The sequence below is a fragment of the Desulfatibacillum alkenivorans DSM 16219 genome, assembly GCF_900142135.1.
GTDB classification, from domain to species: Bacteria; Desulfobacterota; Desulfobacteria; order Desulfobacterales; family Desulfatibacillaceae; genus Desulfatibacillum; species Desulfatibacillum alkenivorans.
In genome coordinates this window covers 1-57,671 of record NZ_FQZU01000037.1, presented here as the reverse complement: position 1 = coordinate 57,671, position 57,671 = coordinate 1, and the positions used below count along the sequence as shown (strand labels likewise).

The 57,671-nt window shown below is 52.3% G+C and carries 38 protein-coding genes (1 of these 38 running past the window's edge); 21 read left to right on the top strand and 17 right to left on the bottom strand.

The features are described from left to right. From BUE18_RS21830 to BUE18_RS21790, 9 genes are all read left to right on the top strand, one after another. Window positions 1–1,312, top strand: partial view of a DUF6079 family protein gene (locus BUE18_RS21830; RefSeq protein WP_073478300.1) — the 3' portion only. The gene continues 2,417 nt to the left of window position 1, outside the view; only the last 1,312 of its 3,729 coding nucleotides appear in the window; the start codon falls outside the window, past its left edge; it ends in the stop codon at window positions 1,310–1,312. Window positions 1,313–1,369: 57 nt separating this feature from the next. Beyond that, a complete protein-coding gene (dinD, locus tag BUE18_RS21825; RefSeq protein ID WP_073478299.1) occupies window positions 1,370–2,227 on the top strand; it encodes a DNA damage-inducible protein D in 858 nt (285 codons plus the stop codon). A gap of 121 nt (window positions 2,228–2,348) precedes the next feature. Beyond that, entirely contained in the window at window positions 2,349–5,192 is a 2,844-nt protein-coding gene (locus BUE18_RS21820) for a DNA methyltransferase (RefSeq protein WP_211482833.1), read from the top strand. Then, complete coding sequence (locus BUE18_RS21815; RefSeq protein WP_073478298.1) at window positions 5,192–6,199, top strand: AAA family ATPase; 1,008 nt, start codon at window positions 5,192–5,194, stop codon at window positions 6,197–6,199. Before BUE18_RS21820 ends, BUE18_RS21815 begins: the two co-directional genes overlap by 1 nt. Further along, complete coding sequence (locus BUE18_RS21810) at window positions 6,192–8,837, top strand: S8 family peptidase (RefSeq protein WP_073478297.1); 2,646 nt, start codon at window positions 6,192–6,194, stop codon at window positions 8,835–8,837. Before BUE18_RS21815 ends, BUE18_RS21810 begins: the two co-directional genes overlap by 8 nt. A 13-nt stretch (window positions 8,838–8,850) precedes the next feature. Continuing rightward, window positions 8,851–11,688 (top strand): DEAD/DEAH box helicase, encoded by a 2,838-nt coding sequence (locus BUE18_RS21805; RefSeq protein ID WP_073478296.1) that lies wholly within the window; start codon window positions 8,851–8,853, stop codon window positions 11,686–11,688. Beyond that, entirely contained in the window at window positions 11,681–13,681 is a 2,001-nt protein-coding gene (gene pglZ, locus BUE18_RS21800; RefSeq protein ID WP_073478295.1) for a BREX-3 system phosphatase PglZ, read from the top strand. The genes BUE18_RS21805 and pglZ overlap by 8 nt, the downstream gene beginning before the upstream one ends. Next, window positions 13,678–14,436, top strand: coding sequence for a hypothetical protein (locus BUE18_RS21795; RefSeq protein ID WP_073478294.1), 759 nt, complete (start codon window positions 13,678–13,680; stop codon window positions 14,434–14,436). The genes pglZ and BUE18_RS21795 overlap by 4 nt, the downstream gene beginning before the upstream one ends. 153 nt (window positions 14,437–14,589) lie before the next feature. Further along, window positions 14,590–14,982, top strand: coding sequence for a hypothetical protein (locus BUE18_RS21790; RefSeq protein ID WP_073478293.1), 393 nt, complete (start codon window positions 14,590–14,592; stop codon window positions 14,980–14,982). Window positions 14,983–14,997: 15 nt separating this feature from the next. On the opposite strand, the gene BUE18_RS21785 is transcribed toward BUE18_RS21790, so the two are convergent. From BUE18_RS21785 to BUE18_RS21765, 5 genes are all read right to left on the bottom strand, one after another. Then, window positions 14,998–15,504, bottom strand: a complete 507-nt coding sequence (locus BUE18_RS21785) for a hypothetical protein (protein ID WP_073478292.1) — start codon at window positions 15,502–15,504, stop codon at window positions 14,998–15,000. Continuing rightward, a complete protein-coding gene (locus BUE18_RS21780; RefSeq protein WP_073478291.1) occupies window positions 15,501–17,390 on the bottom strand; it encodes a UvrD-helicase domain-containing protein in 1,890 nt (629 codons plus the stop codon). Before BUE18_RS21780 ends, BUE18_RS21785 begins: the two co-directional genes overlap by 4 nt. After that, the gene (locus tag BUE18_RS21775) at window positions 17,387–18,265 is read right to left on the bottom strand and encodes a hypothetical protein (RefSeq protein ID WP_073478290.1); all 879 of its coding nucleotides are present in this window, start codon (window positions 18,263–18,265) and stop codon (window positions 17,387–17,389) included. The genes BUE18_RS21780 and BUE18_RS21775 overlap by 4 nt, the downstream gene beginning before the upstream one ends. 444 nt (window positions 18,266–18,709) lie before the next feature. Beyond that, the gene (locus BUE18_RS21770; RefSeq protein WP_073478289.1) at window positions 18,710–19,846 is read right to left on the bottom strand and encodes a hypothetical protein; all 1,137 of its coding nucleotides are present in this window, start codon (window positions 19,844–19,846) and stop codon (window positions 18,710–18,712) included. Continuing rightward, the gene (locus tag BUE18_RS21765; RefSeq protein WP_073478288.1) at window positions 19,843–20,031 is read right to left on the bottom strand and encodes a hypothetical protein; all 189 of its coding nucleotides are present in this window, start codon (window positions 20,029–20,031) and stop codon (window positions 19,843–19,845) included. The genes BUE18_RS21770 and BUE18_RS21765 overlap by 4 nt, the downstream gene beginning before the upstream one ends. Before the next feature lie 238 nt (window positions 20,032–20,269). On the opposite strand from BUE18_RS21765, the gene BUE18_RS21760 reads away from it, so the two are divergent. Beyond that, window positions 20,270–20,866: a hypothetical protein gene (locus tag BUE18_RS21760; RefSeq protein WP_073478287.1), complete on the top strand. Its 597-nt coding sequence runs from the start codon at window positions 20,270–20,272 to the stop codon at window positions 20,864–20,866. 620 nt (window positions 20,867–21,486) lie between these two features. Here BUE18_RS21760 and BUE18_RS21755 read toward each other — a convergent pair. From BUE18_RS21755 to BUE18_RS28050, 3 genes are all read right to left on the bottom strand, one after another. Then, window positions 21,487–22,659, bottom strand: a complete 1,173-nt coding sequence (locus BUE18_RS21755; RefSeq protein WP_073478286.1) for a tyrosine-type recombinase/integrase — start codon at window positions 22,657–22,659, stop codon at window positions 21,487–21,489. A 94-nt stretch (window positions 22,660–22,753) separates the two neighbouring features. After that, window positions 22,754–22,981 carry a helix-turn-helix transcriptional regulator gene (locus BUE18_RS27665; RefSeq protein WP_139264848.1) on the bottom strand — a complete coding sequence of 76 codons (228 nt, stop codon included), beginning with the start codon at window positions 22,979–22,981 and terminating at the stop codon, window positions 22,754–22,756. Window positions 22,982–23,063: 82 nt separating this feature from the next. Next, complete coding sequence (locus tag BUE18_RS28050) at window positions 23,064–23,963, bottom strand: hypothetical protein (protein ID WP_170868431.1); 900 nt, start codon at window positions 23,961–23,963, stop codon at window positions 23,064–23,066. 301 nt (window positions 23,964–24,264) lie between these two features. Here BUE18_RS28050 and BUE18_RS21740 point away from each other — a divergent pair, with 301 nt between their 5' ends. From BUE18_RS21740 to BUE18_RS21710, 6 genes are all read left to right on the top strand, one after another. Continuing rightward, window positions 24,265–25,935: a sigma-54-dependent transcriptional regulator gene (locus tag BUE18_RS21740; protein WP_073478284.1), complete on the top strand. Its 1,671-nt coding sequence runs from the start codon at window positions 24,265–24,267 to the stop codon at window positions 25,933–25,935. Between the two features lie 78 nt (window positions 25,936–26,013). Next, window positions 26,014–27,027, top strand: coding sequence for a hypothetical protein (locus tag BUE18_RS21735; protein WP_073478283.1), 1,014 nt, complete (start codon window positions 26,014–26,016; stop codon window positions 27,025–27,027). Between the two features lie 5 nt (window positions 27,028–27,032). Then, window positions 27,033–28,889, top strand: coding sequence for a UvrD-helicase domain-containing protein (locus BUE18_RS21730; protein ID WP_073478282.1), 1,857 nt, complete (start codon window positions 27,033–27,035; stop codon window positions 28,887–28,889). Between the two features lie 267 nt (window positions 28,890–29,156). Next, on the top strand, window positions 29,157–29,990 hold the full coding sequence (locus tag BUE18_RS21725; protein WP_073478281.1) for a hypothetical protein: 834 nt from the start codon (window positions 29,157–29,159) through the stop codon (window positions 29,988–29,990). A gap of 1,011 nt (window positions 29,991–31,001) precedes the next feature. Beyond that, a complete protein-coding gene (locus tag BUE18_RS21715; protein WP_073478279.1) occupies window positions 31,002–33,245 on the top strand; it encodes an AAA family ATPase in 2,244 nt (747 codons plus the stop codon). After that, window positions 33,238–34,563: an McrC family protein gene (locus tag BUE18_RS21710; RefSeq protein WP_073478278.1), complete on the top strand. Its 1,326-nt coding sequence runs from the start codon at window positions 33,238–33,240 to the stop codon at window positions 34,561–34,563. The genes BUE18_RS21715 and BUE18_RS21710 overlap by 8 nt, the downstream gene beginning before the upstream one ends. A 93-nt stretch (window positions 34,564–34,656) precedes the next feature. Here the strand turns inward: BUE18_RS21710 and BUE18_RS21705 are convergent, their stop codons facing one another. From BUE18_RS21705 to mads1, 9 genes are read right to left on the bottom strand one after another with little or no spacing between them, the layout of a single operon-like run. Next, entirely contained in the window at window positions 34,657–35,493 is an 837-nt protein-coding gene (locus BUE18_RS21705; RefSeq protein ID WP_073478277.1) for a hypothetical protein, read from the bottom strand. A 1-nt stretch (window position 35,494) separates the two neighbouring features. Continuing rightward, on the bottom strand, window positions 35,495–40,960 hold the full coding sequence (gene mads8 / locus BUE18_RS21700; protein ID WP_073478276.1) for a methylation-associated defense system ATP-binding protein MAD8: 5,466 nt from the start codon (window positions 40,958–40,960) through the stop codon (window positions 35,495–35,497). Window positions 40,961–40,982: 22 nt separating this feature from the next. Continuing rightward, entirely contained in the window at window positions 40,983–42,635 is a 1,653-nt protein-coding gene (gene mads7, locus BUE18_RS21695) for a methylation-associated defense system protein MAD7 (protein ID WP_073478275.1), read from the bottom strand. After that, on the bottom strand, window positions 42,635–46,774 hold the full coding sequence (mads6, locus tag BUE18_RS21690; RefSeq protein WP_073478274.1) for a methylation-associated defense system protein kinase MAD6: 4,140 nt from the start codon (window positions 46,772–46,774) through the stop codon (window positions 42,635–42,637). Before mads6 ends, mads7 begins: the two co-directional genes overlap by 1 nt. Window positions 46,775–46,776: 2 nt before the next feature. Beyond that, complete coding sequence (mads5, locus tag BUE18_RS21685) at window positions 46,777–48,174, bottom strand: methylation-associated defense system restriction endonuclease subunit S MAD5 (protein WP_073478273.1); 1,398 nt, start codon at window positions 48,172–48,174, stop codon at window positions 46,777–46,779. 9 nt (window positions 48,175–48,183) lie between these two features. Further along, a complete protein-coding gene (locus BUE18_RS21680) occupies window positions 48,184–49,284 on the bottom strand; it encodes an ImmA/IrrE family metallo-endopeptidase (RefSeq protein WP_073478272.1) in 1,101 nt (366 codons plus the stop codon). Then, on the bottom strand, window positions 49,281–51,311 hold the full coding sequence (gene mads2, locus BUE18_RS21675; RefSeq protein WP_073478271.1) for a methylation-associated defense system DNA methyltransferase MAD2: 2,031 nt from the start codon (window positions 51,309–51,311) through the stop codon (window positions 49,281–49,283). Before mads2 (BUE18_RS21675) ends, BUE18_RS21680 begins: the two co-directional genes overlap by 4 nt. After that, a complete protein-coding gene (gene mads2 / locus BUE18_RS21670) occupies window positions 51,311–53,314 on the bottom strand; it encodes a methylation-associated defense system DNA methyltransferase MAD2 (protein WP_073478270.1) in 2,004 nt (667 codons plus the stop codon). Before mads2 (BUE18_RS21670) ends, mads2 (BUE18_RS21675) begins: the two co-directional genes overlap by 1 nt. Before the next feature lie 13 nt (window positions 53,315–53,327). Then, window positions 53,328–53,552: a methylation-associated defense system helix-turn-helix domain-containing protein MAD1 gene (gene mads1, locus BUE18_RS21665; protein WP_073478269.1), complete on the bottom strand. Its 225-nt coding sequence runs from the start codon at window positions 53,550–53,552 to the stop codon at window positions 53,328–53,330. A 160-nt stretch (window positions 53,553–53,712) separates the two neighbouring features. Here mads1 and BUE18_RS21660 point away from each other — a divergent pair, with 160 nt between their 5' ends. The 5 genes from BUE18_RS21660 to BUE18_RS21640 form a co-directional block, all read left to right on the top strand. After that, window positions 53,713–54,084: a helix-turn-helix domain-containing protein gene (locus BUE18_RS21660; protein ID WP_073478268.1), complete on the top strand. Its 372-nt coding sequence runs from the start codon at window positions 53,713–53,715 to the stop codon at window positions 54,082–54,084. A gap of 65 nt (window positions 54,085–54,149) precedes the next feature. Next, entirely contained in the window at window positions 54,150–54,542 is a 393-nt protein-coding gene (locus tag BUE18_RS21655; RefSeq protein ID WP_073478267.1) for a TIR domain-containing protein, read from the top strand. A 51-nt stretch (window positions 54,543–54,593) separates the two neighbouring features. Next, a complete protein-coding gene (locus tag BUE18_RS21650; protein WP_073478266.1) occupies window positions 54,594–55,922 on the top strand; it encodes a TRAFs-binding domain-containing protein in 1,329 nt (442 codons plus the stop codon). A 244-nt stretch (window positions 55,923–56,166) separates the two neighbouring features. After that, a complete protein-coding gene (locus tag BUE18_RS21645) occupies window positions 56,167–57,369 on the top strand; it encodes an AAA family ATPase (RefSeq protein ID WP_073478265.1) in 1,203 nt (400 codons plus the stop codon). Continuing rightward, window positions 57,366–57,671 (top strand): hypothetical protein (locus BUE18_RS21640; protein ID WP_139264845.1); only part of this gene is annotated, 306 nt, incomplete at its 3' end. The genes BUE18_RS21645 and BUE18_RS21640, both read left to right, overlap by 4 nt.

Below are 57,671 nucleotides of genomic sequence, written 5' to 3'. Positions count from 1 at the left end.
ACCCGGCCAGAAATTCGACGCCACCGGCCTTGCCCAGTTGGCCGGAACCGGCATCGACGATCTGAAAAACTTCAAACACATCGAGCGGCCCAAGGACTGGAACCTGCCCGCGCTCAAGGCCCTCTTCGAATTGCTGGACCTCACACCGGGCATGGCCCAGTTGATCCCCCAGGGCAAGGACGAACCGGTCCAGGAACTCCAGAAGGCCGTGAAGCAGGCGGTGAATCGCCTGGTGCTCATGCAGCAGACATTGCAGAATGGATTGTATCTTTGGGGCCGCAGTCTTCTTGGTGAAGACGAAATCCAGAACATGCGGGGCAAACTGGACAAGACCAAGACCTTCCTTGAATCCATGCAAGCTTACACCACCACGGGCAAACTGAAGAATTTCCGCTACGATGCCGGTGAGGTGACTGCGCACAAGGACGGTCTGGACTGCCTTGCCGAAGCCAAGTCACTGGAAGACCTGGTGGCTGATTTGGGCGCCACCGCGTCCTACCTGTCCACGGCCGAGGCGGTTTTGCCGACTGAACACGAATGGATCGCCAAGGTGAAAACCCTCAGGGAGGAGGTGCTTGCCCAGGCAGTGGACCCGGAGAAACGCAAGGCTCCGGCATTTCGCCAGCAGACGCAGCGCAAGTTGAACGAATTGAAAAAGGAGTATGTGCAAGCCTACCTGACCCTGCACGCAAAAGCCCGGTTGGGGGTCAATGAGGACAAACGCAAGGCCCGGCTCATCGGCGACCCACGGTTGAAAGACCTGGACAAGTTATCCACCATCGACCTCATGCCGCGCCAGCATCTTTCCGATTTTAGGAACCGCCTTGCCGGGTTGAAGTCCTGTTTCGCCCTCACCGAACAGGAAATGTCGGGTGCGCCGGTTTGCCCCCACTGCAATTTTAAGCCCGGCTCGGAACCGCCCGCCAATCCAGCCGCCGCAAGGTTGGACAATCTGGATAACGAACTGGACGCCATGGTGGACAACTGGCGCGACACCCTGCTCGCCAATCTGGAGGACCCCACCACCAAAGAGAACCTGACCCTGCTCAAGGACGAGCAGCGTAGCCTGGTGGATGGATTCCTCAAGCGCCGCGCCTTGCCCGATCAATTGGATCAGGATTTCATCCAGGCCATGAAGGAAGTCTTGTCCGGCCTCACCAAGGTCTCGATCCGAATATATGACCTGCGCGACGCCATGCTGCAAGGCGGATCGCCCGCGACACCGGCGGAAATGAAAAAGCGGTTCGAGGACTACCTGGATCAATTGACCAAGGGCAAGGAACCCGGCAAGGTGAGGATCGTTTTGGAGTAGGCAAGACACAGAACATTTTCGTGGCATCACGAAATTGATAATTTGCGAGAATACACAATGAAAACAGAGACTATTCAAATTCTTCAGAACCGGTTCGATGCGTTGAGCCGCAAACTCCCGGATGAAGGGGTGGAGTTCTGGTTTGCCAGGGAATTGCAGGAGCCTCTGGGGTACGCACGTTGGGAGAATTTCCTGACCGCCATCAAAAGAGCCATAGAGTCTTGTGAAACAACAGGTTACGATCCAGACAACCATTTTCGTGGCGTCACGAAAAAGGTCAAGTTAGGCAGCGGGGCGGAACGGGAAATTGAGGACTTCATGCTCACCCGGTATGCCTGCTACCTGATCGCACAGAACGGAGACCCCCGCAAGGAGCCCATCGCCTTTGCCCAAAGCTACTTCGCAATCCAAACTCGCAAACAGGAACTCATTGAGGATCGGATGCGCTTGCAGGCGAGGCTGGATGCACGGGACCGCCTGCGGGAGTCGGAGAAAACGCTTTCCCAGAACATTTATGAGCGGGGCGTGGACGATAAGGGCTTTGGCCGCATCCGTTCCAAGGGGGACGCCGCTTTGTTCGGGGGAAACACAACGAGGGTGATGAAGGAAAAATACGGCATCACTAAGAGCCGCCCTTTGGCGGACTTCTTGCCGACTCTCACCATCGCGGCCAAGAACCTCGCCACTGAAATGACCAACCACAATGTCCAGCAGGACGATCTCTATGGTGAGGATTCCATAACCAGGGAGCATGTTCAAAACAATCAGAGCGTGCGGGACATGCTGGGGCAAAGAGGGATAAAACCTGAAAAGCTGCCGGCCGAAGAAGATATCAAGAAGTTGGAACGCCGCGTGAAATCGGATGAAAAAAAATTGGAAAGACAGTCCGGGCGTCTGCCCGAGCCAGAGGACTGACATGATCTCATGGTAGTTCAGAAATCAGCATCGGATGCGTCCCGGGCAAGAGCCGGGACAAGAGACGAGGCAAGAGTCACAATCAACAGGCGGTTTTGAAAAGAGATGGTGGAGGCGTGGCATGGCCGGCAGGAAAAATGTGGACAACCAGACGAAAAAGCTCTTCCCCGATGAGCAGCGGGATTTGTTCGAAAAATCCTATATGGAGGAGATGGAGGAGCGGAAAAACCGGCCGGTGGAATGCCTGGGGTTGACCTTTGCCAATAACGAGGAGCGGCGCAAGCATTTCCTCGGCCTGTTGCGCGAGAAATTGCTGGACCCCGAGTTTCGCAAGATCGAGGGGTTTCCCATTGGCGAAGACGAGGACATCCTGGCCCTGTCCGACCCTCCATACTACACCGCCTGCCCCAATCCGTGGATAGGCGATTTCATCAAGCATTACGGCAAACCCTACGACCCCAACATACCCTACCGCCGCGAACCCTTTGCCGTAGACGTGAGCGAGGGCAAGACCGATCCTATTTACCGGGCGCACTCCTATCACACCAAGGTGCCGCACCTGGCCATCGTGCCCAGTATCCTGCACTACACCGAACCGGGCGACGTGGTGCTGGACGGATTTTGCGGTTCGGGCATGACCGGGGTGGCAGCCCAGTGGTGCGGCGCGGCCCCTAAAAGTTATCGGCAAAAGGTGGAGGCGAATTTCAAGGCACAGGGTTTGACCCCTCCCAAATGGGGGGCGCGGCGGGTGGTGTTGAACGACCTTTCCCCTGCGGCCACCTTCATTGCGGCAAACTACAATATCCCTTTTGACGTGCGCGCCTTTGCCAAGGCCGGCAGAAAGATTCTCAAGGAAATCGAGCAGGAACTCGGGTGGATGTACGAGACCCTGCACGCGGACGGCAAAACCAAGGGCCGTATCGAGTACACAGTGTGGAGCGAAGTTTTCACCTGCCCTGACTGCGCGGGCGAGGTGGTCTTCCTGGACGAGGCGCTGGACCAGAAAACCAAACGTGTGCGGGATGCTTTTCCGTGTCCGCATTGCGGCGCCACCCTGAAGAAAAACAAAATGGAACAGGTATTTGAAACCCGAACCGACCCGGCAACCGGGGAACCGTGGAAACGAGTCAAGTTCAAGCCTGTGCTAATTGCTTATAAAATTGCGGAAAAACGTTTTGAGAAAAGGCTCGACTTCAGAGATTTCGAAATACTAACAAAGATTGAAGAGATGGCTTTTCCAATGTCAATTCCGACTTCTGGTTTCGCTTTTGATGAAATGTGGGAAGCGCCAAGACTTGAGAAGAAGGGTTTGACACACGTGCATCTGTTGTTTTTACCTCGGGCAGTCCAGGCGCTGTCTAAACTCTGGCAAAAGGCGGCACAACATCCGGCCCCCCGAACCCGGCATATGCTGCTTTATTTCGTGGAGCAGGCGATTTGGGGGATGTCGCTTCTTGCCCGATATGCGCCAACGCATTTTTCGCAGGTCAATCAGTATCTTGCCGGTGTCTATTATGTTGCCTCCCAACACGCCGAATGCAGTCCGTGGTATATTCTGGGTGGTAAGCTGGATCGCTTGGGAAAGGCATTTCGAAATGGGGCCGCCCGTGACAATATCGCCTTAATCAATACAGGAGCCACGGCCCATTTGGATATGCCGAATGATTCCATCGACTATATCTTTACAGACCCGCCTTTTGGGGATAATTTTCCATACTCTGAATTGAATTTCCTTGTTGAATCGTGGCATCGTGTTCTTACGAATAGCTCACCTGAAGCTGTCGTCGATAGATCGAAAAGAAATCGAAGCAAGCAAAAGGGATTATTTGAATACAAGAGATTGATGAAACTATGTTTCGATGAGTATAATAGATTGCTCAAACCTGGGCGATGGATGACATTAGTATTTAGTAACTCTAAAAATTCTGTATGGCATGCTATTCAAGAGGCGTTAATTTCATCGGGTTTTGTAGTAGCGGATATACGAACACTAAATAAGAAGCAGGGTAGTTTCAAACAAGTTACAAGTATGGCTGTGAAACAGGACTTAGTTATCTCAGCATATAAACCCGACAGCGGGCTTGAGGAAAGGTTCAAATTGTCCGCCGGGACCGAGGATGGTGTGTGGGATTTTGTGCGCACCCACCTGAAACAGTTGCCGGTGTTCGTATCCAAAGACGGGCTGGCCGAGGTGGTGGCCGAGCGTCAAAGCTACATGCTGTATGACCGCATGGTGGCATTCCACGTGCAGCGCAACGTGACCGTGCCCATGTCCGCCGCCGAGTTTTACGCCGGGCTCATGCAGCGTTTTTCCGAACGGGACGGCATGTACTTCTTGCCGGACCAGACAGCCGAGTATGACAAGAAGCGCATGAGCGTGCGGGAAATCGTCCAATTGGAGTTGTTCGTGTCCGATGAAGCCTCAGCCATCCTGTGGCTCAAGCAGCAGTTATCCCAAAAACCTCAGACCTTTCAGGATTTGCACCCCCAGTTCCTCAAGCAGATCGGCGGGTGGCAGAAAAACGAAACGCCCCTGGAACTGTCCACCCTTCTGGAGCAAAACTTCCTTCGGTACGATGGCAAGGACGCGGTACCCGGGCCGATCCACAGCTACCTGTCCACCAACTTCAAGGACCTGCGCAACCTGGACAAGGATGACCCGGCACTGATGGCCAAGGCCAAGGACCGCTGGTACGTGCCCGACCCCAACAAGGCCGGCGACCTGGAAAAACTCCGTGAACGCGCCCTGATGAAGGAGTTCGAGGAGTACCGGACCTCCACCCAACGGCGCCTCAAGGTCTTCCGCCTCGAAGCCGTCCGCGCCGGATTCAAAAAGGCATGGCAGGAAAAGGACTACGCCACCATCATCGCCGTGGCCGAAAAGATTCCCGACAAGGTCCTCCAGGAAGACGAAAAACTCCTGATGTGGTATGACCAGGCAGTGACGCGAATGGGAGGAGAATAATGGCAAGAGCGGATTTGCTAATTCGCCTTGTCCAATCCGGCATACGGGGCGACAAGGCTACATTTAGAAAGGTCGTTGAGGCGATCATCGCAGAAGAGCGGACCAAGCAGCACAAAGTGTTGGCCGATAAGCTCGAAGAGATGCTCCGTTCCACACCGGTTGAACGCCCCGCAACCAATGGTGGTGGCCCCATGCTGGATCAGCGCATGGGCAATCTGTTCCATGAGGTCATGCCTCAACGAAAATTGGCGGATCTCATCCTTCCAGATGAAGTGCATCAGATTTGCCAGAGCCTGATTCAAGAGCAACACCGGACCGACCTACTCAGATCATATAATTTGGAGCCTCGAAACCGTGTGCTTCTAATTGGACCACCGGGCAATGGTAAGACGTCTTTGGCCGAGGCCATCGCAGAAGCGCTGGTGGTCCCTTTACTTGTGGTTCGTTATGAAAGCGTTGTCGGGACATACCTAGGTGAAACCGCTGTCCGCCTGAAGAAGTTGTTTGAATATGCCTCCACTCGGAAGTGCGTCCTCTTTTTCGACGAATTTGAAACCCTCGGTAAGGAGCGTGGTGATCTTCACGAGACCGGTGAGATTAAACGTGTGGTGAGTTCGCTGCTTATGCAGATTGACAATCTACCAAGCCATGTCATGGTCATTGGGGCAACCAATCACGCCGAACTACTGGACCGTGCAGTATGGCGACGATTCCAGGTCCGCATGACGCTTCCCGGCCCGACCCGCGCTCGTTTGACAGAATGGTTCGAAAAGTTTGAACGTCGAATCAGGATTCAACTGGGATACGCACCGAGCACTTTGGCCAAACGTCTTCTGGGATCAAATTTTGCGGAAGTCGAAGAGTTCGGCACCACTGTGTTCCGTCAATATGTGCTTGAACAACCAAACGCAGACATGAAGGATATCATATCCAAAACCCTCCAGAACTGGTCCGCCAGATCAGTCACCGTAGCTCAACTAAGTGATCCGGAGGAAAAGAATGCCTGAACGCCCACTACTTCTCTTCCCTACGCCTGACACAGCTTCTCGTTCAACACTTGGAGGCGGTGGAGGTCGGTTCAAAAGGCCAACCCCGCAACGGCAGTGGGATCGTCTTTCTCCAGCCTTCGATCAGCTTCAGGCTACATTTGAAGCCAGGCGAATAGAGATACAACAGAGTGCTGCGGGCATAATACCCGAGCAGGTCCTCGTGATAGAGACCGTCGGAAGCATAGAAAACTTTGCCAATGCGGTAAAGCGCATTGATGGTCTCGAATGGATGGGAGAAGTTGAACTTGATGAAATCGCGCCGGATGAAGAATTTTATGACGAGGCCAAACCCGATAAAGAATTAAGTGGGCGACTTTATCTTGTCATGACCAACCAGCAAGCGCTTAATCAGATGCTGTCGTTGTGGCGACGGTATCAAGAAAACCCCACTATGCAATTCGAGCGCGGGCTCACAAAGTTTCGCGACGTGTTCCTGCACCTGAAAGATATCCGTCGGTGGGATGTTCAGGATAGACTTCTCGAAACCGGAATTATTGGAATTTGGCGCGAGGACCTTGAACACGACGGAGATAGAGTCATAACATTTGAAGCCGAACTCTGGTTTCGTGGGAGTGACACGCTTCGAGCCGCGAGCGCAAACCATGTCGCAAATCTCGTCCAGCAAGCGGGCGGCCAAATATTGAGCCAGTCTGTTATAGAAGGCATTGCCTACCATGGCCTCTTGGCCGAACTACCCGCCCATTCCATTCGTGCTATTGTGGAAAACCCGACAACGGAACTCGTCAAATGTGAAAACATTATGTTCTTCAGACCTGTTGGGCAAATGCTGGAAGGTGACCGATCACCAGAAGGTGATTTGGAGATCACTCAAGTCGAAGAAATGCCCTTGCCTATAGGTGATCCGGTCGTTGCTCTTTTTGATGGGATGCCATTGGTTAACCACGATTTGTTAGCAGGCCGTTTAATTATTGATGACCCAGATGACTGGGGATCTGATTATGGGGCTTCGGAGCGAGTTCATGGCAGTTCAATGGCTTCGCTCATTGTCCACGGTGACTTGAATCATCCTCCCACCCCCCTATCAAGGCCAATTTACGTTCGGCCCATCATGAAACCATTGAACTGGTTCGACACCCCTCGGCCGGAGGGGATTCCCGCCAATTGTCTTGCTGTCGATCTTATCCACAGAGCAGTTAAAAGACTGTTCGAGGATGATCAGGAGGGAGGTCCGGCGGCCCCTCAAATCAGGGTAATAAATTTATCAGTTTGTGATCGAACTCGCCAATTTACACAATTTATGAGTCCCATCGCCAGATTGCTGGATTGGCTAAGTTTGAAGTATCGTGTGCTATTTGTGGTCAGTGCCGGTAACCATCCTATACCCATTTCCCTTGGAGTTTCTCCCGAAGAATTTGATTCTTTAAGTGCTGAGGAACTAGAAACTGCGACAATCAAAGCCATATACAGAGATGCCCGAAATAGAAAATTGCTTTCACCAGCAGAAACGATCAATGGTATCAGTGTTGGTGCTGTCCACATGGATAATGCTGAAGTTGTCAATCAGGGAAGTAGGATAAATCCTTTTGAATATAGTTTAGTTAGCCCAATATCTGCGTTCGGTAGTGGCTACCGGCGTGCAATTAAACCTGACATTGTCTATATCGGAGGACGACAATGGTATCGTTTGACTATTCAACCAACCAATCCCGTAACCATTGAGCCAGCGATTTTTCGAACACCCCCTGGGACTAAAGTCGCCACACCTGGAAGCCTTCCGGGTGAGCTTAACGCGACTGCCTACTGTTGTGGTACAAGCAATGCGACAGCCTTGATAAGCAGATCAGCTGGTATTAGTTACGATTCCCTGCAACAAATATTCTATGAACAAGCGGCTGATGTCGATCCTACAAGGTATGAAGTTCCACTATTGAAGGCAATGTTGGTCCATGGATGCGCTTGGGGTGATATTGGGGATCACCTCAAGACTCGAATCGAAAACTCGAAGATAGGGGAAGAAATTAGAGACCGTGCCGCATCTCGATATAATAGGCCAGCAGACATTTCCAATGAGATTAGTAGGCAATACAAGTCTCTTTTGTCCCGCTGGATGGGTTATGGCTTTCCGGAGATAGACCGAGTCCTTGATTGTACGGAGCAGAGAGCCACTGTGCTTGGCTATGGGGAACTTTCTGACGGTGAGGCTCACGTCTTTCGATTACCGCTTCCTCCGTCTCTTAGCGCCCGTCAGGAAAGAAGACGATTGACAGTGACTCTTGCTTGGCTTTCACCGATTTCTGCCAATACACAGAAATACCGGACAGCAAGCCTATGGTTTGAGGTTATCAACAAGAATTTGGCTCCGACTCGTCAAAATGCAGATTGGCAATCCGTAAAGCGTGGAACCGTGCAACATGAAATTTTCGAGGGTCAGAGCGCGGAGCCATTCAATGATGGCGATGTCATCGACATTAAAGTCAACTGTCGTGAGGATGCGGGAAAAATTCAAGACCCTGTCTCTTACGGATTGGCCGTTTCACTGGAGGTCGCCGAGGGCCTTGACATCGCTATTTACAGTGAAATCCGTAATCGCATTGTCCCGGCTATCCAAATTCAACAAACAATTGATCAAGATTGAGGATAATTAGAGGGTGGAGCCATTTTGGCAATACAGTATCAGTCACAACAGCGCCTGCAAGGTCATCGAATCCCAAACCCTGTGGGGTGAGACGATCTGCCGGGTTTGGCTGCCCGGGCGCGACACCGTGGTCCGTGTTCCCGCCTCCAGGCTCCAACCCTTGGAGAGTGCGGGCGCCAACTCATCCGACCATATCGCCTATGTCGCCGCCGCCGCGCGGGTGGCGGACGCCTTGACCCAAGATGTGCTGCTCGCCCCTATCGAATCCACTGTCATCCCTTTGCCGCATCAAATCCGCGCCTTGAGTCGCGCCATCGAACATGACCGGGTGAGATATCTTTTGGCCGATGAGGTGGGGTTGGGCAAAACCATTGAGGCCGGTCTAATCCTCAGAGAACTGAAACTGCGAGGTCTGGCCCGCCGCACATTGGTCGTCGCACCCAAGGGGCTCGCGACCCAGTGGGTCAGTGAAATGCGGTTTCATTTCGGCGAGACCTTCCAACTCGTGTTGCCCGAGGACATCAAGACCCTTAAGAGAATCGCGCCGGAATCCCTTTTGGGCAAGCAGGACGCCAACAACCATGGACCGGAAACCCTCCCTGCCAATGCGTGGCAGATGTTCTCGCAGGTTGTGGTCCCCATGGATTCGGTCAAACCCATGGACAAACGCCGGGGATGGAATGCGGCCCAGGTTGCGGAATACAACCGGAATCGTTTCGAGGACCTGATTTCCGCCGGTTGGGACCTGGTGATCGTGGACGAGGCTCACCGTCTTGGCGGCAGTACGGATCAGGTGGCGCGTTTCAAATTGGGCAAGGGCCTTTCCGAGGCGGCCCCGTATTTTTTGTTATTGTCGGCCACCCCGCACCAGGGAAAGACAGACGCCTTCCACCGCCTGGTTTCCCTGATCGACGCGGATGAATTTCCGGACATTGCCAGCGTCACCCGTGAACGGGTCCAGCCCTATGTGATCCGCACCGAAAAACGCCAGGCCATCGACGCTGAAGGCAATCCCCTGTTCAAACCCCGGCGCACCGAACTGGCCTCCGTGTCGTGGGAGGATCGTCACGAGGAACAGCGCCAGTTGTACGAGGCGGTGACCGCCTATGCCCGCGAGGGATACAACCAGGCCATGCAGGAGAAACGCAACTACATCGGATTCTTGATGATCCTGATGCAGCGCCTGGTGGTGTCCAGCACGGCGGCTATTCGCAGCACCCTCGAACGCAGGCTCGACGCCCTGGCCGCGCCTCAGGAACAGATGAGCCTTTTCCCGGAACTATCCGAAGAAGAATGGTCGGACCTGGATGGGCAGGAACAAATCGAGGTGCTGCTGCACAGCCGGTTCAAGGCGCTCAAAAACGAACGGGCCGAGGTGAAACTGTTGTTGGATGCGGCGGCGCGTTGCGAACAAACCGGACCGGACGCCAAGGCCGAGGCGTTGCTCGACTGGCTCTACCGCCTGCAATCCGAGGAAGGCGATCCTGACCTCAAGGCCCTGGTGTTCACCGAATTTGTACCCACCCAGGAGATGTTACGGCATTTTTTAACGGAGCGCGGGTTTTCAGTCGTGTGCCTGAACGGTTCCATGAGCATGGAGGAGCGCAAGCGGGTGCAGGAGGATTTTGCCGGGGACGCCCGCATCCTGATTTCCACGGACGCCGGCGGCGAGGGATTGAACCTGCAATTCTGCCATGTGGTCATCAACTACGATATTCCCTGGAACCCCATGCGTCTGGAACAACGCATCGGCAGGGTGGACCGCATCGGCCAGACCCATGTCGTGCGTGCGGTGAATTTCGTTTTCGAGGATTCGGTGGAGCATCGGGTGCGAGAGGTTTTGGAGACCAAGCTCGCGGTCATCTTCGAGGAGTTCGGCATCGACAAGACCGGCGATGTCCTGGATTCCGCCCAGGCCGGTAAACTGTTTGACGAGATGTACGTGGAGGCGATCCTCAACCCCGAGCGCGTGGACGAATCCGTGGAGAATGCGGTGGCCCGGCTGGAGGAGCAGGCCCGCGAGGCAAGGTCCACCGCGTCCATTCTCGGTGCGGCAGAGGAATTGAATCCCGGAGAGGCGCAACGCCTGTTGACCCACCCTTTGCCCCATTGGGTTGAACGCATGACCGTGAGTTACCTTTCCGCCAACGGAGGCTCGGCGGAAAAGAAGAAACGGGGTTGGCATCTCACCTGGCCAGATGGGGATACCATCACGAATGTGGTCTTCAGCGGCAAGGAAGCAGAGCAGCGGCCGGGTGCTCGCCATTTGACCTTGGAAGAGCCCAAGGTGCGCGGCCTGGCCATGCGCCTGCCTCGACTGGCACCGGGACAACCCATCCCCATTGCGTCCATTCCTGGTTTGTCGGAGGAAATTCAAGGGGTCTGGTCTTTGTGGCGCATTGCCATCGCATCCATGGAATGGAACCGGCGGCGCATCATGCCCCTGTTTCTTGCGGACAATGGGATGGTGTACATGCCGACGGCAAGGCGGGTGTGGGATCAGTTGCTTGCCGTGGACGCCGATATTCGCGGCATATGGGACATGGACCTGACCCGCAAGGCTCATGATCAGTTGCATGCCGCCGCCGAGGACCATGGCCGTCCGATTTATGAAGAACTGGTGCGGGAACATCGGGACCGCATATCCAGGGAACGGGAAAAAGCTGACTATGCCTTTGCCGCTCGGCGCAGGAACATTGAAAAAATCGGCCTGCCTCAGGTGCGCAACTATCGCCTGAACCTTCTTGCCCAGGAAGAGCAGAACCTAAGGAAGCAACTTGACCAGAAGGCTCAAGCCTATCCGGAATTGACGCCGTTGCTGATGATGCGGGTGGAGGGAAATCATGAGTAGCTGGCGGGATCAAATCCTGAAGGAGTTCACACCGAACGTGGCCAAGCTGACATTGGTGGCGGACCCGGACGGACTGCTCCTTGAAGAAGGGATTCTTGAGGGGGTGAGGGACAGGGGATTTGAGTTGATCCCGTTCGAGGACCACATCGCCTTCCGCTACGCATATGAATCCAAATTCCGTTCCCGCTGGGATCGGGGCGAGCACACGGACCTCGTGGTGGTGCTGCGATCTCAGGCCAGCGACCTGAATGGGTTGCCATACGATCTTCTGCAAGCCGGGCGTAAACTGTCCTTTAATCTGGGCGACATCTTTCCGAACCTGAGCTACCCGGTCGTCATCGCCCTGGACACCGGAGACCTGGACGCCTTGTATGATGCGCAGAAAGGACATGCGCCAGGCCAGTTGGGAGACAACGCCACCAAGGAATTTGTTCTGCGCCACGTCTTTGAGATTGCGCCGGAATTGATCAAGCAGCCATCGGATTTACTCCGTGTCCTTCTTCGCCGCCATTACCGGGGCCGGCGCATACCCGGAATATTGGATGACCGTTTCATACAAATCCTGCGACAGAACAAGGTGTTCAGCGAGTGGCCCCTTGATGCCGTGGTCAGGGACAGGGAATCCTTTTTTGCCTTTTTGCAGGAACGGTGGCCGGTGTTTCTGGACCGGGCGACGCAAGGTGGAATCGAGATTCGGGAGGATGCCAAGCCTTACGGCCTATCCATGGAAGGCCCCGTGGACCTACCCTTTGATCACGATGACATTCGCGTCTACATCGACAACCTGTTCGTTGAGGGACTTCTTCAACCCGTGCCCCATGCCGTGGCGGAATCGTTGGCCAAATCGTGGGTGCATATCGGCATTCAGGATGTTTCCCGTGAAGACCGAGCCCTTCGTCTTGATAAACTCATCACCAATCTGAGTTGCTCCATTCCCGAGGAAGATGCCCGGCATGGCGATTGGTTCCGGTTTGCGCGCGGGTGGGCGGAATTGATCCTGCTTCTGCATGACGTGTCCGACGCCGATCACGAAAAACATTCCGAAAGGGTGAAGACCCTCCAGGATCAGGTGGACGATAGGTTCACCGCCTGGCTTTTCAAGCGATACGCCGGTCTTATGAATCTTCCGCCGGCTCCTCCGGTTATGCTCCATCATTTGCCCCGGTTTCTGGCCAGGCAGGTGGAAGCCGACAAGGCAAAGGTCGCCATGGTCGTGGTGGACGGTCTGGCCCTGGATCAATGGCTGGTCATTCGCGATTCGTTAAAAAACAAACAACCGGGGTTGCGATTCCGGGAGCAGGCGGTGTTTGCCTGGGTCCCGACTACGACGTCCGTATCTCGTCAATCTGCATTTGCCGGTAAGGCGCCCATCTATTTCCCGAATAGCATCGCGACCACGGACAAGGAACCGGCCCTCTGGTCTCAATTCTGGGCCGACCAGGGGCTCTCACAGCGCGAGGTGGTTTACATGAAGGGGTTGGGTGACGGGGACTTAGAAAATGTGGCCGAGGCGTTATCCCATCCCCAGGCGAGGGTCGCCGGGCTGGTTGTGGACAAGGTGGACAAGATCATGCACGGAATGGAAATGGGAACCGCCGGTATGCACAACCAGGTGCGGCAGTGGGCGGATCAGCCCTACCTGTCTTCCCTGTTTGGATTATTGCTGGACAAAGGATACCGCGTTTACGTGACCTCGGACCACGGCAACATCGAGGCGAAGGGATGTGGGCGGCCGACGGAGGGCGCAGTCGCCGATTTGCGCGGGGAACGGGTAAGGGTCTATTCCAGCGCGACCTTGCGCGACCAGGTCAAGGAACGTTTCCCGGAGGCATTGGAATGGGGGGCAGTCGGATTGCCCGAGGACTACCTTGCGCTCCTCGCTCCGGCCAGGCGCGCCTTCATCAATGAGAAAAATTGTACTGTGGGCCATGGAGGAATTTCCGTCGAAGAAATCATCGTCCCTCTGGTGCAAGTCGAAAAGAGGGATGAATGAATAAAAGGATGAATCAGATCGGTTTCAGTCAGCGGGTCCGGCTTGAATGGTTCGAGCAAACCGCGAATCTTGTCATGGCCGGGAATGACCGGACCGTTGTGAACGAAACCCTGCAAAATCTCTTGCAAGATAAAGTGTCCGTCGGTGGCCAGGCCGAACGAGGCAACAGGGAGAAGATCATAACCATCCTCTTGAAAACGTGGATGACCCCGCCCAAGGAACTCGAATCCCTGAGGATCGCTGGTCTGGACCTGCTAAAACGCATTCCACGTAAAAACCACATGGTTGTTCATTGGGGTATGGTGTCGGCGGTCTATCCCTTCTGGGCCGGTGTGGCCGTTCAGGTGGGTCGGTTGCTGAGGCTTCAAGGAACTGCGGCCGCCGCCCATGTTCAACGCCGGGTCCGCGAACAATACGGGGAAAGAGAAACCGTCCATCGTGCAGCTCGTCGTGTGTTACGGTCCTTCCTTGACTGGGGCGTGCTCCAGGAAACGGACCAAAAGGGAATCTATAAAGGCAGTAAGGAGTTTCCGATTGACGACGCCGACCTGATTGCATGGATAGTGGAGGCTTCCTTGCATGCCCGCCCCAACCCATCCTCCCCCCTGCATGATTTGTTGTCCGGGCCGAGCCTGTTTCCTTTCAAGATCAAAACCGTCCACGCTGAAACCCTTGCGGCTGCATCACCCAGATTGGATATTCTACGGCATGGCATGGATGAAGACTTGGTCATGCTAAAGGAAAAAGGGAATTGATCGAGGTGCTTGAGAAAAAGGAAGTCAAATAAATCAGCACCTTGTACTTTTGTGGCACCACAAGAGTACGCTGGTGTTCGAGTTATCCCTCCTTTGGTTTTTCAACCTATCTTTTTTTGGAAGATTTTGAACACAAACCAAAGGAGGAATACCATGAAAACGGAAAACTTGGTTCTGGCGGTGAAATTGTGGTTGAGGCAAAATGGCTATCGTCTGGCTGAAGACCGGGTTGAAGAACATGATCACTTGTTGAGGGCGCACCAAGAATACGGTGGGAAACCATTTGAATTGAAAATCATCATCAATTCCACCGCCACCAGTCTCCAAATGAAATACCTTGGCGCATTAGACATCACACCTCGCACGCTTGAAATCATCAACACCATCAACACATACAATGGATACGACAAGGTATTCTTCGATGAGGAATCCCGCACTTTGACCGGAATGACGCGGTTTCCATCAGGGTCTATTTTCAAAAACGAAATCATTGACCTGGTCGGCAAGATGCTTCTGATCATAAAGGAAATTAGGAGTGTGGCCTGAGCCTGATTACGGACATCAGATGATTCGCTCGAAAATCGGCGGAAGGGGCGGTTCCGTCTCTTCCGCCAACACAGTTCCCTTCAACGGATCGTGGTGTGGACCAAATATGAGTTCCATGCGGCGATCCAGGGATAGGCAGTTTTTCATCAGTCCTATCAAAATCATTTTGTTGGCCAATGTCGGCCCCATCCTGGGTGGTGGGATCAAGACCTGCACATCAAAATCAGCGAACATTTGCACCCCGTTTTCCAATACAAATTTTATGGGTACGGTCTCGCCAGGTTGAATTGGAGAGACTGGGCCATAGGAATCGTCGATGGATGTGAAATGTTTTACTAAACCAAATCTCCTGTCAAAAAACAACCAATTGATCATACCCCCTTTTACATCACGCTCTCCACGCGCACTTGATTTCCCACATTCCCTCACAATCGAATCCTGAAGATTTTTGAGTTGCCGGAAAACATGTTCGTTCAGGCCAAGGTCCATCTCTTCAACCAGTTCAAAAGAAATCGGTATCATGATTGCTCCTCCTCGTGATTAGGGCCTTCAGGTGTTTGGAAAATTTCCTTGTGAAGACCATTGAAGAATGTCCATGGATTGGAAGCATGCCCACCTTTCTTCACAACCTTCCAATCAACAGGGAAATACATTTGGAGATGGGTGCGAGCCCGCGTCACCGCAATGTTCATCAATTGCAATTCCAACTCTCGATCCTTCGGTGTTGAAAAATTCCCGTGGTCCTCATAAGTCTCATCGTTGGTGCCGAGATAGAAGACCACCTCATATTCTCCACCTTTGATCCTGTGGATCGTGGACAGGGTGAGGTATGTTTTGGGATAGGGAGGATTCGTTTGGGGAGGGAAGCATAAGGGATACGAGGGGTCGTTGAATTTGTCTGGTAAATCCTTCAGCCCGTAGTCATGGACGATCTTGGCCATGGTTGGCAGGATGTGATCCTTGACGGTTTTGTTCACCTTGGGCATTGACCTGATGAAATCTACGAGGGCGAATAATTTGTCGAGAGGACTCCCCACATTGTCTTTCGTGTCATGCAGGAAGCGAAGGGTTCTTTCCAAGGGGGCGGTGAATTTTAATTGCCTCGGATATTGAAAATCATTCGACTGCTTGTGCTTTAGCCAGGCAAAAACCTTCTCTGCCTGTTTCTCCCCAAGGCCCTCCACATTCCGAAGGACCTCCATCCATGCCGCGCCCGATGGTTGGTCATTGGTTATGATCTGAACCATGGCCAAAAGCAGTCGGACAAAGGGACCTTTCCTGGAGGATTTGTCCCCGAACACCATGTAGGGAATATGATTCTTCGACAGACATCTTCTGAATCCAAAGGCATCGGCATTAAAACGATAGAAGACCGCCATCTGATCGAGAGGGATACCGTCTTCAGCAAACCCACGGATTTCTTCTATGATATGTTCATGGATCGCTTGAGACGAACAGTTGCAATAGAAACCAGGTTTATCTCCAATCCTATTTGCAACAACGGTTTTCCTTGACGAATATCGACTCTGCCTTACTAGCGCATCACTGACATCCTGTATCTGTTGAGTGGATCGTTGATTGATGGTTAGCCGAAATTCCTGGTGATCAGAGAATGCCTGCCTGAACTGCTTGAATCGTTTGAAGGAAGCGTCCGCGTAGGCAAAGGCGGTTTGGGCGTCATCACCGGCGACGATGATACGGGCGCATGCGCTTGTGCTCGCCAACTTCTTAAGGATACGCCAGGCCACCGTGTTTAGGTCCTGAAATTCATCCACTATCAGAACCGGACATTCCCTTTGAATGCGTTTTAGGAAATGTGGTTTGTCCAACATTTTTAGAAATCGAACCAGAATGTCGTTGAAGGTTACAAGGCCCTGCTCCTTTTTAAGACGATTCATCTCGGCCAGTATTCCCTTAACTTCATCCCTTGGTACAAGATCATAGAAATCCGTTAAGGATTCGGCTGGTGGTATCTGTCTGCACCGGTACATTTTCAGAATGGTCTTCATGGAGTGTTCATCGACCAACCCTTTCGATTGAAGAATTTCCAAGAGCAGGTCTTGTTCGGCAGCATCCTTTTCAACTACCCCATGTTTAGAAATCCTCCTTCTCCTAAGACAGAAACCATGGATTGTACTGCATTCAATCCCTGGGTCAGGCGTGCGTACTCCGATTTGCCTTAGCAGTTCCCTGTCCCGGGCATGGCTTTGGATGGTTTTATAGATTTTGTCTGCCGCATAATTGGTCAGGCTGAAGACCACCACGCGCCCATTACCTCCCAAACGATCCTGTTCCTTGAGGGCACACGACCCCAGCACAGCGGTTTTCCCACACCCCGAACCACAGTTGAGCATTCTCATGGCAGCATCCGACTCCACCACGGCCATTTGTTCTTTGGTCATTTTCATTGGACACTCCTCCCCCACCGGTATCCAGAAAGGGAATTACGAACAAGATCTGCTTTCGGATGTTCCACAAGGCAATCTCTGTAGAAGTTGGATGGCGTCTTTCCCGCCCCCGTCATCAAATCCCGTAGTTTCCAAATTGGCTGTTTCGGTTCCACCCCCATATCGAGCAGTGTCTCCGTTAAGGCTGGTTTCTTTACGTGGAAAGAGAAATACTTGGGGTACAGCCAACCCCAATTGTGGGAGGCCAGGTCATCCACTGTCTGGATGAAATTGTTGCACTTGGACATTCTGAAGCGTGCCTCCACTCGGACCACCTGTTCTGGAATCTCAACATTGTGCTTGGCTAAAAGCTGCTCGGTTTTGTCGTACACAATAAGTCTGACCGGGGTTGAGGGCTTCCCGAAACACACGCTGGTATCCCACTCCCGATCAGGCTTTCGTTTACGACCAGGCTTGAAGGTCCTGATGATCTTGGAGTACGCATCGAAGTCTCGATCAAATATCAGGTCGGTAGCCACGTCCACCATACTGACCCTCATTTCGTACCGACATTTTCTCCATAGAAAGTCTTGAACCCTTTTTACCGCAACAATTGGTATCTCATGGAAGTAGTCAGGCCAGAAAATGAGGTACAGTGGTGACGCCCACTTGGTTTTCCTTTGGAAGTAGGCAACCATGAACGACCCTTTACCTTCATGGATGTACCTGACTATGGCCATGTATTTCATGCGCGAGTCGTCTTCATCCGGGATGTCTGTAGTTGAAAAGAAGTTCTCAACCACTTTGTAACCAGGAATTTGATCATATGGGAGAAACTCTTCATAGTGGTTCTTAGCTGTTAGTACCACTTTATCTATCTTGGTTTTGACTTTCATTTTTAACTCCTTTGGAAGTTGTTGTAATTCGTAGTTTATAGCAGTGATTATTATGTATAATAGGTATGAACTTGCGTTCGAATGATTTAATGTGATTTATGTTATTGATATAACTATTTGCCGTATACATCATTTCACGGACCCACATCATTTTGATTCATCAATAATATATAGGTATTCATAATGAATCACATATAACCATTTACAATATTTAATAAAGCGACACTCCAGCTCATTAGAAACCCTCGTTGACAGTCCTGAGGCACCCCACGATCTCGGCACGAACACCAGGACGTCCGGCAACACCAAAGTCACAGCCCCATGCCCCTTCGCCAACAGAGCCAGTCACTCGCCTGACAATCGGTTCATGCTCAATTGTGTGGGAAGGGCCGGCGCCTGTTGTCCAGGACACCGGCCCTGCGTCGATAGACGGGGAGGAGTGGGTTAAGAAGCCTGTGAGGCGTCCTGAGGCGCGTTTTTCGCATAGAAGGCCACAGCTGCATCATGGCCGTCCTTGGCGCTACGATGGAGCATCTCAATGGCGTTTAGGACCGCATTTTTCCGCTTAGGAGGCAACCATGAGTCCTTCACGAAGTCCACAAGTTCCCCACGGCGGGCCAAACCGGCCATCCTGTCCGTAAAATACTGGAACACGCGGATGTTATAGATTCCGATCCACTCTTTGACCGTGGCGTCATCCGGTAGCTGCAATCCGCCGAGAAAGAGATTGAAATCCCCGCCATGTTCGTCCAGGAGGAGCCTTATCAGACCATCTTCGTCGATGCGTCCGGCCTTGTTGTCCCTTCTGGGCATGGCGCGCAGGGTCTCGTGATCGAAAAACTGCCGTTTACCCGCATAATGGCCTTGCCAAGTGAGACTGTCGAAGGTGATCCGGTCGAACATGCCCAGCCCAGCCGCTGCCGCGAGCACCATGATCCTGTGGGGCGCCGAGGAGCCCAGCATGTGGACCTTGAGTATTCCGCGATGATGCAGGAACGACAAAGCGTAGGCAATGTTCAGCGGATGGCTGCCGCGCAGGGGGAACCCGTATGTCCGGACCTCAGGGGTGGCTATTTCTTCGTAATATTCCTCCAATTCCCCCATGTGCCGTGGTTGAAGCGCGATGGCCAATTCCGTTTCAGGACATAACTTGGCGGCGAGAGGCAGGGTCAAGTCCCTGGCCTTTTGGGACATCCGTAATTTCCACTTGTACACCTCCTCAGAATCCTCCCCAAAGGTCGGATAATCGATGAGGAAGGCCGTGGTTGCTCCGGTACGGGCGTTATCCATGCAGTTGTGGAACGGATTCAGGAAAAGCACCTCGTCCGTCGAGTGCCTATCTGGCCTGGCAGTCATGGTCAGGACCACGCGCTTTGCTGTTGGGAACGCCCGGAGCGCCTGATAGCCGGTGGAGTCTGATAACACCATCTCCTTATCGGCCAAGCTGGCAATGGGGGCAGGCTCATTGCGCTGGAACGGCGTAAAGGGGTTGATCATGCACGTTCGACAATACCTGACGGCGTTAACATCGGATTCGTTAAGCACCGGGGCATATAGCAGGGAGCAATATCTTGTTTTCATTGTCTTTTCTCTCCTTTCTTGCTCTTTAGGATGCCTTTTATCGCCATGTGGACGAGCCATTTGGCATAGGCCCTCTCGAAGACATCCCTTTGCGCGAACCAATTTTCGGTATCCTCTTCGGTAAACTCTTCCTTGGTGTGCACAAATTCAACAAGGGCCTCAAATTGAGCCTTTGCAGGCTCCATTAGTTCTTTGCTTCGGGCAATGCCCTCCGCGTCTATGGATTTGCGCGGCTGGCCGCCAGGCTGAAGGCTTGTTCACACCTTGATCTCCATGTATAATTCGCCTGCTCAACGGCCATGATAAGGGTTTAATGAGCCGCTATCAATGAAATTATAGTAAAAACGGATAGTTATGGATAACGCAAAACTGCGTTGATACTGCATTTGCGTTTGCCCACAGCCCACCAGCAGGAGATAATTCATGGAATTTGCAAGAACCAAGGCGGAACAGGAAAGGAAGGCTTACAAGTGTGGTGTAGTATTGATTGGTTTTTTGAATAGTGAAAAGGTGACTATTGGGGCAAAAGAATTGGTGGATAAGGCAATTGACGATTTAGATTTGCCGATTAAGCCCTTGATCCGGGTTGGACTAAAAAAAAGAATTATAAGTGATTGTTACAGTGATTTAGTTGACATATTTGGTCATGTAATTTCTTGCAGACAGCTATCAGATAGCAAAAAGTTTATGCATTATATGGATATGTATAATGCCATAGGTAATAAATGGATGTATATAGATGATGAAGACAATTATTTTTACTATTCTGCAATTGGAGAAGACTCAACATTCGATGATATTATCATATATTTGGTAATTGAATTTTTTCGCATTAAGCGCCACAAAGAGCTTATAGGTATTTGCAGCTCATGTAATAAATACCACTTATATAAGCAAAAGGGAAATCACAAGTTTTGTTCCAACAAATGTCGAAATAAGTATCATGGAGATAAAAGGATCGCATCTGGAAAAGCAGCTGAGTATAAGAGAAAGCGGAGAGCCCAGGGGTTAGACATGTAGCACCTCATCCAAATAGAAGGAGGGCTCGTTGTAAAAACATGCGGGCCATGGTAGCGAACCGGAAGGCACGACGAATACCCACGTGTACGCAGGCATTAGAGCAGTGTGGATCGTCTCCAATGGGCTTCTGGATGAGCACTCGCGGATCAAGGGCAGGAGGTGAAAGGCATGACACTCCCACCAATGCCTTCTTGGACGGACTGCCTAAACGTGAGAAGCCCGATGAATTCAAAACCAAAGAGGCAGCGTAATTCATAACCCGATAAGGGCAGATGTGTGAGGTGAGTGCGGTCATTGATCATCAAAAGCCGGTTCCAATTCACTGCGGGAAAAACTGCGGGGATTTGGGTCAACATATTCTGGTTTTCTATGTTTTTCAGGGTAAATCCCCGTAAATATCCATTCACACAACCCACTGAAAACATTATAAATGATTGATTTTTTGAGAAATCCCTAAAAACACTTCACGTCCTTTCACGCCGGCGACAGGGGTTCAAATCCCCTTGGGGACGCCAAAGATTTCAATGGGTTACAAAAAGTGACCCTTTCCAGGAAGTAGATAGGAAGTAGACGCCATCCTCACTTCCTGGGTACGGACTGAGCGGGTAAGGTGACTACCATCACCTTGCCCGTTTTTCGTTTTCTCCCCCGGACCCATCCGCCTTGTCTCCACCGGCCAGGTGCTGCTGCAATTTTTCCATGGCCGCCTCGCCCTGCTCCCGGTCCAGATGATGGTACCGCAGGAACATGGCCAGGGTCTTGTGACCCGTCAGCTTCATCACGTCCGCCTGGGGCACGCCCGCCTTCACCATGTTTGTGTTGAAGGTATGGCGCAGATCATGGAACCGAAAGGGACCCACCTCGGCCTTCTTACAAGCGCGTTCCATGTACCGTTCGAGATACCGGTTCGGCACCGGGTCGCCCTCGGGACGAAGGAAGACCTCTTTACGCTTCTTGGTGCGGCGCCTGGCCGCCTCCACGAACACCTCTTTCAACTCCGGAATCGCGTTCAAGTAGATGTGCCGGGCCTCTTTGGTCTTGGTGTCCTTGGCGGTCAGGTCGATGACGCCCTTGAACAAGTCCACCCGATCCCAGGTCAAGCGAAGAATCTCTCCACGCCGCATGCCTGTGTAGTAAGCCACGATCACCACCGGCCGGATGTGTTCGGGCAGGTGCTCCAATAAATCTCGGAACTCCTGATCGGTGACGTATTGCCCGATGGGTTCTTCCTTGAAAGCGCCGCGCCTGGCGAAGGGATTGGTAGTAACCAGCCCGCCGTCCATGGCCAGATAATAGATTCGCCGCCCAAGGGTCACCAACTTGTTCACCGTGGTTCCGGAGTAAGGCTTTTTGGTCTTCTCGCTGACGGTCCGCGTCATCTTGATGCGGAAATTGTCCACCATCAGTGGCGTGACCTGAGCCGCGAGCAACTCCCCAAATTCCGCCTTTAGCAACTCTGCATTCCTGGTATCGTCGGGGGCCGAGACCTTCGCCTTCATGACCTCCTGGCTCAGACCCCAGTCTATGAGTTCAGAAAAGGTCATGTCCTTCTGGGGTTGAATACCGTAGCGGTCCGCTTCCAGGAAGGCGTCCGACTTCTCACGGAACATCTGCATCGCCTTTTTCTTGAAGTGGGATGCCTTTTCCGTCCGGTACTTCACCTTGCCCGTTTTCGGGTCGCGACTATGTGGGTACTGAATGAACCAGGGGCCTTCCCGCTGAGGCTTGCCCTTTGCATCGAGAACCGGGTTCCCGTTCACGTCCTTCTTTATATACCGCTGAAAAACTCCCATATTTTTCTCGCTCCTTTCGTGGTTGGAGCAAGAGCAGGAAAACCGCGCATCACCTCCTTTCTGAATGAGACGTACAGTTTTCCAGCTCTCCCTGTCAACCTTCTATCTTCGGCAGCCGGTCAAGATACCGGTCCACATCCTTAATGTCCCACAAGACCTTGGAAAAAATCTTCTTTGCCGGGATGGGGAACTTGCCTGCGTAATACTTGTTCCGGATGGTCTGCGGGCGCAGGCCGATGTAGTGCGCAAGCTCCTCAAAGTTGAGCATGCGCTTGGCAAGCACGCCTCCTTCCGCTTGCTTTTTAGGGCTACGTCCCGACATGGTTTCAACCCGTTCTCGGCGAAAATTCGTTGTCAACAATGCGCCCCTGCCTGGTTGAGGCAGGGGCGCAGATGCCTCACGATTAGTTGTTAAGAAGAGCGCGCAACCTCTTCAGGGCCTTGAGTTTACCCGTGAGTTCCTCGATAAGCTCATCCATTTCCCTGATTCGGCTCCGGGTGATCTTCGAGTGCTTGATCCTTTTTTGATGGCTGCACACATGGTCGGCGACCTTGAGAAACGCACGCCCATCCTCGTTGAGCCTGCCAATCATGTCTAGCGGCCTAGTAGGAAGGTCTGTCTCCTCGTCCGAGTCCTCTTCATCCTCGTCCTCGTCGTCGGGGTCCTCCTCGTCCTCCTCGTCCCCGTCGTCCTCCTCGTCCCCGTCGTCCCCGTCGTCCTCCTCGTCCCCGTCGTCCTCGTCGTCCTCGTCGAGGTCGTCGTCATCCGATGGAGGATCATCATCGGGAGGATCATCATCGCCACCATTGCCGCCTCCCGCTGGGTTGGTAGTGGCTTTCTTGGGACGCAGGCTCTTGATGAGCATTGCCGCTTCCCTCCGGAACTCAGCGGCCACCTCTTGATCCTCAGTGTCTTCCGGAGGTTCAATGTCATGGGAAAAAAGAAAATCGGTGACTGAAACAGGTTCCTTATTCGCAAGATTGATCAGTTTCTCCAACTGATTCTGGGTGAGACATTCGAACTGTTCAGCCTCCTCCTTGCTCAAGTATGTTGCCAACTTCATATAGCGTTGACCCGTCCTGATGTTGATGTGTGGAAACTGCGCCTTAAAAAAATCGGTCCAGCGTTCGCCCGAAGACTTGACCATGGCCTTCAACTTGTTCAGAAGCCGCCCTGCTTGGATTGCATACTTTGTTGATCGGGCGACTAATCTCTCGGTTCTATCGTGTTGCTTGTTGATCATTTCCACAAGCCGCAAAATGTCCGCCTTTGAAACTCTTGCCTCTTTGTGTTTGTTACTCATTTCCTACCTCCCTGTGTCCATAAAATGTCTTGTTGTTGGCGTTTTGCCATTGATGGTAAATGCAACAGTTCCTTTACTCCTGTCTTGATATGCCACCTACCTTCGATGGCGGTTCTTCTAACGGCCGGCCTTCTGTTCGCGAACGCTCTTATTCAAAGCATAGCCCGTGCCATTATTTTAACTATTTGATTTTATTCTTTATTTGATTTTTTTGTGTCTTATTTATTGACAATAGTGCATATTTTTATGTATTATCAGCGCATGAAATAACGCATTAATATAAAACGAAGGAGGGTGAGTTATGGGGGAGAAAGCAAGACCGAGCGTACTCAAAGCCGATGATATGAATACAGCCACGAAACTTCTGGGCCTCGCCACCACAGGCAAGCCAAATACCCAGAGTAAACCCAACAAATCTGCGTTGATCGCTTTCCTGTCCGACCTGGAAACAAATTACGAAACGATGCACTTTCCGGATGATGATTTCACAATTTTTCCGAAGGAGTATAGATATTTGGACTTGGACCATGCCGGAAAAGTCTATCTTGATATATTGATGCTACTCATTGAAAATGGTGATGATGTTGAGAAAAGTGTCTATTCAAAGAAGGCTCTCAAATGGCTTGAAAGACAGATAAAGAGGTATGAAATTGTGGGTGGTGTGGGAGATACGAATTACAGAAAAATGGCTGGCCAAATGGCTGCCGTTTTTATTCTAACTGATAACTACTATGATTTTATTCTGACCTACAGAAAACACATGATGCGTTATGAAAAAGTATCAAGAATTAAGAAAACTTTGGGCGACAGACAGGTGCGGGTGTACGAGAAATACTTTTGGGGGCCATTTTTGGGGGCGGTAGAATCTAAGATTAAACAATTTCAGGATGTTGGACTCAAAATTTTCGGCAATAACCCCTTACTGATTCACAACTTTTGCCTCGCTATACTGTATGCAAGGGATGATGAGCCGTGCTTGGTAGTTGGAGAAACTGGAACAGGTAAAGAAATAATTGCACAGATGATGCATGTGTTCAGTCCAAGAGAATGCAATAATTTTGTTGTTAGGAATGTGGCAGGTTATCCAGACACACTTTTCGAATCAGAAATATTTGGAGTCAAAGGCGGTGCTCATACTGGTGTGGCAAAATCACGCTTAGGTGTTTTGCTAAAATCTTGCGGTCGTGAATCACTATATGGTTATCAGGTAACAGGAAAGGATTCATTTTCTTTCAAGCCAATAGATGGAAAACCAACAAATAATCCATCACATGAAGAATTAGTTCCTTTATCGGGAACTGTATTTTTAGATGAGGTTAATTCAATTGGTTTTGATTCCCAGGCGAAACTACTTAGGGCTATCGAACAGAAAGAAATTCAGGTTCTCGGAAGCGAAGAGGTTTATAAATATCGCGCCAAGGTAATATGTTCTGCTAATAACGAAGGCATAGAAGGTGATTTTCGATGGGAAGGAAGGCAGGATTTCTTTTTTAGGTTCAAACAGATAGTCGAATTGCCGCCATTAAGAAGTATGATTGATTCGGTTCCTATGATCGCCGATGTTGAGGTGAAGAATTTATCCAAAAAAATTGGATTTAATGACGATGAGTTTAGCTGCTCTAAGCAGGCAGTGAGTAAACTTCAAGATTATGATTGGCCTGGCAATTTTCGCCAGATGAGCAATGTTTTATATAGAGCTATTCGAAAGGCGGAACTCGACGGGCGGAGAAAGATCAAAGCCAAAGATATTGAAGGTCTGCGCATGACAGATAATGAAATGAAATCTTTAAAGCATTTTTTCGACGATCTGACATGGGACCAACTTCAAATCAAATATGTTGATTATCTCTTGGAAAAATTTGAGGGCAATAAGAGCAGAGCGGGTCGAGCAGCCGGAAAAATGAGTCGGCAGTTCATCGACACGGTTCTCAAAAAAAAGGCCAATATAGGAAAAAGCTATGACGCTTCGTGACACTCTACTTTATTATACTATATTGTATTTATTACAAAAAATATATGTACCCGTTTGTGCCGAAGAAAGGCAGCGTAAATGAACTACAAGATAAGCACTATCCATGTCAGTATTGATGAGGTTCACCTCTCTTCCGACACCAAAATGAGATTGGATTTCAGCAATAGTTCCCTCCCAGGTTATAAGTCTTTACCTCTGCTGCCTCTTACCGGGAAAGGGAAGTCTTACAAATACACCCACTGGAAGAAAACCAAGGAGAGTCAGACCTATGAAGTATGCTTTCGTTATCAGCACTTCAAGACCGGAAACCACCTCCACTTATTCAAGGGTAGAATAGAAGGAGCAAGGTATCTACCCACCGTCGCCCTGGTTTTCTATAGTTCCTTTGAAAGTCCTCTATCTTATGAGGAAGTCGTTTTCGCCCTTAACGTGCTCACTGCGAAGTTGAACTGCGGGTGGGAATTATCTGAGTTCCATGTTGCCACTGACCTCTATAGCGCTGACAATTACCTCAAGCCTCTTGCAGAATCTGTGGTATCCCGGAAGAGTCGAGGTCCCCGCCTTATAGGCGATGGCACCTACCATTTCCATTCCTCCAACTCCGATGTCATGCTCAAAGCCTATGACAAAAGCCGGCAACTCCTTAAGGAAAAACGGGATACCCTATGCCCCGCCACTGTTGAAGCGCTTAAGAAGACCAATATCACTCGTTTTGAAATCCAGTTGAGCACCACCGGTAGGGGTAAGGAAAACCCTGATTTCCCATATGACCTCCCCGGTCTTGCTACGCATGATTTTTCTTTCCTGGTGCCTGAGTATTTCGGTTTCGTTGAACCCGATGCCGTTTTGTTACGCAGAAGGGGCATTATGGAGGATGAGTATTGTTATCCCAGCCTTTCAGGCTTCAAAGAGTTCCTGAAGCAGCGAAGTATCAAAGGCCACTACACACGATTTATTCGTCACTCCAAGGGTTTAAACACCCCTATAACTGAAGCTCTGCGTGCTTATAGATGGTCTAAGGCTCCTGAAAAATCTCCTATCATAAAGCCCAGGCCAGTTTTCCCTGAAAATATCCGAGTGGAATGGAAGTGATTGTTATGGAATTGGATTTACACCAGAAAGCCTTTATTCGCAGTCATGATACTCTTATCGCTCTTCACGGCAGCGGTGGCACTGGAAAAACCGAGTGCATTATCCAACTTGCCCTATGCAGGCTTAAGCTACATTCGAATATCACCTTGATCGCCTATACAAATTCAGCAGCAGACGAAATTCGAGACAGACTTCTCACATGCGACACCGCAACGGGCCACACGGCGAGCGTCTCGGTGAGCACCTTCCACAGCTTGGCATTCCGCACTATAAAACAATATAAACAAAATGTTGGTTATTCCAACGGTATCTATTTGCGGCCCGGGGTTACAAGCGTTGTCGTCAGGCACCTATTCAAGAAATACGGTCATTCCAGGAAGAAATTGAACTCTGTTTTCACGCTCTACCGAGAGCATCTTCTTCAATCAAAATCCCTGACCAGACTTGCCCAAAACCGTTTCAAAAAAGCCGAGGACGCACGTGTGGCTATTGACATTATCAACAAATGCAAACGAGTCAAGAAACGCCAAGGTGTCGTTGATTTTGACGACATTCCTTACCTATTTTTTCGCCTTGTTAGTAAGCCTGACATGGCAAATATTATGGTGAAAAGGTATCCACTCATCATTTGCGACGAGTTTCAAGATGTCACGGACACTCAATGGAAAATCTTTGAGGTTTTGATCAGAACCGGTTTACATTTCGTTGGTGCCGGGGATCCCTACCAGACCATATTTGCATGGAGCGGGGCATCCATAAGGCGTTTCAGACAACTTGAAGCCTTACCAGCATGTAAAGCCTATCATTTGCCAATTAACCATAGACTTCCTGAACCGATTTTGAACATTAGCCACAATATTAGGACGCAAATTGACAATGATGCCATTCGACCTATAGCCAAGATAGGAGGAGACCAACTCCCAAAAGTAGTTATCCATCAATACCCAGACTTGATCATCAAATTTCTTCTCCAAGAGGTGGGAAGGCTCCATGGCGTGAAGGGGATTAATCTTAACGACATCTGTGTTCTGTACCGTTTTAATCAAGATGCTAACGGCTTAGTCCGTGAACTTGTGAAGCGCAAAATCCCTTATCAGATAGCGGGTGTTGATCAGATAAAGTCCCATCTTTCAGAATTTGTTACAGCCCTGAATTATATTTGCTACGGAACTGCCAGAAAGAATCAATGGAAGTTGGTTCTTTCACCTCTCTATGGGATCGGTAAGCAGAAAACTGCTCGGATTCTTGGTGATCTTGGTAAAGGAAAATACCAATACAAGGTTCTTAAAAATCACCCCCAAAAAAGCATCCGAAGTCTGACATCCAAACTAATCGCCCTCATTGAGCGCCTGAAGAAGGCGGATATAAAACCGCCCTCCATGTTAACGGAGATCGTAACCTTCTATTGTGAGCAACCTAAGACTAAGAGGGTCCAACCCAATGATCCCAACTTCCTAATCCTCCAGGACATTTCAAGGCGTTCAAACGGTTTCGAAGATTTCGTGGCCCGCCTGAATGACCCTTCCTACATCTCCCAGGTTCGCTTTGATATTGATTTTCCGAAGGATCAATTTCTGAACCTAATGACCATACACCGTGCCAAAGGTAGAGAATTCAAAGTGGTGTTCATTTTGGGTTCGCCGAACGATCTTTTCAGAAAGTATGGGAGGTTGGCTTCCCCAAAAAACATGGTTGAAGAAGCCATGATTCTAAATACAGCCGTGACCCGATGCTGTCATCGCCTCTATCTTCTGTTCCAAATCACTGAAGAGGCTTGGATGAGTAATACCGTTGAAAAAAATGCCGCCCAATTCATAGCTCAATGTGATCGCAACTTATACCGATTTGGGGAGATAGCTTAATCCCTCCTAAGTTGTGACCCACCATGTGCGGTTTCTTCCTCCGGGCTGAACCCGCAGATTAACACCTCGCCCAGTTGTGGTGACCAGGCGTTCTCTTCTGCGGTTCATCTCTGCGGTTAGTCACTATTCACTTCATTCCGGGAATGCGACATCTGTGTCGCTTTTTGCCCATCAGGCTAAATTCATGAGTTCGTATATATCCCCACCGGAATCACCCTATATATTATTGAGAGGTGAACAATATCCGAAAGTACAAGGAGGGTTGAAATGAACCGCGCAAAAAAGAAGGAACTGAAGAAAAGAGGGTATGCAAAATTATTTTCGAACCCCAAGGTCAACTATATGGCTGACCTTCGACTTGCCTTGAATTGTTATCCAGACGCTGACGTCGATGCCACATACAAATATATTTACGAATCCCTGCTCAAGGTATGCCACGAGTCGGCTATGAATTTCGGTCGCCACCGCGCCATCATTTCCAAATACGACACCACCGGTTTCCGCATCGACATGCTTCACCAATTTTTCGCCAGTACGGATTCCAATTTCGCCAAGGCAGTGAATATGGTGAAAATGATGAAGATGCAAATGGTGGTTCAGATCATGCAGGGTGATTTCGACAGGCAGTTGACAGAGGATGAACTCGAAAAGCAGTTCAGGATAAGTAATATTCTTAACAGTATGCCGGATTCCCCAGAAAAACGCTTCTTCACCCATTTCATTAGGGACATATTGCGCGGGAAATATTATGTGTGCCTCAATGAAATCCCATGGTTGATGGCCCGGACACTTTCCGTTGGTTTCCGATCTTATTACCGAGACCAATTGAAAAACCTGATCAATCGAAAAAGAAAGGAAGGCCGGTGCGCCTATGACGTCCGGGTAGGCACATTTCGCATGCGCAAGAAAAAACCCGAAAGAACCAATGGCCCGGTTGTTGCCCGCATAGGACGAGGAGTTTTGAAGGTTTGGGCAAAAAACCGGTCCGCAGCCTTCCTCGCTCGACCAATTGAACGGTTCCTGCAAAAAATGAAAGAAAAATTCGGCCCCACCCGCCTGGTCAGATTCGATCTTCAACCTCTCAACTTCTCCTATGGATAGCGTTCCGAGGTGATCCACTTCTTAACAGCCGAAAGGTTAGTGGAGCACCACCTCTCGTAGAAGCCCATTAAACAGGTCAATTAACCTTTAGAAAAATTCAAGTGGTGTCTGGTGGGGCCGATTTTCCACTCCATTTAGGGGTTCTGCGCGCAAGCGCAGAACCCAGAGGGGGTAGCGGTTCCGCGTTAGCGGGTTCGCGTCGAACGGCCAACGATGAACGGCCAACGGTAAGCAGGGAACAACACTGGGGTCTGGGTAACGTTATTGTGTCACCCCTTCAGGGCGACAGTAAAGCTTCCTTCCGGAAACTTTGACATGAGAAGAAAGAGTGAATGTTTCCGAAGGAAACAGACTTGGAGGGGCCTCCGAAGGAGGTTCCTCTTAAGCACTTTCCCGTTCCAGACCCCGGGGGTGTTGAGAACGATAAGCGGTTTTTAATGGGGGCGGCGGGGAACGAGAAACGGGGTGTCCAGACAGAACTCTAATAAAAGAAAAAGTGAAGTTCCGCCACCCGCCCCCGCTTTTTGTTGCTGAAATTTCTGAAGTTCCGCCGCCTGCCGGGTAGTCCAGGTTCTTGGGGATCGGCCTCCGACGGGATGTTGTTCAATGTCCATCCTTCTTTCATATGCTCTGAAGATCAGGATTTTCCAGAGATTCACAAGATCAATCCAGCTTGACAGGCGGGGACCTAGTGGATACGATGTGACATATCAGTCACATGTGACACATGCCTAAGGAGGTCTGAATATGCCGACCCGAGTTCAGGTAATCAATGAAACCTGCACCAATTATGGGGATGGTAGGTGGAATCTTTGTTTCCAATGGTGTTTGTATGTTTATGATGATGGCTCAAGCGAAAACGGATATAGGTTCATTTGGCGACGTGAAGATGGGAGCTTGCAACCTGCTCGCGGGCAGGCAAGAATCCCGTCAATTGACATTCTGGAAGAGTTAGTCTCGGTTGCCAAAAATGAAGGATGGGGTGATTTCATAGCCGAGTAAGGAGGTCACATGAATCAGGATGTTGCCAAGGAACTGCTCGAACTACGGGATAAGCTACTGGCTCAGGGCAAGGCAATAAAGGAAAATATTCTCCGAGAACTCTACGACCGTTTCCGTGAAAAATTTTCACCCCAGGTTCTTTCCGGCATGGATGGAGAAGCTCTTCTACTCGCCATGCACGGTGGACAGGAGAACGATTCGCTTACATATTGGCTTGAGTTTAAGAACGACGAGGAATTTCCTTCGCCGAGTTTTGGAACCATTGGTGGCGGCTCGGCTTTGAAATTTGGAATCTACCGGCGTAAGGAAGACGGGACATGGATGACAGGGAGCCCTAAAAAACAGATTCCCCTTGAACTTAATGCTGCCATTGATCTGGTACGCAAACAACGTGACGAACTTCTTACCATTTCACAAATCATTGCCAACCTGCCGGACATTCCATCTGATCAGGACTGGTTCAAAGCACAAGCAGAGATGCTTGAATCCGCCCCGACAGTTGCCGACAAAAGCTGGACGCACAAATACTTCCACATGATGTTTCCTGACAAGGTAGATGTTTTCCATGCCCCGAGTTACCAAAGGTGGCACCTCATTCGTATTTTGGAGACCCCACCACAAGAAGAAGGACGTTATGCCTGTGCTGGAAGATATATCGCCATGAGGAGCGAATTGAGCATCCCTATGCAGCATCTTGGTGCGGCTATCTATAAACGGAATGGTTCGCCCTATTATTACTGGCGAGTAGGGACAACAGAAGGCGGCGGAGGCAAAGATTACTGGCCTCTTATGAGCGAGGGTAATTATATCTCTGTTGGATGGCCGGAGTTAGCGGACCTTTCTGAACTCGTTGGAAAACCGGAAGCAGTTGACACTCTGAAGGAAATGCTTGCGACGAATTATCCAAAAGCTGACCCCCGAACCATCGGCAAGGACGCAAAGCAAATCAGGTACTTTTTGACCGACATCCAGGAAGGTGACCTTGTTTTTGCATGCAATGGTATGGCTATCCTCGGAATAGGACGAGTCACAGGCGGCTACCGATATGAACCAAACCTCGGCTTCCCTCATTTGCGCAACGTGGAATGGCTGGACCTTGATCCTTGGAAAATGTTCGAAAGGGATTGCCTCAGGACAACTGTCTGCAAAATGAAGAAGCCCGTCAACCTCGTCGAAGCAGAACGCCGTATAACAGAACACAAAGCATCACCCTCCGTCCCAAAGCTGACTGGCATCCCTGAACGCATAAACGCAATCCTTGAAAGAAAAAGCCAGGTCATCCTGTATGGACCACCCGGCACAGGCAAAACTCATTGGGCCTTCGTTGCTGCCCGTGAATTGGCATCCCTTAAGAATATCGGCAAACCTTTCTCCCAATGCGATGAACAGGAAGCCGAGAGGATTGAGAATCAAAAGGGGCAGGGATGGGTTCAAGCCTGCACCTTTCATCCATCCTATGGTTATGAGGATTTTCTTGAAGGTTATCGGCCGGCACCAAAGGAATCGGACCTCAATTTTGAATTGAAACCCGGAATTTTCAAAAACCTGTGTCGGTTGGCCGATGAGAATCCTGGGCATAGCTACTATCTCATCATCGACGAGATCAATCGTGGTGACATCCCCCGAATTTTCGGAGAACTTCTCACCGTCCTCGAAAAGGACAAACGAGGACGGTCCATCCTTCTACCCCTATCAGGAGAAGCCTTCAGCGTCCCGAAGAATGTTTTTGTGATAGGCACCATGAACACGGCGGATCGTTCCATCGCCCTCCTGGACACGGCCCTTCGCCGACGTTTCGGTTTCATAGAGTTGATGCCGGATTACAGTGTCCTTGGATCGGGTGCCATACGAGGACTGCCCTTGGGGCCATGGTTGAAGGCCCTCAACCGGAAAATTCTGGAGCACGCCGGTAGGGATGCCAGAAATCTTCAGATTGGTCACTCTTATCTCCTCTCGGGGAAAAGGCCGGTGGCGGATTTCTCGGAACTGGCCCGGATTCTGCGGGAGGACATCATCCCCCTGTTGGAGGAATATTGTTACGAAGATTACTCAGCCTTGGAGGCTATCCTTGGCAAGGACATAGTGGACCTACCAGCCCGGCAAATTCGAGAGGACCTATTCACTTCCGCTGGCCATGACAATCTCCTTCAGGCCCTGCTCGCCATGGACCCGAGTCTGACGTCATCTCTGGAGGCTCAGGGTGCCGTGGCTGAAGAGGATGAAGACGAGGAAGAGATGACCGAGGATGAATAGTGGCCAAACCATAATGGAGGTCCGGCTTTCGGAATGGGACAGGAAAGGCCCCGATACCGACGACATCCTGAAGGACCTCACCCTTCAGAAACTTGGCACGAGTGCCGATCAACTTTCAGGCATTGAAGAAACAAGGGGGGTGACTTTCCGGGAGTTGCGGACCGGCCTTGAGATTTCCACGACCTCCTATGTCGGGAGGATTCAGGTGGGCAAGCTCTCGGTTGCGATCAGTCCGAAAATTCAAGGGATGCCTCTGGCCCGTCTCATCCGCTATGCTTATGGTTTGCGCGATCTGCATCTGCATTCCCTTGCCGAACATTGGACGGATCAATCCGCCCTGGTCGATCTCCTTTTGGTGCAACTATTACAGGAATTGAAGGAACTCATCGCAAGGGGATTGGTACGGAAGTATTCCCGCCGACCCGAGAACCTGGCAAGCCCTCGGGGCAAAATTGATCTCGTATCCTTGGCAAAACGGGGTGGACGTTTTGATGCCACCGTCCCTTGCATCCATCATCCAAGAACCTACGACTGGCTCCCCAATCGGATTCTTGCCCAGGGTCTTCTGGCCGGAGCCCACCTGACCGGCGATCCGGAAATACGATCAGGACTGCGAAGGTTGTATTCCCTTTTGGAAACCAGTGTTCCCTCCTGCCGATTGGATTGGAAATCGGTGAACGACGCCTTGAACTGCCTGGACCGCCAGAGCCGGGCATATCTGCCAGCACTGACCATTGTCCGCCTTCTTGTGGAGGGTCAGGGGGTGGTTTTTGGGCAAGGGAGTGAATTGGCAACATTCAAAGGGTTCCTGTTCGACATGAACCGTTTCTTTCAACAGCTACTGCTCCGGTTTTTCCAGGAACACATAAGGCCCGAGACGGTCCGGAGCGAGTTACCTCTGAATGGGATGATCCAATTTGAAACGACATCGCCTGGCCGTCGAGCAGGCTTCCGCAGTCCAAGGCCGGATTTTGCGATAGTGCATAATGGCCAATCTCAAAATCTCCTGGATGCAAAGTATAGGGACATCTGGGGGCAGAGCATCCCCAGGGATTGGACCTATCAGCTTTCCATGTACGCCCTTGCCAATGCCCTTACCCCTGAGGCGACAATCCTCTATCCGACCCTGGCATTAGATGCAGTTGAAGAGAAAATCCTCATCAGCCACCCCGTCAACAGAAAGCACCTAGCAACGGTCCGCCTTCGTCCGGTCAAGCTACTGGCCTTGGCAGACCTGGTTTCTTCGGGAGCAAGGTCTGCTTTCGATGAGCGTAAACAGTTGGCCCGTCACCTCTGCTTCGGGCAGTCGTTGAATTAGAGCCCCCTGCCTTATTCCTGCCTCGTCATCACCCCTGTGTTCATGGAGGGACGGGATGAAGGGGGAGTGGGATGTATAGGTGATTCGGCCTTTTTAAATGATCGACAATGCGGGCAAACTATTCTCAATCTCCTTGGCTCGCCAACGAGTCTCCTTGGGAGTGATGCCTAAAATAGATGACACATACTTGTCGATCCAGTTTAGTGAATCTGCAATGACAACAGAGCATTCTTCCTTGTTCTTGTTTGCGAAATTTCTACTTGAAAGCGAGCCATAATGAACTATGTCATTACGCATCTTTTTGTAATCGTCAGAAATTGGAGCTATGCCATATCTTGTGCTTGCGCTTACCATTCCATCATAGTAAGTTAAACTTCTGTCGCATGCTACTATTTCACACTGCTTAACTATATCCATCTGTACACCAATAGATAGGAAAAGGTCTTCCATCGAAAAACATGTCAGTCCTGATATCCAGTGCGACAAGAAGAGCCGAACTCGTCTTGCATCAAAATGTTGAGATATACTCGAAAACCCTCTTGCAAAAAAGTTTGCGAACGACTGTTGTATATCAAGTTTTCTAAAACCTCTTATGGCCCTTGGCCTGATGAATTGATCTCCGAGTTGAATAAATTGAGCATCTGATTGCCCTGTTGTTCCTCTAACTGTAACGCAACAAGCGTTGATAAATGATAGAATTAGGCACGTATCTATCATATCACTAATTGCCTTCGAAACATCATCGTCTGGGGTATTCCGTATAATTGCCTCGTTACTTGCGTAGTAGGTCGGAGCGCACTGCCCTTCCTCCATCTTTTCAACAAGAGCGACATAATCAGCTCTTCTTTGAAATTCCCATGCCCCTAATGAACACGGAACTGAAAAGACTGTTTCCTCTGACATAAGGTCTGCAATCCAGAACTCAATCATTTTACTTCTCCTTTCCAACCGCCGTCTTCGTTGCCCCTCCATGTTGCGTCACCCTTGGCCTGCACTTGATCTTGACTGCTCCACGTATGAAAGCATCGTCACTGGATTTGCTTGCCCACACGTAGGCTTCGCCTGTGGTGAGGTGGCTCATTTTTTCCGGTGTCAATTCGCTGAGGGAGGCATTGGCTTTCTGGATGTGTTTCAACCATGCGGGCGAATTGAACTTGTGGAGGATGATGTGGCTCGACAACTCGATTAGGGATATGGGAACCGAGGGTGGGTCCTGCGATGCCACCATGATGCTCGTTCCCTTGTGGCGCATCTCTCGAACGACCTCCACCAAGCCTGAAATCAGGTCATCGTTTTCGATGTACTTATGGGCCTCGTCAAAAACGACCAGTTTGTTGAAGTTCTGGCCCTGGTAGGTTGCCTCGGAAAAAATTTGCAGCATCACCACGAAAAGGCCCAACGCCTCGTCCTTTTCGATGTATTCATCCCGCAGGTCAACGATGATCAGACGACCAGGCCGGATCAAATTCTGAAGTTTCTGCGTGTCGTCGATGTATTCACCTGCGAACTGAAGCCGGGTGAAGGCCAATTCTTTGAGGTGATCGGATAGATTCGATTCCTCAATGCCGGAGCGCAAGGCTTCCAAGGTCAGCCTATCCCTCAAGCCCCGCATCAGCAAATTGATTTGCCGAAGGTACATGCTTTGGCTACCGATAGCCCCCATCAAGAATTTCCAGTGCGACGCTTTGAGTTCCGAAGCGGAGAAGGCAATCGGTCTCACCTCGATGCCGGGAAACTCCTCCCGCCGTTCCTCCAATTTGTCCCTCGGTGTCAGGATCAAGACGTCTTTCAAGGCTCTTGGCTGGGCGCCATATCTGGACGCCAGCACCTCTGCCTCAGTTTCGCCCTGGTTGGGAAGAATCATTGAAGTAAATTCCGGGCTATATTCGCGCGTGGGACTGTAATGGAACAAGACGGTCGCCAATGGACTGGGCAAAACATTGATATTGGGGATAGGCATGGTGGCCATCTCTATGACCGTGCCCAAGGTGTAGCTCTTTCCGCCACCTTGCACCCCGAAAAGGCTCATGGTGTGGGTCTGGTTGAGATCAATGGCGATCTTTCGGCTGGATATTTCTCCCAACACGCCATACTGGGGTGACCCGCTATCCACGCCAAGGATCACATCATAGTGAGTAGAATCGTCATGCTTCGGCTCTTGGTCAGCCTTGACAGAATCTTGTTCGGGGGGTTCATCGTCCTCTGGCGCGGATGCCTCATCGACCGCACGGTTTGTATTCTCATCGGAGTTTTGATTCTCAACGGGTGCTTCCTTTTTGCGATCGGTGGAATCGGGGCTCTCTTGTTCTTCGTCAACTATCGGCTCCACAGTTGAGGTCGGCGCGGAGGATTCCATGTCGGGTTGAGCATCAGCGCCATCGACATCATAGCCTGTCGAAGTTGAGCGCATTCTTTCCTGCACGAGGAAGGCCGCCTCTTCGAGTTTCGGCACACCTGAAAAAGATTCGGTGCTGAGGCTGGTCGGCAGTGATACGGCTTCTTCCTTTTCCGGTGTCCGCCGTTTTTCAGAACACCCGGTCAAAAGAGAGACGATCAGGTCTTTTCCGATTCGATGATACTCAATGCCAACCTCCTTTTCAGCGGGGTTGGTGCCGGTTTTTTCAAAATCAAAAATCAAGGCGCTGCGCCGGAATTGCAGCGTGTAACCATTTTCCATGGTTGCCAGAAATTCCGTGGCCTCTCTCTGTGCGGCATCGTCAAAAATCCCGTATCGAACGGCCCTTTCTAAATAGAACCTGAGTATCTGGGAAAGCTCCCTGTTTTTCAGCAGGCGATCCGGGCGATCCGGATGTTTCAGCGATGGATCAAAATGACGTTGCAAAATCCGTTCGCTTTGATTGATCTGCCCAGCGATTCTTTCTTTTAATTGGTTGAAGGCGGAAAAGTCACCGACCGTCGAGTAGCATTTCACCTCCACAAGGTTACAGGTGATCAACCTTTTTGAAAAATCCAGGTCAAAGAGGGCAAGGTCTGTCCGTTGAAGATTGATTTCCTGGGTGACGTCATCGGGTTCACTGGCGGAACGGTATAGATCAACATGCGCGTCGAGCGGCATGATAATCTGATTTGAGAGGGCGCCCTGGTATTCGAGGTACATCCTTGCCAGGGCCAGCCCAAGAGCCTCAGCCTGTTGCGTGGACGCGGATATGAGTTTTAGGGCGAGTTGGCCGGAAAGGGATCGCAACTGTGAAAGGACTTCAACACCGGTCTGTCCATCAACATGCAAACCGAAATGATCCAAAACCGGCCGCAGCATGGCCTCCAACTCCGAGGTGGATCGGGAGGAGATGATCAGGTTGTGGGCAGAATTGGAGTTGATCCCGGGAACGAAGTCGATCAAATAGTCCGGGCGGTTTTTTCTTCCACCATGATCAAAAAACTCGATCCCCATGTGCCGGTCCACGGTGAATACCCAATCGCTGGTCTGGTGGATTTCATAGATGAGTTCCCTCTTGGGAACATCCAAGCCAAGGGATACCATGGGCACGGACCGGAAACTGGCACCTGATGCGGCAACGGCCGATGCACCCCATGCCACATTTCGGCTGATGCGCGCAATCAAGTCGAAGGCATGGTCGCCTTCTCCCATCTGAGTTCCCTGTCCTATCACCGGCGATTTGTGCCAATACGTTCCAGTCTCATCATCGACAAAATCTGTTTCATAATCCTGGATCAAACCATGCAAAGGAACCATGGCCTCGGATTTCTGGATGACGCCAAGCTCTTCAGCCGGAAAAACATCGAGCAGAACGCTGATGTGGGCCGCGTACCTTTTGGGGTTTTGGTGAAATTCAGAGATGTTGTGCTTGGCAATGTTCAGCTTGGAGAACAAATGATTTCCAGTCGAAGAACAAAAAGCGTCCGCTGCCTCGGTGACCGTTGAAATCGGATTCAGTAAGGATTCGAACGATTCACCAAGTACGGGTGATTCGGATTCATGGGCGAACATCCGGATGTCATAGCGAAGGTCCGAGTATTCCCTTCTTTGTTGCAGGGCAATCAGCGCCTCGGCAATGATGGACCCGGACCCTGGATTGAAAATGTTGATGGACAGTTCTCGGACATAGGGATGTTGGGAAAGATACCGGTCTATCTTGTCCGCTAAGACATTACCGGACAATTCCACGCCGATAGCCGATGGCTCAGGCAGGCCGAATGCCGAACACACTTCCGCAAGAAGGGCGCGTGGGTCAATTTCTGTGGTTGGAGAATACAAACTCCAAAACGGAGTGAGGTTTCCAATCGGCGTGAAGATGCGTCCATCCTCGGCCGGTACGCAAACCGGAAAGCCGGTGGAGTGGATTCTTTCGAGTAGGGCATGCCTGGTGCCGGGAACATGGTCGCGTGTCCCCGGTTTGATTTGACTAACCCAATGCTGGCCCAACCTGTGCCATCCTTGGAACCATAGAGCACGCAGCGGATGTGTGGGCGAAACGAGGATCGCCTCTTTGTGGCGTCCTCTGAAATCCGTGAGGATGACCCTGATGGAATCCGTGGCCAACACGTTGCGTAAGGAGTTCAGATGCGTCTGCCGCTCGTTACCGGTGGTCGCCTCTGCCTGGCGCGTCAGGTTGTCGATCAGGTCAAGGTAGGTTTCTGCGTAGGCAATGCAACGGTCTTGCGCATCGTCCATGGGATAGCCCTGGGTGATCAGCATGGATTTCCCCTGACGCACTGCCTCAAAGAAATCCGTGCGCGCGGCGAGAAAGGACTGAAGAGCCGATGATCCGGGTAAAGAGACGCCTTCCTGGCTTGGCGGCTCAACGCTGTCCATGTTGATCTGCATCCGCCAACCGGAGGGGTGCTCCGGTGTTGCGAGCATCCTCTGCTCGGCGATTTTCAATGCTCGGGAAACGGGAATCTGCATGGACCCTTCACGGCCGAATTTTGCGATCAGGGTTTCATGTCGGGCGCTCTTTTTCACTCGCTCACCTTCAGCCCAGTGCACGCCCGTGACCTGAATTTCCGCCGGGTCCCTGTCGTCATTCAATGCGGTGAACTGAAGGCGAAGCCGCGCATGTTCCACGCTGATTTCAATGGGGATGGCGCGTTGAGGAGGTTCTTCCTCGATGGCCCCATCGGGCAATACATAGAACGGTTCACTTTCCCACGGACGCGCCGCAGAATCCGTGAGGTCCGAAGCGCCCTCGATGGGTATGGGGTCTCCATCTTCCGTCCATGGTAACACCCGGATGAAGTGCCACCCCTCCTCGAAATCAATTTTGTTGAGCTTGGTCAGGCCGACCGTGCTATGTGTGCGTTTGGGTTTCCAGGCTTTCACCTTCTTTGCCTTGCCGGCCGGTCCTCCTGTTTGAGACACGATCTGGACCGTGAAATGATCAAGCCCGCTGACCTTGGATGGGTGGGGCGTCACCTCGAAGACCACGTTCATTTTCCGGCGTTCATTGGGCACCAGCACTTGTTGGCCAATCAGCGTGGCCAACCGCTCATCCTTCTCATCCTCCCGCACAACGGGCAAATCCGTTTCCCGAATCGAAAGCCGGATTTTGTCGATGGCGAAGTCTTCCTTGAATTTCCACTTGTCAAAGGACAAGCCGCGCCAATTTTTTTCCAGGGCGATGGGTCGGGTCCAGGTTTCGGGCTCATGAATCGGGAAGCGATCAAAAAATGTAACCAGGCTGTTCCGGAGGGATTTGTCCGACAGGTTCAAGTCCGCCAAACGGCCTCGAACCGATTTGTGGGAAGCGGCAAGACTTTGCACGCACTCGTTGTTCTTTCGGATTCTGCCGTTGACCTGGGAAAGGTCGGCAAACAGCTTGAAATCGGGAACCAGGGATAACTCATAAAGGCTCGCCCCCAAGGTTTCTCCATCCACCCCGTTTTCCAGCGCGGTCAGAAGATAGCGCACCTTGGATACGTCATCCGCGAAAAACCAGTTCTCCTCGGCAAGAATGGAAAAAACGTCACGCACCGATCCCGTCAGACTCGCGGGCGTCCTTTCCAACAGGGCCTGGATGATGTCGCTATAAACTTCGGTGAACGTCAATTCTTCAAAGGTGGCGATCCCGAAGGAATCCTCGGCGCTGGTCCGCAGGGAATTGGGGACGAACACCAGAAGAGGCTGGCGAAGTTGTCCGTCTGGCAGAGGGTTACGCAATTCCACAAGTTTGGTCGATGTGACCCGGTTGGGCCGGTCATCTTCATCATGCCCTGCCAGGACGAAAATATTGGCCTCGGATCGAGCCTTGCGCATCTCCGCACATACGGCCTCCATCACCGGATCGGCAAGATCGGCAACGCGCATGCAGTGTCCAGGGCCTCGGCTTTCCATGACGGCTTGCAACCGTGGGCACAAAAAGGCGGCGATGGTCTGATTCAAGGCCCCTTTTTTCAGTTGATGAAAATCTGTGCTCATATTCCCTTCCCAATGCGGCGGATCATGCGCCTGCTTCGATGCGGTATCGCGGTGACACCTTCTGTGTGACATAGGCGTCCGAGAGGTCCTCATAGAATCCGATTTCACGCAGCCTTCGCTTGAACGCCTCCAGATTCAATCGCAATGCCCGCCGCTCCAGAATGCTGCCTTCTCCGGCCTGGTCCGGCAGCCGGTCGATGTGAATCCCGTACCTCCTCTGTAGGAAGGTCAAGAGGTCCTCGATCTTGAGTTCCCGGGTCACGAACCGTCCGTCCTCCTGATCCAGAACAGCCAACTGGAGCAGAACCTCAAGCAGCTTGCTTCCCAGGACAAAACGTCTCGGGCTGCCCTTGGTGCGGGCCTGCGCAAGCATGCCGGTGTCCTTGTTTTTTTGAAGCAGGGCGTCCAAACATTCGGTGATGTACTGCCGATGATATTTGCTCCGGTAGGCCATGAGGATTTCTATGAAGGAGTCAAATTCGTTGAGCCCCATGTCCATGACCTCGCGGATTTCCGGGTCCAGGTCGTCGGCGTTGGCGCCGGATTCCTCTATAAGACTGGCCAGGCGAAATTTGAAATAGGCCAGGCGATCTGCTTCCAGGTCAGGCTTCATCAACGCGATCAGATCGGGTGCGGTGAATGTGCCGGAAGGAGGGGCCGCGATCTTTCCGGTTTTCTTGCTCAGGTATTCCGCCATCTCATCCAGTTTTTTCACGATGAAGTTGGCATGCACAAAACTTGGGATCTGCCGGTAGAATCTTTCAGCCGACCTTCGCGCCAGCTCTTTCATCTCCTGGTTTTCGGCATCTCCCATGTCCACCAGCATGGCGATCTTGTACGGGCAATCCGCCAGAGTGAAGCCGTTCCCATTACCGGCCGGGCATTTTTGCTGGGTGCACAGTTCGCTGCCGGACCGATCCTTCAGCATACGCGGCAACAGATGCATCAGTTTCAAGTGGTATAGCGCCAGATGGAAGGAGAGCAGCGTCTTCAGATAATCCACCAATACGGACCGGGGGATGTAACGCTCATAAGCCAACAGGCGCAAAACGTCTTCCGCCAGAAGGTCGGCCTGGCCGATACACAAGGGAGGGAACCGCGTGGGCTCCTTGGAATCCTTGGTGTCCTGGGTGACCTGTTGATCGAGGCGAAGGATGGCCTGGGTTTCCACATCCACGGATACACTCGGGTCGTATCGGTCGGTCACCAGGTCAACGCCTGGAAAGAAGAACCGCTTGAGGGAGTCCCGGGCGTTCTGGCCCTTGCCTTTGCGGGCGTAGTACAGCATCCAGTAGATTTGTTCAGCCGCGCCGTAATCCCGTGTCCTTTTTGCGTTCCTGAATTTGTAGGTGTTGCCGTGCAAGGGGCGGGGTGACGCAAGCGCCTGGTTTGCGCGGCCCCGGTTCACCACGTCCATGAGATCGGTTTCGATCCATTTGTGGACCACCTTCGGATATTTATCAAAATCCTCGAACCATTCCGGGTGATCCAGAAATTCATCCACAAACTCCTCGACCGTCAATTCCTTGCCATGTGGAGGCCGGCGGCTGGCGTACCCCTCATATTTCAGGCGCGGAAACAGCATGGTCAGCACCCGGTCCATCTCGATGTGCTTGAAATCCACATAGGTGGTCTTGGGTGTCCGAAATTCCTTGTCCCTTCCTTTGACGCCCATCAGTCCGCCCTCCTGCCGATCCGGTCCAGATGCAGCACGCCCCCGTTGTCCCGTGCGATCCGGAAAAATTCATATCCGCTCTCCGTGAGAAGAACCTCCTGGTACGGGGCGGAGGACAGCACGTTTTTGAAAACCGAAAGGCTGATGTAAAAACCTTCTTCCTCCTCGATGCTCGGGCGATACCCGTCGTTCAAACGCTGTAGCATCTCGTAAATATCCAGGTTGATCCGCATCTCGGCCTTTTGCCCGTCGCCAAAATCGTATTCCAGCACCAGGCATTGAGGCAGGCTTTCCAGGTACGGCTGATCCATGGCCTCCATCCGGGAACGCAGGGAAAACCGTTCCCCGTCGAAAAGACGGTAGCTGCGTATGGTGCCGCGCTCCACCCGCCGCACCCGCAGTGCCAACTGGTTGCCCAGGCGGCCGGGATCGGTGAGACCCTCTCCCCGATTGACGGCCTTGATGATGGCGGTCACTTCCTCTTCGGGTTTTGGCCCGGGCTCACCAATGGCCTTCATGAAATCCTGGATGCTGGCATACGGCAGCATGTCTTGCCATGCGGCATCCCGGCACTCGAAAGAATGTTTCCGTCGCATGTGGGTGAGGTATCGCCGGTGTTTTTCCAAAAGGGTTCGGCGTTTTTTGACGGAGTAATCCCGGGGCAGGTTTTCAAACAACACCTCCAGGATTGTTTGATCGTAGCCGGGCCGATCCTCAAAGGAAAACCGGCTGTTGGCTTTGGCGCCCGGCGGCAGGAATCCAAGTTCGCGGTCCAAACCGGGATTGCTCACGTGCGCGATGTCGATTTCCCTCAGCAGGGACACTAGGCGATCCGCCGAACCCTCCTCGCCGCCTTGCCACGAGTTGAAGTAGTAGCAGCCCAGGATTCGATTCTGACTCTCCTCGCCGCCGTTCTGATAGAGTTGATGAATCCCCTCGCAATCCCTTGTGCCCACCAACATGTAGGCGAGCGCCGACCGCAAATCCCGCATGGTGATGTGCAGCCTGCCCCTCAGATGGGTGATGGTGAACAACATCTTGAGGCGTTCGGTCACCTTGGGTCCGGCAACCGGGTCCTGGAAAGTGCGGGCGTTGTGCAAGGCATAGCATTTGCCCTTGATGTCGCAATTATCGCACGCCTCCCAAAAATCCTTTTGGGTCATCCGTTGAATCAGGCGTTCCAGGATGGAGGCTTGGCCTTCTTCGGGTTCGGCCACCACGGACCGCAGGTTCAGGTTGATGATCGCCACCCCATCCTCGGGTGCGCCTCCGGCAAGACCCCTTTGAATATGCCGGGCCAACAAAGGGTATTCGTCCTGGTGTTCCATGAAAAAATCCACCAGCCGGCCTTCATTGATGGCGATGATGCGGGTCTGCCTCGTGGGCCAGGCAGTGGGATCGTTTCCCTTGAGTGGCTGGAAGAATTTCTGTAGAACCGCGTCGTTTCTTTCGTCTCCCTCATCCTGGCTTCCGTCGTAATTGCTGAAGAACTTCTGGCTCTTCAACTGGAACACCGCGCCGTTTTCTCCGCGATGGATTTGCGCGCCCTTTTCCTCGGCAAAGGATTCGAACTGTTGGATGAAGGCGGTCTTGCCGTCTCCCGCGTTGCCGCTGATGATCACCACTTGAAACACGCCCTTGAGCATGGCTGGTTGCAGACGCTCATCCAAAAACGTGGGCACGTAGGTGGCCTTGCCGATTTCATCCAGGCCACGGGTGCCCGCGTTGGACACCTGGCTTTGGCTGTACAGTGTGAGCAGGTGAGTGACAAATGGATTGCAGTTGGGCCGGGTGGCCTTCAAATCCATCAAGGCCGTGACCTTTGTGGTCGGGCCGATTTCGCCCGTGGTGAGGACCGACCGGTATTGCTTGACCTTGCCAAAGGCTTCCAAAAACGAAGCCGCCGAGGCAAAACGGTCCTTCCGGTCCGGGGCGATCATCCGCGAAACCACATCCACCAGGGCCGTGCTCAAATCCGCGCACCCGTCAAACTGCCTCGGGTCCTTGGGCGGCTTGTGCAAGGGCGGCGTGGGATCGTCAAAAGGATACTCGCCGGTGAGGCATTCATAAAAGGTGACGCCCAAGGCATAGAGGTCCCGGTCGATCCGATCCTCGGTGGAGGGCTCCATGGAGTAATCGTAGTCGGGCGGCAGGTAACGCTGGGTTCCGCCCCCTCCGTGGATGTCGTGTTTTTCACTCACCGCCACGTTGAAGTCGATGATCTTGACGCCATTGTCCGTCCACAAAAGGTTGGACGGTTTGATGTCCTGGTGCTGCACCCCGTTTTCATGCAGATGGGCCAAGCCCTCCGCTGATTGACTGACGATTTTTACCGCATCATCCAGGGAAAGGGCGTCGTTATCAATGAGATCGGAGACATCCAGGCCATCCACGTAATCGAACACGATGTAGGGCGTCTGCTTGGCGTCGCTGAACCGGTCCGCCCACACCACCTTGACCACATGCGGATGGTCCGGAAGGTTGGTCAGGGCCTTGTACTCCCGTCGAAGCCGGTCAAACACGCTGCGCCGGTCCTTGGTCACGAGTTTGATCACCCGAACCACGTCGCCGTAAGAATCGAACACTTTGTAGACCACGCCGAAACCGCCGGCCCCCAATTTATCCTGCACCCGGAAACGGTTTCCCAAAATGAAATCCTGCGGCAGGTTGCTCAGGTCCTCGGGCAGGGCGTGCGCTCCGGTGCTTTCTCCGTCGGGCGCGGTGTCGTCCTTGGCCTCGGGAAGAATCAAATCGTCCAACGCCTTTTTGGCCACGGCCGCGCTGGTGTACCGATCCTCGGGGTCGAACTCGCACAGGCGCTGAAGCCATGCGTCAAATCCATCGGGCAGGTCGGGCTTGTGTTCGGAGGGTTGCACCAAAAACTCGCCGTCCGCCTCCATCATTTCCTCGACATTTCCGAAAGGGCGTTCACCAACCAGCAGTTCATAGAAAACAATGCCCGCCGAAAAAAGGTCGCCGGCAATGCTGGCTTCGCTGGGATCGCGGTCGCATTCCGGGGCCTGGTAATTCGAGTCCAGGTCATCCACGATCTGATCGGCAATGGTGCTGGTGCGGTTTTTCCCAACCCTTGCAAAATCAAAGGCCGTCACCCGGCAGGGGCCTCCCTTGGTGACCAGGATGGCGTCGGGCGTCAGGTTGCGGTGGATCACCTCGGCCTTGTGCGCATGGTCCAGGGCGGACAATACGTCCCGCATGACCGTGAGCTTCTGGTCAAAGGTCAAGGCAAGGCTCGCCTTGGCGATGTGTTGGCGAAGGGCCTGGCCCGCCACGTCGTCGGTCACCAGGACAAACCCGTCCTGGTCCTCGGTCTCGAAAAATTCCCGGACCGTGAGAACGTTTTCATGGGGATTCATGTGGGCCACGGCGCTGTATGCGTTCCGAATCCGTCTGCGCTCGGCCTCACGTTCCGCATCCTCCAGATAGGGGTCTGCCTTGTACACGCGCAGCCGGGCCATGCCTCCACTTTTTCCGAGAAGGCTGTGCTTGGCCCGGTATTCGGCAAAGCGGTCGGTGCCGCCCAATTTTTCCTCCACCTGCCAATCCCGGAAGCAGGTGACCGAGGTCTTGGGTTGGGCCTTGCCCACGATGGCCTTTTTGATCATGGGGTGCAGCGTGCGGATGTCCTTGTTCCGGTGGTCCGGGATGCGGTCCGTATCGTGGAAATACTTGAGGAACCGCTTGAGGTCGGTCACGTCCGGGCCATCGCGGCCCTCAGGGTCCATGACCGTAGCGTCTTCTGCGGTGAGGAGCACGGCGGCCTGCACGTGAGCCTTGCGCAGTTCGGTCTTACCCGGGTTGCTGTCCTTGATGATGGACGCCATCACCTTGGCGTGCTGCCGCAACTTGGCCAGGGGCGAGTGGAAGGGAGGGCGCCCCTCGGGATACCATTTGGGACCATACACGTCGATGTTGCCCCGCGTGCCCTTGATGTCCACCACGTACACCGCGTGGGCCGCCAGGATGGCCAGGTCGATTTCAAAAACCTCCTTGCCCTGGCGCATCTCGAAATTGTGGATCAACAGCCAGCTTTCCGGAAGCCGGTCCCGAAGGAGGCCAATGGCCTTGCGTTCCGAATCATTGGCAGGCTGGCCGCTGCATTCGGTGATTACCGTGGCCATAATCAGGCTCCCTCCTCGATGGCATGTTCAACTATAAGCCTTGCTTGGTTTTCCAATTCAATAGCTTGATCCCGAAGTTGAGCAGTCTTCAACCCCATTTCACCGATAGCAGCTCTCGTTTGTTTCCCAGCATCTATCAAGAGGACCTCTCCAACTTGAAAAGTATCTAATGTGGGAATTGATGAACCATAGGCCCTTGCTTTAAGTTGGCGCATTCCTATTTCTGATCGTAGCGCGATGAACAAGTATCCGGCATCAATGACCTTTTCGCACTCAACTCTAATGGCATGCTCGGATATAGCACCGCCTATTAAGCGCCCGTATGGTAGTGTTGCAGTTCCAATAATACCAGAGATTTGACCTGATCGAGGTATTAAAACGGTCCTTTCATTAATAGTATAATCGTCGACACCTTTCTGTCTTGGATAAAGAAAATAACTCGGTACAGGATCAGACCACATCAAAGCTGTTGTCCCAAAGAAAGGAATATCATTTTCATCTTGACTTTGAACCCTCTTGAATCTTTTCGGCTCAAACAAATTGATAGCAAAATCTTTGACGCATATTTTTTCACAATCTGATTTCTCCAGGCGAACCAACACTTCGCTATGAAATCCACAATGAAAGAAAGCGTCCATGCGACCTGTCAGGTACCTCGATGAGACAGCAGCGGCTCCAAACACTGATCCATTCTGCTTTTCTTCTTCAGCCAGACTCAATGCACCTTCGTTCTCGTATAGTTCAATGGCTTTTGCCTTGATTTCATTTGCTTCAGTCCTCAAATCCGCCGCCTGTTGCACGAGTTCATGCGCCCGCTCTTCCACCTCGCCCAACCGGGGCACGGGGAGGTTGGCAAGATGGTGGGGTTCGATGTGTTGGATGATTGCGCCATAGGTGCCGGAAAGAACAAGGGGAACACCGAAACGAGTGCACAGAAATGAGTAGAGATAGCCGGGCAGGATTTCCTCTCGATTGGCGACAACCTTCATAATATCCTGGTTGGACCAAACTCCATCCATGTCCTTGCGGGCATATACCGTTCGGCCGATACTTCCACTGCAACTGATAAGGGTCATGCCCTCCTTGACTTCGAGGTAGCTCAGTTTTGACGAATGGGCATCCTTTTTACTGAGGAGGGGCAAATTACTCAGGTCGGCGTACAGCATGGAAGATGTGGTGAGAAAAGGGACTCCATGGTCCGGGTCCTGCACGTAGTTCCTGACGAATTGAGGACCGTTGTAGATTCCGCCATTATGCCCTTCGGCCAGTTTCTGCAAAGGCGTGGTCGGTAACTTTTTCAATATCTCCCGGGCTTCAATCGCACCGGACATGTAGGGTCCGCAATCGAGCCGGTATCCTTCGTTCTCAATCCATTTGCTTGGTATGGCCTTGATCTGCATGCGCTATCCTCACCGTGTCTGCTTTTTGGCCGTTGGTTTCTTTTTGGGTTTGGGTTTCGGCAAGGTAAACATGGCCATGCGCTCGATCTTGCCGGCCACCTTGCCAATCAGGTCCAGGGAGACACCCTCCGGAACCCGGCCTTCCACAAGATGGCGGGACACATACGCGGCGCTGGTCCCTTGCAAGCCAAGCCGGTTGGCCACGATAAAGGCCACGGATTCTGCCTCCACCTCCACGCTGTGCCTGTCCAGGTTGGAGCGGCTGGGCCACCAGTGGTCGAAATCCGAACCCAGATGACCCAAAAGCACATGAGCCATTTCGTGGCACAGAACACCAAAGCGGCTTGGGCTGTCCAGTTTTCCATGCACCACGATCCGCATCTTCCATTTGCCCACGTCCCGGCTCAGAGTGGCGAATCCACTGTTGGTGCTGGACAGTGTTTTGAACTGGACCCGGATGCCGTGGCGATTGGCGTTTTCGAGCATCCGCTTCATCCAGTCCGGATTCCATTTTCCCTCGAAACGCGAAAACTCCCGCAACTCCTTGGGCAATTCCTTGCCCTCGGTCTGATCCACGTCATAGACCAGCATGACCGGGTGCATGGGAGCGAGGATGATCATGGGCCGGGCGTCTTCCTTCAGGGCGCGCTCAAACCGGTGTCTCCAGTCATAGGCGGTGGCGTAAAAACCGCAGGCGGGATTTTGGAGCCGCACCAGCATGTTGTTGTAGGGCGCGTAATTGCGGAACCGGCCCATGAAGTCGATCATTTCCTGGAAGGATTCCGATGCGCGGTACACTTGGCTTTGGTGCAGCAGAGCGTCTATGGTGGAAAGCGCCTCTTCGTCGGGGGCGTCCTCACCCCTGAGCGCCGCATCCACGCTTCCATCCTCCAAAATGGATTGGCAATAGCGGCGGTCGGCCCCGGTCAGGTCCTTGTCTTGGGACATGCGAAGCAAAACAGCTCTGAAATCCCACCTTGCTTCCAATCCGATGTTTTTCTCGACGGCTTCAAGCAACTCCCGCGCGGAAGGCTGCTGATGCCGGGCAAGGGCATTGAGGATGAACCTCCAGACCTGATCAAAAAATACATGTGTGGGAAAAAGGTTCATCTGCTCCACGGCGTGACCTCCCCGGTTTCCTGGAACTCCCGGAATTTTTCCGCCACGATGGGCAACTCATCATCCACCCGCCTGGCGCGCCGGGTTGTGCGCCGGATGGTCACGTTGCCGCCGACCCGCACCTTTTCCACCACTTCCTCGTCAAAAACGAGTTCCTCCCCATCAGGCGCACGCTGGAACAAAAGGTTGCCGCGCGGGTCCACGCCCGCCCGGTCCACCACGGCCATGAACACCTTGTATTCGGGATGCTCGGTGCGGATCAGTTCTTCCTGCCCGCGTCGCCTCAGGACCAGCAGGCTGGGCAGGGCCGGGGTGAGGCCGTACTCCTTGACCGTCACCTTGAAGGGTTCCACCGGCAGGTCCACGCTGGCAAGGACCTCGCAGTGGCGCAAAATCCAATGCCGCACGTATTCATCCCCCGGATTGCCGAGCAAACCATCCGGCAAAATGATGGCCACCCGACCCGTGCCGGGCTTGACCCATTGCAGTGAACGCTCCAAAAACAGCACCTCGGGCGGGATGCCTCCGGTGTTGAGGGCGCCCGTATTGACGAAATAGCCTTCGTCGTTTCGCCGCCACACCTTGCCAAGATCGTAATGCTCCAGGATGGAGGGGTCGCTCACCGTATCCTGGGTGGAAAACCAGGGGTTGAGCAACACCAGGTCCATGGACCCGAGGGGCATGGCGCGTGAGCCCGCCTCCACCCCATCCAAATCTCCGAGGGGAAAGGTGCGCGCATCCAGACGAAAAATCCGGCCCGGGTGTCCGGTGGTGAAAAGCATGTTCATGCGGGCGGTGACCACCAGAAAGGGGTCGATGTCGCAACCCATGGCGTATTGACCAGCCCAGGCGGCTGTTCTTTCCTGAGCCTGCAAGATTTGATCGGAGCTGGCTTCCTCCGGGGTGACGCCCATGGAGGCCAAGTGTTTGCGGAAGATGTGGGCAGCGGCCATGGCAAGGAATGTGCCCGTGCCACACGAACAATCCAGAATCCGCTCGTCCGGTTTGGGGTCCAGCATGTGAATGGCCAGTTCGGCGACGTTGAGTGGCGTGGGGTATCGTCCTTCTCTTCCGTCCATCACGTTTCTTGCGATGGCGCGAAAGGCCCCGGTCCTGTATCGTGGCAACGTCTTGCTCAGGGAATACCGCGCCAGTTCCATCACCACCCGCGCGGTTTCATGAGGCTCCAGGTTGAGGTCCCAACCCCGCGCCAAAAGGCCCGGTTGCCAATCCTTGGCATCCCGAATGCACTCCTTGATGCGGCGCTGAATGGTCTGCTGGCCGTCCTCCTCAAAAGGTTCTTCACCCCGAATCCAAAATTTCTGGTCAGCCGGGGCCTGGGTTTCGTCGAATATTTTGGACAGCATCAGAACGGATAGCTGTTTGAAGGCATCCTTGTGGTCCAGGCCCAGGTTGCGGTTCAGGTAGCGATGGCAACGGCAAAGGGCTTCCTCCAAATCCTCCACGTCCGCGCCGATCTGGATGACGCCGCCCGTATGGTCCACGTCGCTGGTGGGTTCACCGGGCACCGGCCACACGCCCAAGGGTTTGGCGCGAACCTCGAACCGGGTGCGCTCCACCTGAAAGAAAAACTCCTCCTGCCCATTGGTCCACATGCCAAGGGTGACATTGGGCAAAATCTCCATGAGTTCCTTCAGGGGTAGGAGGTCAGCCTCGGCCTCGGCAACGGAGCGCAGCTTGTCGCGCTTCTTCTGAGTCTTGCAAAGGATGACCCGCTGTAGATTGTCGTTGGCGTGGTCGGTCTTGGGGCGGAAGATGGCAATGTCCGGTTGCTTTCGGCCATGGCCCGCGATCCTGGGATTGTAATTCACTTCCAGGTCGTCACGGTCGAAGCCGTAGCTTTCGATGAGTTGACGGAGAACCTTTTGGATGAGGAGCTTTTTCGGAGAGACCTTTTGTTTTTCGCCGGTCAGGATGTCGATAAAGAAATTCTCCGGCTCGCCCCCGTCCCCGGTTTCCTCTTCCACTTCAACATCCAATTCCGCATCATCGCTCATCAATCATGCTCCTTTAGAAACTCATGATACCTTTGGGCTATTATCGGAAGGTCATTGTCGGCTATCTTCTCATTGCGGACCAGCCTGCGTTCCACGATCCGCCCGCCGATGCGCAAGCGTTCGGTTTTTTCCACGGGCTCCATGATCTCTTCGCCATCGGGCGTGCGTTTGTATAATTTGTTACCCCTGCGGTCGAACCCCACCTTGTCGGCCACGGCCATGAAGACCGGATATTCCTCCTGTCCGTTCAGGGCCTCCACCTGTTTTTCCTTCTCGCTTTTCCTGCGGAGAAAAAGAAGGCTGGTCAGGATGTTCACGTTGGCCTCGGCGATGAAGGCTTCCACCGGAAGGTCAACGCTGGCAAGCACCTGGGCCTCCCGCATGATCCACCAGCGAATATACTGGGCTGCCGGATTGCCGAGGATTCCATCGGGCAGGACGATCCCCATGCGGCCGGTTCCAGGTTTGATCCATTTGAGGCATCGCTCCACGAACAGGATTTCAGGCGCCACGCTGTTTTTGAGAACGCCGGTGTTGCGGAAACCGCCCTCGCCGTCAGGCTCCCAATTGTGGGCCAGTTCGTAATGCTGAAGAATGTTTTTGTCCGTGATGGGGATGTCCGACCCGAACGGAGGATTGGTCATCACAATATCCATGGACCCGAGCGGGATGTCGCTCTTGGCTTCTTCCAGATTCGGCAGGTAGCCTCCGGGAAATTCCAGGGAATTGATATGGTACAGATGCCCGCGACCATCGCCCGCCATGACCATGTTCATTTGGGAGGCCCGGATCAGGAAGGGGTCAAAGTCCGCGCCGAACACCATGGCGCTGGCGTAGTCGCGCAGCCGTTCATGCAGGTCCAGAAACTCACTCGTGTCCTCCAGGCCGCGTTCCAGTTTCTTCTGCTTCCGGAATTTTTCCATGATGTGACCGAGGGTGGCCACCAGGAATCCGCCGGTTCCGCATGCCGGGTCCAAAACGGTCTGGTCTTCCCTTGGGTCGAGCATTTGCACCATGAGCTGGACCACGCCCCGGGGAGTGAAATACTGGCCACGGTCCCCGCGCAGATTGGTGCCCACGATTTCCTGATAGGCCACGCCCTTTGCGTCCACGTCGGTGCGGGTGAAATCGTATTTGGACAATTCCGAAACGATGAAGGCCAAGGCCCGATCCGACAGGCTGATGTCCTCGTTCCCCCGAAAGATGTTGGAGTAGCGGTCCTTCACTTCCGAAAACAGGGCTTCGACCCTGGCCCGGATTTGTTTGCGCCCCGCATCGTCGAACTGTTCCTTGGGACCGGCCCAGAAACGGGGTTTCCAGGCTTGGCGCTGCGTAGTCCGCAAATTTTCGTCGTGCATCTTACAGAAGATCAGGTACAGAAATTGCCAGAACGCCGCGTCCTTGGGCATGCCCTCGTTGCCGTGGATGAAATTGTGGCACCGGCGAAAGGTGATCTTGAGCATTTCATTGTCCGCCACCCTGGTCCGGGCGTCGGACAAAACGTCCTTGGTGCCCATGGACTCTTCCGCCATGGGCCAGTCACCGATGGGATTGCACAGGACCTCGAACCGGCTGGTTTGGTCTTTTTCCAGGAAGAAGAACTCAAGGCCGTTGGTCCACAATCCATACTGGCAGGACTCGATCTCCCGCATGAGTTCTTCGAGGTCTTCAAGGTCCGCCTCGGCTTGATCAAAATCACGGATGCGCACGGCATTGCGGCCCACCTTGGGTTCAGGCCGGCAAATCACCAGGCGGCTCAGGTTCTCCAAATCATGGGGGCCTTCATGGTGGAAAATGGCCACGTCCGCTTTTTTGCGGCCCTTGACCGGAAAGTCCCGCTCCATGTCTTCGGGTGAAATGCCATATTCATGAATCAGGGCGCGAACGATCCGCTGGCGGACCAGTTCCTTCTTGGTCTCCTTGATCTTCTTCCCTGTGATGTAATCGGGAAGGTATCCGGCCCCGATGGTTTTCTCTTTTTTGTCGTCCGATTTCTTGGCCATGTGTTTCTACCCCTTACAGGGAGCGGAGTCTCCTTCCATTAGCCGGGTCGCCGGCCGTTTGGGCGATCTGCTTTTGACGCTTGATCCATTGGTTCAGGTCATCGCGCGAAAACCGCCATTGCCCGCGCACCTTGAAGCCGGGCAACCCCCTTTCCTGGGCCATGGTGTACACGGTTTTTTGTCCTACTTTCAGATGGTTGGCAACATCTTTGATGGTCATTATCTCGTCGCCACTCATTCATTCCTCCATGGTGACCCGGTGTGCCCGGCGGCCTGGCATTGTCGTGCGATTTTCATTGGATGGTGTAAACTGGCACGTCTTACCAAATTTTGGAAAAGGTTGGCAAGGCAATTTTAGTGTTGCGTAACACTAAACAAGGATGTATATTGGAATCGTTATGAAGAGCTTCGGTGAAACTTTACGAGAATTGAGGACGGCCCAGGACCTTGGCTTGCGGGAAACCGCCGGCAGGGTCGGGATTTCTCCGGCCTACCTCAGCCGCATCGAGCGCGGCAAGGAACGTCCGCCCCGGCCCGAGGTGATCAAGGCCCTGGCCAAGGAACTGGCCGCCGACCCGGATGTTCTGTTCCGCCTGTCATCCTCCACCGATCCCGAGGTGTCCGGCTACCTGAACGAACAACCCGAGGTGACTAACCTCGTCCGGTTTCTAAAGGCCAATGATTTTTCGGGTGAAGAGATTGAACGGTTGCTTGATTTGGCGAAGGGGATGAAAACTGATCAACCGAAACCCAAGAGAAATAAACCGTGATGCGAAGGCCCGATCAGTATTTTGAATCCTGATCAACCTTAGAAACTTTTTCAAAGGAGGACACAATGCCAAATGTAGTCTTTTTCAGTTTTACGGAAGCTGATCGTGAAGTTGTTCTCACTATCAAGGGTCGGGCGGTTAATCCGAACTACTCTACTCTAAATTTCCGTGTAAAGGATCTTCTGAAGAGATGGAACACGGAGGATACAGCGGTGATACGTCAGGCCATTTCGAAAGCCATGAATGGGACTTCGCGTACGATTGTTTTTGTGGGAGAAAAAACCTATCGAAGTAGATGGGTTCGGGAGGAAGTAAAAATGACCCTTGAAAAGGGCAAGCCCGTATATGCCATCCGCCTGAAGGGTACAAATGGAACTAAGCCGCAGATTTTAACTGACGAGGGGATTTATCTTTACCCTTGGAGTGAAGACCGCCTTCAAGATTTGGCAAATAGATGAACCCAATCTGGCGTCTTGGACTCAACGCAAATATTGAGAAAGGATTTGAAGATGAAACCATATTGCTTTGTCCTGATGCCTTTTGGCAGGAAAACTGACCAAAGCGGTTTTGAGGTGGACTTTGATAAAGTCTATGATGAGATTTTACGCCCTGCTATTGATGATGCGGGTTTGAATCCGATTCGAGCAGACGAAGAAATTTTCGGCGGTATTATCCACAAACCCATGTTCGAACGCTTGATGCTGTGTGAATATGCAGTGGCTGATCTCACAACTGCTAATGCAAATGTCTTTTATGAACTAGGTGTCCGTCATGGCATCCGACCTCATAGTACAACTCTTGTTTTCGCACAAGGCTTACGGCTTCCATTTGATGTCGCTCCTCTGAGGGCACTACCATACGAACTTGATTCAAATGGTATCCCTTCCAAAAGCAAAGATGATCGGGCATCGTTGGCTAAGCGTCTTGAAGAATGTAGAACACCAGTTGACGACAGCCCTGTCTTTCAACTAGTCACAGGCATGCCGCGCCCCAATATCGCCAGACTGAAAACGGATACTTTTAGAGATGTCATTGAATACTCTCATGAAATCAAAGAGAAGCTTCGTAAAGCACGTGCACAAGGCGCGGAAGCGATAAAGACAATCGAACAAGAATTGGCAAGTATTGCTGATATTGATCCTGCTATCATTGTCGATTTGTATTTGTCTTATAGGTCTGTTGAGGATTGGGAGGCTATGGTGGATTTGGCAGCCAAAATGCCCCCTATGCTTACTGATTCAATATTGGTGCAGGAGCAATTAGGCTTTGCACTTAATCGCATGGGAAAGCATTCCGATGCAGAAAGAATCCTTCTGAACGTAATTGATAAGCATGGTCCCAGTAGTGAAACAAATGGTATTCTGGGAAGAGTTTATAAGGACCTTTGGAAAAAGCATATCAAAACTGACCGTTCCAAGATTGCAATTGGGTATCTGAAGAAGGCGGTTGATTGCTATTTAAAAGGTTTTGAAGCTGACTGGAGAGATGCCTATCCTGGTATAAACGCAGTAACTCTTATGGAGTTATCCAATCCCGTCGATCCTCGTCAAGAGAAACTGCTTCCGGTTGTAAGATATGCTGTTGAAAGAAGACTTGATTCAATGCGTCCAGATTATTGGGATTTTGCATCTCTGCTGGAGATTAATGTCTTAGTAGGTGACCGGGGCCAAGCCGATGATGCGCTTTCAAAAGCCCTTACCGTGATACGTGAAATTTGGGAGCCTAAAACAACAGCCAACAATCTTGAGTTGATACGAAGGGCGCGTGAACAGCGCGGTGAGGAATCAGAATGGATTACTGAAATTGTTGATGAATTAAACAAATCGGCCCAAGGGTAGAGTAGTCCATAACGCCTTCAATGGTGCTCATACGAGTAGCAGCGGTCACTTTCCTGTCTGATCATTCCGCATTCGAACCCAAAGTTGATTAATATCAATGAGTTATCCTCATAATAACACTTGACATTTCACCCCCAGTTGTGATATAATTATTTGAAATAGTTGAAGAATCCGCAAGGGAAGGTCGGGAATCCGGCTTTCCCTTGTGTCGTTTTTTGGCCCAGTGAAAATCGGGAGAATGAACATGCTGTTTGATCAGATGGGGATACATGGGTGGCAGGCTATCGAGCCGGTGGTGTTGGCGGCCCTGGCTTCGGACCTGTCGGTGCTGTTCGTGGGAGACATCGGGGGGAACAAGACCGAGGGCGCGGAGCGCATCGCACGGGCCTTGCTCGGCCAGGACATCGAGTTCCGGGCCTATGAGGTGCCGACCCTGAACTTTGACGACCTGGTTGGCTTCGTCAATCCCAAGACCCTGGCCAAGGGTGCGCTTCAATTCGTGCCGACGCCATTGTCCATCTGGAACGCGGACGCCGTGCTCCTTGACGAAATCAACCGTGCCAATCCCTTCATCCAGTCAAAACTTCACGAGCTTGTCCGGAAACGGACCCTCCTTGGCATGCCCACCAATTTGAAGATGGTCTTCAGCGCCGTGAACCCGCCCGAGACCTATAACACCGGGTACATGGACCTCGCGTTAGCGTCCCGATTTGTGTGCGTGCAGGTGCCGAACGTCTCGGCCATGGATGAAATTCAGATCGAACACATCCTTTCGGGCAATGGCATCGGTCGTGGTGGACATGATCTGCGTGGCATGCTGGCCCGAGCCTCGGCGTTTGAACCGAGTGGCATCGAGGCCATGCGCATTACCTCGTTGTGCAAGAAGATCATGAGTGACTTGGGCAATTCGGGCATCGTCTTTAACGCGAGACAACTCAAGATGATGGTGAGTCTGGTCACGTCCGGCTTGGCCCTTCAATGGGCGTCGGGTCTGGATGTGTTCACCAATCCTGATTCCATAGCGTCATACATCGGCGCGGTCATCCCTGAAATCAACGGCATTGCCCGAACAAGGGTGGACGCCTCGGTGGTCCGTGGCACCATCCGCACCATCGTGACCGGTTTCCAATTGGCCGACCCCATGACCATGGCCCGCAATCTCCCCGAACTTATCGAAATCGAACCATCAGACGTTCTTGCCTGGGCCGGGGCGGTGGACCGGTCCATTGAATCAGAACGGCAACCGCAATTGCTGCGCGATGTGCTGAGGCGCTTACCCATACTCCAAGGAAAGGGGGTGATCGAGCATGACCTGTCGCGGACCCTGATGGAAAAGGCGGCAGCCCGTTTCGCCACATTGACCCTCATTGAAGAAGGCACCCCTGTCCTGGAAATCCCGGGACGAATCCACAACATCATCGAAAATCTGAAAGGAGAAGTGTCATGACTGAAAGGATTTTTCAGAGCGAGGCCCTGACCAACGGCTGGGCGAACATCACAAACGACGGCGTTAAAACATACTGGTTTGACACGGATCAGGTCTTCCCCAAAATCTATTCCTTAGACAAGGCGGGAATCCCGGCATACTGGGATGACGTGCCGTATAGCGAGGAAATCATCAAGGAATGCACCCACGACGACGTTTGCTGCCTCATCCTTTCGTCCGGCAAGACCAAGGTGCTGGTGGTCGTCCATGCCAGTCTGCCGCACGTCGCCATGCACGGCCGGGCGACCAAGGAAATCCCGTGG

Coding starts and splice junctions, on each gene's coding strand:
- dinD (WP_073478299.1), top strand. CDS start 1,370: ATGAAAACAGAGACTATTCAAATTCTTCAGAACCGGTTCGATGCGTTG.
- BUE18_RS21660 (WP_073478268.1), top strand. CDS start 53,713: ATGAAGAGCTTCGGTGAAACTTTACGAGAATTGAGGACGGCCCAGGAC.
- BUE18_RS21790 (WP_073478293.1), top strand. CDS start 14,590: ATGAAAACGGAAAACTTGGTTCTGGCGGTGAAATTGTGGTTGAGGCAA.
- mads1 (WP_073478269.1), bottom strand. CDS start 53,552: ATGAGTGGCGACGAGATAATGACCATCAAAGATGTTGCCAACCATCTG.
- BUE18_RS21810 (WP_073478297.1), top strand. CDS start 6,192: ATGCCTGAACGCCCACTACTTCTCTTCCCTACGCCTGACACAGCTTCT.
- mads7 (WP_073478275.1), bottom strand. CDS start 42,635: ATGGGCGTCAAAGGAAGGGACAAGGAATTTCGGACACCCAAGACCACC.
- BUE18_RS21770 (WP_073478289.1), bottom strand. CDS start 19,846: ATGAAAACAAGATATTGCTCCCTGCTATATGCCCCGGTGCTTAACGAA.
- BUE18_RS21725 (WP_073478281.1), top strand. CDS start 29,157: ATGAACCGCGCAAAAAAGAAGGAACTGAAGAAAAGAGGGTATGCAAAA.
- mads6 (WP_073478274.1), bottom strand. CDS start 46,774: ATGGCCACGGTAATCACCGAATGCAGCGGCCAGCCTGCCAATGATTCG.
- BUE18_RS21760 (WP_073478287.1), top strand. CDS start 20,270: ATGGAATTTGCAAGAACCAAGGCGGAACAGGAAAGGAAGGCTTACAAG.
- BUE18_RS28050 (WP_170868431.1), bottom strand. CDS start 23,963: ATGAGTAACAAACACAAAGAGGCAAGAGTTTCAAAGGCGGACATTTTG.
- BUE18_RS21710 (WP_073478278.1), top strand. CDS start 33,238: ATGAATAGTGGCCAAACCATAATGGAGGTCCGGCTTTCGGAATGGGAC.
- mads2 (WP_073478270.1), bottom strand. CDS start 53,314: ATGGCCAAGAAATCGGACGACAAAAAAGAGAAAACCATCGGGGCCGGA.
- BUE18_RS21795 (WP_073478294.1), top strand. CDS start 13,678: ATGAATAAAAGGATGAATCAGATCGGTTTCAGTCAGCGGGTCCGGCTT.
- BUE18_RS21755 (WP_073478286.1), bottom strand. CDS start 22,659: ATGGGAGTTTTTCAGCGGTATATAAAGAAGGACGTGAACGGGAACCCG.
- BUE18_RS21645 (WP_073478265.1), top strand. CDS start 56,167: ATGCTGTTTGATCAGATGGGGATACATGGGTGGCAGGCTATCGAGCCG.
- BUE18_RS21650 (WP_073478266.1), top strand. CDS start 54,594: ATGAAACCATATTGCTTTGTCCTGATGCCTTTTGGCAGGAAAACTGAC.
- BUE18_RS21680 (WP_073478272.1), bottom strand. CDS start 49,284: ATGAACCTTTTTCCCACACATGTATTTTTTGATCAGGTCTGGAGGTTC.
- BUE18_RS21715 (WP_073478279.1), top strand. CDS start 31,002: ATGAATCAGGATGTTGCCAAGGAACTGCTCGAACTACGGGATAAGCTA.
- pglZ (WP_073478295.1), top strand. CDS start 11,681: ATGAGTAGCTGGCGGGATCAAATCCTGAAGGAGTTCACACCGAACGTG.
- BUE18_RS21655 (WP_073478267.1), top strand. CDS start 54,150: ATGCCAAATGTAGTCTTTTTCAGTTTTACGGAAGCTGATCGTGAAGTT.
- BUE18_RS21765 (WP_073478288.1), bottom strand. CDS start 20,031: ATGGAGCCTGCAAAGGCTCAATTTGAGGCCCTTGTTGAATTTGTGCAC.
- BUE18_RS21705 (WP_073478277.1), bottom strand. CDS start 35,493: ATGATTGAGTTCTGGATTGCAGACCTTATGTCAGAGGAAACAGTCTTT.
- BUE18_RS21730 (WP_073478282.1), top strand. CDS start 27,033: ATGGAATTGGATTTACACCAGAAAGCCTTTATTCGCAGTCATGATACT.
- BUE18_RS21735 (WP_073478283.1), top strand. CDS start 26,014: ATGAACTACAAGATAAGCACTATCCATGTCAGTATTGATGAGGTTCAC.
- mads8 (WP_073478276.1), bottom strand. CDS start 40,960: ATGAGCACAGATTTTCATCAACTGAAAAAAGGGGCCTTGAATCAGACC.
- BUE18_RS21785 (WP_073478292.1), bottom strand. CDS start 15,504: ATGATACCGATTTCTTTTGAACTGGTTGAAGAGATGGACCTTGGCCTG.
- BUE18_RS21780 (WP_073478291.1), bottom strand. CDS start 17,390: ATGAAAATGACCAAAGAACAAATGGCCGTGGTGGAGTCGGATGCTGCC.
- mads2 (WP_073478271.1), bottom strand. CDS start 51,311: ATGAGCGATGATGCGGAATTGGATGTTGAAGTGGAAGAGGAAACCGGG.
- BUE18_RS21775 (WP_073478290.1), bottom strand. CDS start 18,265: ATGAAAGTCAAAACCAAGATAGATAAAGTGGTACTAACAGCTAAGAAC.
- BUE18_RS27665 (WP_139264848.1), bottom strand. CDS start 22,981: ATGTCGGGACGTAGCCCTAAAAAGCAAGCGGAAGGAGGCGTGCTTGCC.
- BUE18_RS21820 (WP_211482833.1), top strand. CDS start 2,349: ATGGCCGGCAGGAAAAATGTGGACAACCAGACGAAAAAGCTCTTCCCC.
- BUE18_RS21815 (WP_073478298.1), top strand. CDS start 5,192: ATGGCAAGAGCGGATTTGCTAATTCGCCTTGTCCAATCCGGCATACGG.
- mads5 (WP_073478273.1), bottom strand. CDS start 48,174: ATGCAGATCAAGGCCATACCAAGCAAATGGATTGAGAACGAAGGATAC.
- BUE18_RS21740 (WP_073478284.1), top strand. CDS start 24,265: ATGGGGGAGAAAGCAAGACCGAGCGTACTCAAAGCCGATGATATGAAT.